This window comes from Luteococcus sp. H101, from assembly GCF_038433155.1.
Taxonomy (GTDB): domain Bacteria; phylum Actinomycetota; class Actinomycetes; order Propionibacteriales; family Propionibacteriaceae; genus Luteococcus.
This window is the reverse complement of sequence record NZ_JBCDMW010000013.1, coordinates 56399-111743: the sequence shown is the minus strand read 5'-3', so window position 1 is coordinate 111743 and position 55345 is coordinate 56399. Positions and strand designations below refer to the sequence as shown.

Annotated in this window: 54 protein-coding genes (1 of these 54 only partly in view); 39 read left to right on the top strand and 15 right to left on the bottom strand. The window is 68.9% G+C overall.

Features of this window, described 5'->3' with window-relative positions; genetic code table 11:
• Positions 1 to 965, bottom strand: partial view of an ROK family transcriptional regulator gene (locus AAEX60_RS04920; RefSeq protein WP_342101610.1) — the 5' portion only. It extends 172 nt beyond the left edge of the window; the window shows 965 of its 1137 coding nt (coding positions 1-965); the start codon lies at positions 963 to 965; the stop codon falls past the left edge of the window.
• A 214-nt stretch (positions 966 to 1179) separates the two neighbouring features.
• Here AAEX60_RS04920 and AAEX60_RS04915 point away from each other — a divergent pair, with 214 nt between their 5' ends.
• From AAEX60_RS04915 to AAEX60_RS04905, 3 genes are all read left to right on the top strand, one after another.
• Positions 1180 to 2757, top strand: coding sequence for an ATP-binding cassette domain-containing protein (locus AAEX60_RS04915; protein WP_342101609.1), 1578 nt, complete (start codon positions 1180 to 1182; stop codon positions 2755 to 2757).
• 17 nt (positions 2758 to 2774) lie between these two features.
• On the top strand, positions 2775 to 4094 hold the full coding sequence (locus AAEX60_RS04910; RefSeq protein ID WP_342101608.1) for a sugar ABC transporter permease: 1320 nt from the start codon (positions 2775 to 2777) through the stop codon (positions 4092 to 4094).
• A gap of 72 nt (positions 4095 to 4166) precedes the next feature.
• Entirely contained in the window at positions 4167 to 5276 is a 1110-nt protein-coding gene (locus AAEX60_RS04905) for a substrate-binding domain-containing protein (protein ID WP_342101607.1), read from the top strand.
• 105 nt (positions 5277 to 5381) lie between these two features.
• On the opposite strand, the gene thpR is transcribed toward AAEX60_RS04905, so the two are convergent.
• Positions 5382 to 5981 carry an RNA 2',3'-cyclic phosphodiesterase gene (thpR, locus tag AAEX60_RS04900; RefSeq protein WP_342101606.1) on the bottom strand — a complete coding sequence of 200 codons (600 nt, stop codon included), beginning with the start codon at positions 5979 to 5981 and terminating at the stop codon, positions 5382 to 5384.
• Between the two features lie 205 nt (positions 5982 to 6186).
• Here thpR and AAEX60_RS04895 point away from each other — a divergent pair, with 205 nt between their 5' ends.
• The 4 genes from AAEX60_RS04895 to AAEX60_RS04880 all read left to right on the top strand — a co-directional run bounded on the left by AAEX60_RS04895 (position 6187) and on the right by AAEX60_RS04880 (position 11348).
• Positions 6187 to 7785, top strand: coding sequence for an ABC-F family ATP-binding cassette domain-containing protein (locus tag AAEX60_RS04895; RefSeq protein ID WP_342101605.1), 1599 nt, complete (start codon positions 6187 to 6189; stop codon positions 7783 to 7785).
• Between the two features lie 119 nt (positions 7786 to 7904).
• Complete coding sequence (locus tag AAEX60_RS04890) at positions 7905 to 8567, top strand: helix-turn-helix domain-containing protein (RefSeq protein ID WP_342101604.1); 663 nt, start codon at positions 7905 to 7907, stop codon at positions 8565 to 8567.
• A gap of 18 nt (positions 8568 to 8585) precedes the next feature.
• A complete protein-coding gene (locus tag AAEX60_RS04885; RefSeq protein WP_342101603.1) occupies positions 8586 to 10445 on the top strand; it encodes an ABC transporter ATP-binding protein in 1860 nt (619 codons plus the stop codon).
• A 144-nt stretch (positions 10446 to 10589) separates the two neighbouring features.
• Entirely contained in the window at positions 10590 to 11348 is a 759-nt protein-coding gene (locus AAEX60_RS04880; protein ID WP_342101602.1) for a DeoR/GlpR family DNA-binding transcription regulator, read from the top strand.
• A gap of 15 nt (positions 11349 to 11363) precedes the next feature.
• On the opposite strand, the gene AAEX60_RS04875 is transcribed toward AAEX60_RS04880, so the two are convergent.
• From AAEX60_RS04875 to AAEX60_RS04860, 4 genes are read right to left on the bottom strand one after another with little or no spacing between them, the layout of a single operon-like run.
• Positions 11364 to 12176, bottom strand: a complete 813-nt coding sequence (locus AAEX60_RS04875) for a putative RNA methyltransferase (RefSeq protein WP_342101601.1) — start codon at positions 12174 to 12176, stop codon at positions 11364 to 11366.
• A gap of 18 nt (positions 12177 to 12194) precedes the next feature.
• On the bottom strand, positions 12195 to 12941 hold the full coding sequence (locus AAEX60_RS04870) for an SDR family oxidoreductase (RefSeq protein ID WP_342101600.1): 747 nt from the start codon (positions 12939 to 12941) through the stop codon (positions 12195 to 12197).
• On the bottom strand, positions 12925 to 13755 hold the full coding sequence (locus AAEX60_RS04865; RefSeq protein WP_342101598.1) for an SURF1 family cytochrome oxidase biogenesis protein: 831 nt from the start codon (positions 13753 to 13755) through the stop codon (positions 12925 to 12927). Before AAEX60_RS04865 ends, AAEX60_RS04870 begins: the two co-directional genes overlap by 17 nt.
• Positions 13756 to 13765: 10 nt before the next feature.
• Positions 13766 to 14092: a DUF3099 domain-containing protein gene (locus tag AAEX60_RS04860; RefSeq protein WP_342101597.1), complete on the bottom strand. Its 327-nt coding sequence runs from the start codon at positions 14090 to 14092 to the stop codon at positions 13766 to 13768.
• A 109-nt stretch (positions 14093 to 14201) separates the two neighbouring features.
• Here AAEX60_RS04860 and fabG point away from each other — a divergent pair, with 109 nt between their 5' ends.
• Together fabG and fabI are read left to right on the top strand one after the other, a co-directional pair.
• Positions 14202 to 14948, top strand: a complete 747-nt coding sequence (gene fabG / locus AAEX60_RS04855) for a beta-ketoacyl-ACP reductase (RefSeq protein ID WP_342101595.1) — start codon at positions 14202 to 14204, stop codon at positions 14946 to 14948.
• Between the two features lie 44 nt (positions 14949 to 14992).
• Positions 14993 to 15766 carry an enoyl-ACP reductase FabI gene (gene fabI / locus AAEX60_RS04850; RefSeq protein WP_342101594.1) on the top strand — a complete coding sequence of 258 codons (774 nt, stop codon included), beginning with the start codon at positions 14993 to 14995 and terminating at the stop codon, positions 15764 to 15766.
• Between the two features lie 28 nt (positions 15767 to 15794).
• Here the strand turns inward: fabI and AAEX60_RS04845 are convergent, their stop codons facing one another.
• Positions 15795 to 16529, bottom strand: coding sequence for a hypothetical protein (locus AAEX60_RS04845; RefSeq protein WP_342101593.1), 735 nt, complete (start codon positions 16527 to 16529; stop codon positions 15795 to 15797).
• A 73-nt stretch (positions 16530 to 16602) separates the two neighbouring features.
• Between AAEX60_RS04845 and AAEX60_RS04840 the strand changes: the two genes are divergently transcribed.
• From AAEX60_RS04840 to AAEX60_RS04830, 3 genes are read left to right on the top strand one after another with little or no spacing between them, the layout of a single operon-like run.
• Positions 16603 to 17409, top strand: coding sequence for an ABC transporter ATP-binding protein (locus tag AAEX60_RS04840; protein WP_342101592.1), 807 nt, complete (start codon positions 16603 to 16605; stop codon positions 17407 to 17409).
• Positions 17410 to 17417: 8 nt separating this feature from the next.
• Positions 17418 to 17927 (top strand): NfeD family protein, encoded by a 510-nt coding sequence (locus tag AAEX60_RS04835; protein ID WP_342101590.1) that lies wholly within the window; start codon positions 17418 to 17420, stop codon positions 17925 to 17927.
• Positions 17928 to 17958: 31 nt separating this feature from the next.
• On the top strand, positions 17959 to 19248 hold the full coding sequence (locus AAEX60_RS04830) for an SPFH domain-containing protein (RefSeq protein ID WP_342101662.1): 1290 nt from the start codon (positions 17959 to 17961) through the stop codon (positions 19246 to 19248).
• 211 nt (positions 19249 to 19459) lie between these two features.
• Here the strand turns inward: AAEX60_RS04830 and AAEX60_RS04825 are convergent, their stop codons facing one another.
• A complete protein-coding gene (locus tag AAEX60_RS04825) occupies positions 19460 to 19708 on the bottom strand; it encodes a hypothetical protein (RefSeq protein WP_342101589.1) in 249 nt (82 codons plus the stop codon).
• 9 nt (positions 19709 to 19717) lie between these two features.
• Positions 19718 to 20704 carry a bile acid:sodium symporter family protein gene (locus AAEX60_RS04820; RefSeq protein ID WP_342101588.1) on the bottom strand — a complete coding sequence of 329 codons (987 nt, stop codon included), beginning with the start codon at positions 20702 to 20704 and terminating at the stop codon, positions 19718 to 19720.
• An 84-nt stretch (positions 20705 to 20788) separates the two neighbouring features.
• Here AAEX60_RS04820 and AAEX60_RS04815 point away from each other — a divergent pair, with 84 nt between their 5' ends.
• From AAEX60_RS04815 to AAEX60_RS04800, 4 genes are all read left to right on the top strand, one after another.
• A complete protein-coding gene (locus AAEX60_RS04815) occupies positions 20789 to 21793 on the top strand; it encodes an NADP-dependent oxidoreductase (RefSeq protein WP_342101587.1) in 1005 nt (334 codons plus the stop codon).
• Between the two features lie 13 nt (positions 21794 to 21806).
• Positions 21807 to 22613 (top strand): TrmH family RNA methyltransferase, encoded by an 807-nt coding sequence (locus tag AAEX60_RS04810; RefSeq protein ID WP_342101586.1) that lies wholly within the window; start codon positions 21807 to 21809, stop codon positions 22611 to 22613.
• 93 nt (positions 22614 to 22706) lie between these two features.
• Entirely contained in the window at positions 22707 to 23033 is a 327-nt protein-coding gene (locus AAEX60_RS04805; protein ID WP_342101585.1) for a PadR family transcriptional regulator, read from the top strand.
• Positions 23030 to 23536 carry a hypothetical protein gene (locus tag AAEX60_RS04800; protein ID WP_342101584.1) on the top strand — a complete coding sequence of 169 codons (507 nt, stop codon included), beginning with the start codon at positions 23030 to 23032 and terminating at the stop codon, positions 23534 to 23536. The genes AAEX60_RS04805 and AAEX60_RS04800 overlap by 4 nt, the downstream gene beginning before the upstream one ends.
• Positions 23537 to 23563: 27 nt before the next feature.
• On the opposite strand, the gene AAEX60_RS04795 is transcribed toward AAEX60_RS04800, so the two are convergent.
• The 3 genes from AAEX60_RS04795 to AAEX60_RS04785 are packed head-to-tail and all read right to left on the bottom strand — an operon-like array spanning position 23564 to position 25735.
• Positions 23564 to 24028, bottom strand: coding sequence for a DoxX family protein (locus AAEX60_RS04795; RefSeq protein WP_342101583.1), 465 nt, complete (start codon positions 24026 to 24028; stop codon positions 23564 to 23566).
• On the bottom strand, positions 24028 to 24627 hold the full coding sequence (gene def, locus AAEX60_RS04790) for a peptide deformylase (RefSeq protein ID WP_342101582.1): 600 nt from the start codon (positions 24625 to 24627) through the stop codon (positions 24028 to 24030). The genes AAEX60_RS04795 and def overlap by 1 nt, the downstream gene beginning before the upstream one ends.
• 43 nt (positions 24628 to 24670) lie before the next feature.
• A complete protein-coding gene (locus AAEX60_RS04785) occupies positions 24671 to 25735 on the bottom strand; it encodes a lactonase family protein (RefSeq protein WP_342101581.1) in 1065 nt (354 codons plus the stop codon).
• A gap of 22 nt (positions 25736 to 25757) precedes the next feature.
• Between AAEX60_RS04785 and AAEX60_RS04780 the strand changes: the two genes are divergently transcribed.
• Positions 25758 to 26693, top strand: a complete 936-nt coding sequence (locus AAEX60_RS04780) for a tyrosine recombinase XerC (protein ID WP_342101580.1) — start codon at positions 25758 to 25760, stop codon at positions 26691 to 26693.
• 5 nt (positions 26694 to 26698) lie between these two features.
• On the opposite strand, the gene AAEX60_RS04775 is transcribed toward AAEX60_RS04780, so the two are convergent.
• The gene (locus AAEX60_RS04775) at positions 26699 to 27685 is read right to left on the bottom strand and encodes a M23 family metallopeptidase (RefSeq protein ID WP_342101578.1); all 987 of its coding nucleotides are present in this window, start codon (positions 27683 to 27685) and stop codon (positions 26699 to 26701) included.
• Positions 27686 to 28021: 336 nt separating this feature from the next.
• Between AAEX60_RS04775 and rpsB the strand changes: the two genes are divergently transcribed.
• From rpsB to gdhA, 7 genes are all read left to right on the top strand, one after another.
• The gene (rpsB, locus tag AAEX60_RS04770) at positions 28022 to 28915 is read left to right on the top strand and encodes a 30S ribosomal protein S2 (RefSeq protein WP_342101577.1); all 894 of its coding nucleotides are present in this window, start codon (positions 28022 to 28024) and stop codon (positions 28913 to 28915) included.
• A gap of 36 nt (positions 28916 to 28951) precedes the next feature.
• Positions 28952 to 29761: a translation elongation factor Ts gene (tsf, locus tag AAEX60_RS04765; RefSeq protein ID WP_342101576.1), complete on the top strand. Its 810-nt coding sequence runs from the start codon at positions 28952 to 28954 to the stop codon at positions 29759 to 29761.
• Positions 29762 to 29887: 126 nt separating this feature from the next.
• Complete coding sequence (gene pyrH / locus AAEX60_RS04760; RefSeq protein WP_342101575.1) at positions 29888 to 30601, top strand: UMP kinase; 714 nt, start codon at positions 29888 to 29890, stop codon at positions 30599 to 30601.
• Between the two features lie 62 nt (positions 30602 to 30663).
• Positions 30664 to 31218: a ribosome recycling factor gene (gene frr / locus AAEX60_RS04755; protein WP_342101661.1), complete on the top strand. Its 555-nt coding sequence runs from the start codon at positions 30664 to 30666 to the stop codon at positions 31216 to 31218.
• Between the two features lie 11 nt (positions 31219 to 31229).
• Complete coding sequence (locus AAEX60_RS04750) at positions 31230 to 32117, top strand: phosphatidate cytidylyltransferase (protein WP_342101574.1); 888 nt, start codon at positions 31230 to 31232, stop codon at positions 32115 to 32117.
• Positions 32114 to 33337, top strand: a complete 1224-nt coding sequence (rlmN, locus tag AAEX60_RS04745; protein WP_342101573.1) for a 23S rRNA (adenine(2503)-C(2))-methyltransferase RlmN — start codon at positions 32114 to 32116, stop codon at positions 33335 to 33337. The genes AAEX60_RS04750 and rlmN overlap by 4 nt, the downstream gene beginning before the upstream one ends.
• 194 nt (positions 33338 to 33531) lie before the next feature.
• Positions 33532 to 34866 carry an NADP-specific glutamate dehydrogenase gene (gene gdhA, locus AAEX60_RS04740; protein WP_342101571.1) on the top strand — a complete coding sequence of 445 codons (1335 nt, stop codon included), beginning with the start codon at positions 33532 to 33534 and terminating at the stop codon, positions 34864 to 34866.
• A 71-nt stretch (positions 34867 to 34937) separates the two neighbouring features.
• On the opposite strand, the gene AAEX60_RS04735 is transcribed toward gdhA, so the two are convergent.
• Positions 34938 to 36041, bottom strand: coding sequence for an LOG family protein (locus tag AAEX60_RS04735; RefSeq protein ID WP_342101570.1), 1104 nt, complete (start codon positions 36039 to 36041; stop codon positions 34938 to 34940).
• 69 nt (positions 36042 to 36110) lie between these two features.
• Here AAEX60_RS04735 and AAEX60_RS04730 point away from each other — a divergent pair, with 69 nt between their 5' ends.
• The 11 genes from AAEX60_RS04730 to AAEX60_RS04680 all read left to right on the top strand — a co-directional run bounded on the left by AAEX60_RS04730 (position 36111) and on the right by AAEX60_RS04680 (position 49089).
• Complete coding sequence (locus tag AAEX60_RS04730; protein ID WP_342101568.1) at positions 36111 to 36989, top strand: alpha/beta fold hydrolase; 879 nt, start codon at positions 36111 to 36113, stop codon at positions 36987 to 36989.
• A gap of 39 nt (positions 36990 to 37028) precedes the next feature.
• The gene (dxr, locus tag AAEX60_RS04725; RefSeq protein WP_342101567.1) at positions 37029 to 38264 is read left to right on the top strand and encodes a 1-deoxy-D-xylulose-5-phosphate reductoisomerase; all 1236 of its coding nucleotides are present in this window, start codon (positions 37029 to 37031) and stop codon (positions 38262 to 38264) included.
• A complete protein-coding gene (locus tag AAEX60_RS04720; protein WP_342101565.1) occupies positions 38261 to 39550 on the top strand; it encodes a M50 family metallopeptidase in 1290 nt (429 codons plus the stop codon). The genes dxr and AAEX60_RS04720 overlap by 4 nt, the downstream gene beginning before the upstream one ends.
• Before the next feature lie 263 nt (positions 39551 to 39813).
• Positions 39814 to 42738, top strand: coding sequence for an ExeM/NucH family extracellular endonuclease (locus AAEX60_RS04715; protein WP_342101563.1), 2925 nt, complete (start codon positions 39814 to 39816; stop codon positions 42736 to 42738).
• A gap of 121 nt (positions 42739 to 42859) precedes the next feature.
• Complete coding sequence (gene ispG, locus AAEX60_RS04710; RefSeq protein ID WP_342101561.1) at positions 42860 to 44002, top strand: flavodoxin-dependent (E)-4-hydroxy-3-methylbut-2-enyl-diphosphate synthase; 1143 nt, start codon at positions 42860 to 42862, stop codon at positions 44000 to 44002.
• 10 nt (positions 44003 to 44012) lie between these two features.
• Entirely contained in the window at positions 44013 to 44882 is an 870-nt protein-coding gene (locus tag AAEX60_RS04705; RefSeq protein WP_342101560.1) for a GNAT family N-acetyltransferase, read from the top strand.
• A 253-nt stretch (positions 44883 to 45135) separates the two neighbouring features.
• Positions 45136 to 46896 carry a proline--tRNA ligase gene (locus tag AAEX60_RS04700; RefSeq protein ID WP_342101558.1) on the top strand — a complete coding sequence of 587 codons (1761 nt, stop codon included), beginning with the start codon at positions 45136 to 45138 and terminating at the stop codon, positions 46894 to 46896.
• Positions 46897 to 46934: 38 nt separating this feature from the next.
• Positions 46935 to 47615: an HAD family hydrolase gene (locus AAEX60_RS04695; RefSeq protein ID WP_342101557.1), complete on the top strand. Its 681-nt coding sequence runs from the start codon at positions 46935 to 46937 to the stop codon at positions 47613 to 47615.
• Between the two features lie 39 nt (positions 47616 to 47654).
• Positions 47655 to 47909: a type II toxin-antitoxin system Phd/YefM family antitoxin gene (locus tag AAEX60_RS04690; protein WP_342101555.1), complete on the top strand. Its 255-nt coding sequence runs from the start codon at positions 47655 to 47657 to the stop codon at positions 47907 to 47909.
• On the top strand, positions 47906 to 48310 hold the full coding sequence (locus tag AAEX60_RS04685; RefSeq protein ID WP_342101554.1) for a type II toxin-antitoxin system VapC family toxin: 405 nt from the start codon (positions 47906 to 47908) through the stop codon (positions 48308 to 48310). The genes AAEX60_RS04690 and AAEX60_RS04685 overlap by 4 nt, the downstream gene beginning before the upstream one ends.
• Complete coding sequence (locus tag AAEX60_RS04680; protein WP_342101553.1) at positions 48307 to 49089, top strand: sulfite exporter TauE/SafE family protein; 783 nt, start codon at positions 48307 to 48309, stop codon at positions 49087 to 49089. Before AAEX60_RS04685 ends, AAEX60_RS04680 begins: the two co-directional genes overlap by 4 nt.
• Here AAEX60_RS04680 and AAEX60_RS04675 read toward each other — a convergent pair.
• On the bottom strand, positions 49086 to 50063 hold the full coding sequence (locus AAEX60_RS04675) for a DUF4439 domain-containing protein (protein ID WP_342101552.1): 978 nt from the start codon (positions 50061 to 50063) through the stop codon (positions 49086 to 49088). The genes AAEX60_RS04680 and AAEX60_RS04675 overlap by 4 nt on opposite strands.
• A 114-nt stretch (positions 50064 to 50177) precedes the next feature.
• Between AAEX60_RS04675 and rimP the strand changes: the two genes are divergently transcribed.
• The 4 genes from rimP to infB all read left to right on the top strand — a co-directional run bounded on the left by rimP (position 50178) and on the right by infB (position 55256).
• Entirely contained in the window at positions 50178 to 50771 is a 594-nt protein-coding gene (gene rimP, locus AAEX60_RS04670; RefSeq protein WP_342101551.1) for a ribosome maturation factor RimP, read from the top strand.
• Complete coding sequence (gene nusA, locus AAEX60_RS04665) at positions 50771 to 51739, top strand: transcription termination factor NusA (protein WP_342101550.1); 969 nt, start codon at positions 50771 to 50773, stop codon at positions 51737 to 51739. The genes rimP and nusA overlap by 1 nt, the downstream gene beginning before the upstream one ends.
• On the top strand, positions 51736 to 51993 hold the full coding sequence (locus tag AAEX60_RS04660; RefSeq protein WP_342101549.1) for a YlxR family protein: 258 nt from the start codon (positions 51736 to 51738) through the stop codon (positions 51991 to 51993). The genes nusA and AAEX60_RS04660 overlap by 4 nt, the downstream gene beginning before the upstream one ends.
• A gap of 194 nt (positions 51994 to 52187) precedes the next feature.
• Positions 52188 to 55256 (top strand): translation initiation factor IF-2, encoded by a 3069-nt coding sequence (infB, locus tag AAEX60_RS04655; protein WP_342101548.1) that lies wholly within the window; start codon positions 52188 to 52190, stop codon positions 55254 to 55256.
• Positions 55257 to 55345: the final 89 nt, after the last annotated feature.

Here is a 55345-nt window from a genome sequence, read left to right as displayed (position 1 = left end):
CCCAGCAGGATCCGGTCTGGCCCCAGCATGGTTGCGGTGTTGGCGATCACCTGACCCAGCACGCGGGCGCTGTCCACCAGGACATGCCGGCACCCGGCATCGCCCCGATTGGCGGCCTGGATGATCTGGCGCAGCCCCAGTGGCCCGTGGCTGAGCCGCAGCCGGTCGGCCATCGCGGCCGGGGAGACCACCGTGCTCAGGCAGCCCCGGGCGCCGCAGCGGCAGATCGCCCCGCCGGCGTCCACCTGGACATGGCCCAGGGCCCCCACCGACGCCGACCGGCCGCGGTGCGGCTGGCCGTCCAGCAACAGGCAGGCCTCGACGCTCTCCCCGGCCCGCACGTGCAGCGCCACCGCGGCGCCACGCAGGGCACCGAAGCGGTACTCGGCCACCGCCGCCGCGTCGGCCTGGCGCTCCAGCAGCACCGGACGGTTCAGCCGTCGGGACAGGGTCTCGGCCACGTCCACGTCCTCCCAGCCCTGCAGGGAGCGGCCGGGTACGACGGGGGACAGGTCGGCGGGCAGCGCTACCCCCACGTCCGTCACCTCATCCAGGCTCGCGCCCACCTGGTCGGCGGCCTCGCCCACCAACAGGGCCACCCGGTCCAGGGTCGTGTCATAGCGGTGATCGTGCGGCAGCGGAAGGTGCCGCGCGTGCTGCACGGTGTGCGACGCGTCGGCCAGGTAGACGTCCAGTGAGCGGGGCCCGATGTGCACCCCGAAGGTCAGGGTGGAAGTGGCCGCCAGGCTCACCTGCTGCGCCCGTCGCCCGGACCGGGTGGTGGCACTGGTCACCACCCGGCCGTCGGCCTCCAACTGCTTGACGATGTTGGACACCGTCGCGGCGGACAGCCCGGTGTCGGCGGCCAGTTCTACCTGGGTGATGGCGCCGAAGGTGCGCACCGAGTCCAGGATCCGGTTGGCATTGGCCTCGCGCAGGGAGGTCTGCGAACCGGGGGAGCCCACGGCCCACCACCTCCTGTTGCATCGGGTTGAGGAATCCTATGTGAGACCTTGCTTCCGTTCACCTCCAAAAGTCAAGAGCTGGTCACGTGGGGTGATTGGAGGAGAATCGCCCGGAATTGAATTCAAGTCTTGACGGCAAGCCCGCGGCGGCTTTACCTTGTGTTCATCCCGACGTGCGCTGGCGCTCGCCGGTGCGAGTCAAAGGAGACAAGCGATGGCCGACGAATCCCACGTCATCCTCGAAATGCGCGACATCACCAAGACCTTTCCCGGTGTGCGCGCGCTCGACGGGGTGACCATGCGGGTGCGCCGCGGGGACATCCACTCCATCTGCGGGGAGAACGGCGCCGGCAAGTCCACCCTGATGAAGGTGCTCTCCGGAGTTCATCCGCACGGAACCTACGACGGCCAGATCCTGTTCGACGGCAAGGAGGTGAGCTTCGGCACCATCAAGGACTCCGAGCGCGAGGGCATCGTGATCATCCACCAGGAACTCGCCCTGATCCCGGAGCTCAGCGTGGCCGAGAACATCTTCCTGGGCGATGAGCTCACCGCCCATGGCCTGATCGACTGGAACCAGGCACGTACCCGCGCCATGGACCTGCTGGCGCGCGTCGGGCTGGAGATCAGCCCGGACACCAAGATCAAGAGTCTTGGGGTGGGGCAACAGCAGCTGGTCGAGATTGCCAAGGCGCTCAGCAAGGACGTCAAGCTGCTGATCCTGGATGAGCCCACCAGCGCCCTGAACGAGGACGACTCCGCCAACCTGTTGGACCTGATGCGGGGCCTCAAGGCCAAGGGCATCACCCAGATCATGATCAGCCACAAACTCAACGAGATTGCGGCCATCAGCGACGCCGTCACCGTGATCCGCGACGGGAAGACCGTCGAGACCTATGACGTGGTGGCCGGCCAGGTGGACGAGGACCGGATCATCAAGGCGATGGTGGGTCGCTCGATCGAGAACCGCTACCCCGACCACGAGTCGCACCCCGGCGAGGTGCTGTTCGAGGTGAAGGACTGGACGGTGGAACATCCGGAGATCCCGGGGCGTCTGGTGGCCAAGGGATCCAGCTTCGACGTTCGGGCGGGAGAGGTGGTCGGTTTCGCCGGCCTGATGGGCGCGGGACGCACCGAGCTGGCCCGCTCCCTGTTTGGCCGCAGCTACGGCATCTACCGCGGTGGCCAGGTCTTCCTGGAGGGCAAGCAGGTCAATCCGAAGACCGTGCAGCAGGCGATTGACCTGGGTATCGCCTACGTCACCGAGGACCGCAAGACCCTGGGGATGAACCTGCTGGACTCGATCAAGACCACCATCACCGCCGCCAATCTCAAGGCGATCCTCAAGGGCTTCCTGCTGGATCTCGGCAAGGAGAAGGAGGTCAGCAATCGATTCCGCGACGAGCTGCGGATCAAGTCTCCCTCCACCGACATCGGGGTGGCGACGCTGTCGGGCGGCAACCAGCAGAAGGTGGTGCTGGCCAAGTGGATGTACCCCGAACCCAAGGTGCTGATCCTGGATGAGCCCACCCGCGGCATCGACGTCGGTGCCAAGTACGAGATCTACAAGCTGATCCACAAGCTCGCCGACGAGGGCAAGGCGGTCATCATGATCTCCTCGGAACTGCCCGAACTGCTCGGCGTGAGCGATCGGATCTACACCATCTGTGAGGGGCGGATCACCGGCTGCCTGCCCGCGGCGGGTACCGACCAGGAAGACCTCATGCGCCGGATGACCACCACGTCGGTGCAGCCCACCCAGACCCAGCCGGCCGAGCCGGCGCTCAACTGACAGGTACGGGAAGACCCATGAAGGCGATCAAGCAAGTCCTTGGCAGCAATCTCCAGCAGTACACGATGATCGCAGTCCTGGTCATCCTGGCCGTTGGATTCCACCTCGAGACCGGCGGGCGCATGCTCACCCCGGCCAATGCGCAGAGCCTGATCACCGGCAATGCCTATGTGCTGATCATGGCGCTGGGCATGTTGATGGTGATCGTGATCGGTCAGATCGACCTCTCGGTGGGGTCGGTCGCGGGCTTCGTCGGCTACTTCGTGTGCTGGCTGGTGGCCAGTCATGGCCTCAACTGGGTGCTCGCGGTGATCATGGGCATCGCGTTGGGTGCCGCCATCGGTGCCTGGCACGGCTTCTGGTTGGCGCGGGTTGGGATCCCCGGCTTCATCACCACCCTGGCCGGCATGATGATCTTCCGCGGCGCCCTGATCTGGCTGTCCAACTCGATCTCCCTGGCCGCGCCCCCCGAGCTGGCCAAGTTCGGTGCGGGCTATCTGCCCGAATGGGGCCCCGCCTTCACCGGGATGAACAACTCGACCCTGCTGCTCGGTCTGCTGGGGGTCGCCTTCGTCGCCTGGAGCCAGCTCAATGGCCGTCGCCAGAGCCTCAAGCGCGGCGTCGAGGCACCGATGTGGGCCACCATCACTCGGATCGTCCTGCTCGCGGTGGTCATCGGCTATGTCACCTGGCTGTTCGGCTCGGGGCGCCCCGGTACGTCCTTCCCAGTGCCCGGCGTCATCCTGCTCTTCCTGGTGATCGTCTACTACTTCATGACTGAGCGCACCCGTTTCGGCCGGCACGTCTATGCGGTGGGTGGCAACAAGGCCGCCGCCGCGCTGAGCGGGGTCAACGTCAAACGCACCTACTTCCTCACCATGCTCAACATGAGCTTCCTCGCGGCTCTGGCCGGCATCCTGTTCATCGGCCGGGCCAGCGCCGCCGGCGCCAATGATGGCAACGGCTGGGAGCTCGACGCCATCGCCGCCGTCTTCATCGGTGGTGCCGCGGTCAGCGGCGGCATCGGCACCGTGATGGGCGCCATGATCGGTGGCCTCGTGATGGCGGTGCTCAACTCCGGCCTGACCTTGATGGGCGTCGGTTCCGGGCAGACGCAGGTGATCAAGGGTCTGGTGCTGCTGGCTGCCGTCGCCTTCGACGTGTGGAACAAGACCCAGGGCCGGCCGTCGATCATCGGCCGTCTCACCGGGGGCAGCAAGCCCAAGGCGGGGGAGCCCGCCGCCGTGGCCGCGGCAGCCGCTGCCAGCGAGACCCCCGGGGACGCCGGCCCCGCCGTCTCCGCTGGCGACACGATGCCCGGAACCCCCGGCCTCTGAGCCGGACCCGAACCCACACCCACGGCAGTACCCGGGCGGAGACTCCGCACCGGTCCATTGAAAGGAATCCCCATGCAGGTCACTCGTAGGTCGCTCCTCGGCAGTGTTGCCGGGCTCGCCGCCGCTGCCAGCCTCAGCGCCTGTGGCGGCTCCAGCCGAGGCGGCTCCTCCTCGTCCAGCTCCTCGGCCGCCGAGGGTGGTGCCGGTTTCGCCGCCGACGCGAAGATCGGCATCTCGCTGCCTTGGCTCGGTACCCAGAACTGGAAGGAGGCGCAGGACATGTTCACCTCCCAGCTCAAGGAGGCCGGCATGACCGCCGTCGTCCAGTCGGCCGAGAACAAGGCCACCAACCAGCAGCAGCAGATCAGCGCCATGATCCAGCAGGGTTGCAAGGTGATCGTCGTCGGGCCGGTCGACGGCAAGCAGCTCGGCGATGTGCTGGGCCAGGCCAAGAGTGCCGGGATCAAGGTGATTGGCTACGACCGCCTGATCGAGAACACCGACGCCGTCGACGCCGTCACCCAGTTCGGCTCGGTGCGCACCGGCGAGCTGCAGGGCCAGTCCCTGCTGGATGGCCTGAAGGCCCGCAAGGGCGAGGGCCCCTACAACATCGAGCTCTTCGGCGGCGGCCCCACCGATCCGAATGCCCCCAACTTCTTCAAGGGCGCCATGAAGGTGCTGCAGCCCAAGATCGACGACGGCACCCTCAAGATCCTGTCCGGACAGAAGACCTTCGAGCAGTGCGCCACCCCGGACTGGGACAACAACAAGGCCCAGACCCGGATGGACTCCCTGCTTTCGGGCTTCTACCAGGGCAAGAAGGTTCATGGCGTGCTGTCTCCGAATGACGGCATCGCCCGCGCCATCATGACCGCCTGCAAGCAGGCCGGCCAGGAGGTTCCGGTCGTCGACGGCCTGGATGCCGAGAACGAGTCGGTGGTCTCCGTCTGGAAGGGTGAGCAGTGGTCCACCGTGGCGAAGCCCACCAAGCTGCTGGTGGGCAAGACCGTGGAGCTGATCAAGGCGATGCAGAAGGGTGAGAAGCTGCCCGACCCGTCGGAGAAGGCCAACAACGGCAAGGTCGAGGTGCCGATCTACGCCCTGGACCCGGTGGTGGTCACCAAGGAGAATGCCAAGGAAGCCTTCAAGGATGACCCGGCCCGCCTGAAGCTGCTGGGCTGAGCCAGGCCCGATCTGGTCTTCACCTGATCTGCGCGATCGCCGGTGCCCTCGCGGGGTGCCGGCGATCGCCGCTTTTCGGGGGCGGTGCCAGCTACTGACCGCCGGTCACCCGGCGGGCCGCTGCTGGGGGCGGCCGGTGAGCGGCCAGCTCTCCACCACCGTGTACTGGCTGTGATTGCGGGGCCCCTGCACTGATTCCACCAGCGCCAGCCGATCCGCCCGCCAGCCGCTGGTGTGGAGCCGGGCAAGCCAGGGTTCGTTGGTGCTCTGGTCAGCGGGGCGGTCCAGCCGGGCCAAGGTGAGGTGCGGCTGGTAGGGGCGGTGCTCGAAGCCGATCCCCAGCGGGCCGGCCACTCGTCGGCATCCCACGGCCAGGGCGGGCAGTCCTTCGCCGGGGTCATCCAGCAAGGCAATCAGGTGCCGGGCCGCAGCCAGCCGGGGGAAGGCCCCGCCACCACGGACGGCCAACGGGAAGGGCGCGGCCTGGGCGGCCACACCGGCCAGGGCGGCGGCATAGTCATCGAGCGCGTGCTCGGCGACCGTCGGGGTGAACAGCAGCGTGACATGCCAGTTCTCCAGCGGGCTCCAGCGCACCGCCGGGCCGCTGAGGCTGCGGGGGAGCTCCAGGGCGTCGTCGAGTTGCGCAATGATCTCCCGCGGCGGCAGGACTGCGGTGAACAACCGATGGCTGGGATCCCTCGACATGTCCCCACCCTGCCACACCCGGTTGGGCCGGCATTGCCGCCAAAGTTGGCAGCCCAGCTGACACAGAAATTCTCTTGCACGTTCCAATTGGCAAAAGATTGCCATCTTGGGCAGCGCCTGCGGCCGTGGTGCCCGGGAAGCGGCCAGCTGAGTGCCAGCTGGCCGCGCTTTCGACTTGCGGGGGCGCAACTGGGAGAATCACCGGGTGCTGCAGGTCAAGGATCTTGAGGTGCGGGCCGGTGCCCGCCTGTTGTTGTCTCCCATCTCCTTCCAGGTGATCCCCGGTGACCGGATCGGCCTGGTGGGCCGCAATGGCGCCGGGAAGACGACGCTCACCCGGATCCTCGCTGGGGAAGGGATGCCCGCTGGGGGCGAGGTGACCCGTAGCGGGCAGCTGGGCTACCTGCCGCAGGATCCGCGCGACGGCGACCTGCACGTGCTGGCCCGGGACCGGATCCTCTCCGCCCGCGGACTGGACCGGGTGATCGTCAAGATGCGGGATCTGGAAGAGCAGATGAGCACCGCCAAGGGCGCCGAGCGGGAGGCTGCGATGAGCGCCTACAGCAAGGCCGAAGCGCAGTTCATCGCCGCCGGTGGCTACGGCGCCGAGAGCGAGGCGCACCGGATTGCCGCCAACCTCAGCCTGCCGGACCGGGTGCTGGCCGAACCGCTGCAGAACCTCTCCGGTGGCCAGCGCCGCCGGATCGAGTTGGCCCGGATCCTGTTCTCCGGCGCCGACACCCTGCTGCTGGACGAGCCAACCAACCACCTGGACGCCGACTCGATTGCCTGGTTGCGGGACTTCCTCAAGACCTATCCCGGGGCGCTGATGATGATCAGCCACGACACCGGTCTGCTGGATGCCACGGTCAACAAGGTCTTCCACCTGGACGCCAACCGCGCGGAGATGGACCTCTACTCCATGGGTTGGAAGCTCTACCTCAAGCAGCGCGAGACCGACGAGAAGCGTCGTCGGCGGGAGCGTGCCAATGCGGAGAAGAAGGCTGCCCAGTTGCTGCAGCAGGCCGACAAGCTGGGGGCAAAGGCGACCAAGGCCGCCGCCGCCCACAACATGCAGCGCCGTGCAGAGCGGATGCTGGGCGGCCTGGAGGCCGAGCGTGAGGCCGACAAGGTGGCCCGGATCCGTTTCCCGGAGCCGGCGCCCGTCGGCAAGGTGCCGCTGATGGCCGAGGGGCTGAGCAAGTCCTATGGTTCGCTGGAGGTCTTCACCGGTGTTGATCTTGCGATCGACAAGGGCTCCAAGGTGGTGATTCTGGGTCTGAACGGTGCGGGCAAGACCACCATGCTGCGGATCCTGGCCGGCGTGGAGGAGTCCGACACCGGCCGGCTGATCCCCGGGCATGGCCTCAAGATCGGCTACTTCGCGCAGGAGCACGACCTGATCGACCTGTCCGCCAGCGTTCTGGACAACATGGTGGCCAGCGCGCCGACCATGAATGCCACCGAATGCCGCAAGGTGCTGGGTTCCTTCCTGTTCACCGGCGACGACGTTGAGAAGCCGGCGCGGGTGCTGTCCGGCGGCGAGAAGACCCGCCTGGCGTTGGCGATGCTGGTGGTCAGCTCCGCCAATGTGCTGCTGCTGGACGAGCCCACCAACAACCTGGACCCGGCCAGCCGGGAGGAGGTGCTGGCGGCAATCAGCACCTACACCGGCGCGATCATCCTGGTCACGCACGACGCGGGCGCCGTCGACGCGCTGGACCCGGACCGGGTGCTGCTGCTGCCCGATGGCGATGAGGACCTGTGGAGCCAGGACTACCGCGACATCGTCGCGCTCGCCTGAGCACCGGCTCCCCGGCGCGGCGCGCGACGGCGTGGTGCGGCCCCGGGGGCGGTTGGTTGTGATTTGATCTTGGTCATCTCGTCGGGAAGGCTCGACGGGCGGACGAAGGGACCATCGTCATGGCCGAAACCACCCTTGGACGCGGCGCCCGGATCACCGGGGCAGCCCGCGAGCAACTGGCTGCGCAGCTGGTGCAGCGCTATGAACGGGGTGAGTCCATCCGGGCGATCGCCACGGACCTGGGCCGCTCCTATGGCTGGGTGCAGGGGATGCTCAAGCAGGCCGGGGTGACGCTGCGCGGCCGCGGCGGCCCGACCAGGGGCCAGGCCGGGGCCGAGCGGGCCCGGGTGGCGTGGGCGGGGAATAGCAATCCCCCGGCCGGTGTTGTACCGGCGACGGAAGAGCCCCCGGCGGCCCAGAAGACCAAGGTCAAGAAGGCCAAGGTCAAGAGCCCGGAGAACCCGGCCCGCGAGGGTGCGGACGAGGCCGCGACGAGCACCAAGAGCAAGGCGAAGGGGCGCAAGCCCGCGGCGGAACAGCCGATGGCGGGGATTCCCGAGGCGCCGGCCAAGCCGAAGAAGCCGAAGAAGGCGAAGGCGGAGCAGTCCACCCCAGCACCGGACAAGGGCAAACAGCCGAAGGCCGGGAAGGCCAAGAAGGCCCCGGTGGACGAGCCCCCAGGCAAGAAGAAGCAGCTCGTCGAGACGAACGAGAAGGTGGAAAAGACTGACAAGTCGAAGAAATCCAAGAAGGACAAGAAGTCCAAGAAGAAGTCCAAGTAGCCGACGAAGGGGGCCACGATGAGCGGAATGGGTGGCCCCGGAGGCCGATTGATGGGGGGCCTGAAGAAGGACCCCGAACTGAAGCACCATGATCTTGCTCCCGGTACGGTGCGCCGGGTGATCGGCTACGGCCGTCCCTACCAGGGCCTGCTGTTGGTCTTCCTGCTGTGCGTCGTGCTGAGCGCCGTGGCCGGGGTGGTGCCCCCGCTGCTGTTCAAGACCATCGTCGACGATGGCGTGCTCAAGGGCGACACCGGCCTGGTGCTGCGGATGGCGGGCATCGTCGCCGGCCTGGCCGTGGCCGAGGCCGCGCTCAGCATCCTGCAGCGCTGGTGTTCCGCCCGGGTGGGCGAGGGTCTGATCTATGACCTGCGCACCCAGGTCTTCGACCACGTCAGCTCCATGCCGCTGGCCTTCTTCAGCCGCACCCACACCGGCAAGCTGGTCAGCCGGCTGCAGTCCGACGTGCTGGGTGCCCAGCGGGCCTTCACCACCACGCTGTCCAGCGTGCTGAGCAATGTGATCTCCTTGGCCCTGGTGCTGGCGGCGATGATCTCGCTGAGCTGGCAGCTGACCCTGGCCTCGCTGGTGCTGCTGCCGGTCTTCCTGATCCCGGCCCGGGTGGTGGGCGGCCGGCTGGCCGGCCTGACCCGGGACTCGATGCAGCTCAACGGTGACCTGTCCGCCCTGATGACCGAGCGGTTCACCGTCTCCGGCGCGCTGCTGGTCAAGCTCTTCGGCCGGCCCGCCGACGAGCACCGGCTGTTCGCCGGCAAGGCGCAGGAATTGCGCGGCAATGGCGTCACCATCGCCATGGTGGGCCGGTTGTTCATGACCGCGATGACCCTGGTGGCCGCGCTGGCCACCGCCCTGGTCTACGGCGCCGGCGGCTGGATGGCCATCAAGGGCTCACTGACCGTCGGCACCCTGACCGCGCTGGCCGGGCTGCTGGCCCGCCTCTACGGCCCCTTGGTGCAGCTCACCAATGTCCGGGTGGACGTGATGAGCGCGCTGGTCAGCTTCGAGCGGGTCTTCGAGGTGCTGGACCTCAAGCCGCTGATCAGCGACGCGCCCGACGCCCGTCGGGCCAGCGGCCGGGCGTCGATCGACTTCGAGCAGGTGAGCTTCACCTACCCCGACCCGGAACTGGTCTCGCTGCCCTCCCTGGAACCGGTCACCCCCGGGCAGGAGAGCCGCAACCAGCAGGTGCTGACCGACGTCAGCTTCCACGCCGCACCCGGGCAGACGGTCGCGCTGGTGGGGCCGTCTGGGGCCGGCAAGACCACCGTGACCAACCTGCTCACCCGGCTCTACGACGTCACCGACGGCAGCGTGAAGGTCGGCGGCGACGACGTCCGGGAACTCACCCAGGAGTCGCTGCAGCAGATGGTGGGTTATGTCACCCAGGACGCCCACATGTTCCACGACACCATCCGCAACAACCTGGCCTACGGTGCGCCCGGCGCCTCCGAGCGGCAGATGCGCGACGCCCTGGCGGCCGCCCAGATCCTGCCGCTGGTGGACCGGCTGCCCGACGGGCTGGACACCATGGTGGGGGAGCGCGGCTACCGGCTGTCCGGTGGTGAGCGGCAGCGCTTCGCGATTGCCCGGCTGCTGCTGAAGGCCCCGCCGATCGTCGTGCTGGACGAGGCGACGGCCCACCTGGACAGCGAATCCGAGGTGGCGGTGCAGCGGGCGCTGGACGCGGCGATGGCCGACCGCACCTCCGTGGTGATCGCCCACCGGCTGTCCACCGTGCGCGCCGCGGACCAGATCCTGGTGCTGGAGGCCGGCCGGATCGTCGAGCGGGGCACCCACGCCGAGCTGCTGGCCGCCAACGGACCCTATGCGGAGCTGTACCACTCCCAGTTCGAGTAGCCGGTCAGTCGTTGACCTCGGTCGCGGTGCCGTTGGCGAAGGCCAGCAGGCGCGCGGTCTGCTGCAGGCCGCGGGGGGCGAAGGTTGACCAGAAGTGGTTCCAGAGGTTCGTCATGACTCCATGCTGTGTGATCAAATGATCACATGCAACGATCATCTCGGCAGAAAATGATCATCCAAGCGTTGGGGAGACAGCCCATCTCCGTCGAGGCGCTGAGCGAGTTGACGGGGGCGTCGGCGGTGACGATTCGGCGCGACCTGACCGAGCTGCAGGGCCACGGTCTGCTCCGACGGGTGCACGGCGGCGCGGTGGCCGTCGGCCTGCGCGGAACCCCATTGCCCTACGAGCTGCGGGCCGCGGAGAATGCCGACGGCAAGCGGGCTATCGCCCAGCTGCTGTCCGGCCTGGTGAGCGACGACATGTCGATCATCCTGGACAACGGATCCACCATGGACGCCGTCGCGCGTGCCCTGGCGGGACGGCGGGTGACGGCCCTGTGCATGTCGCTACGGGCGGCCGTGGAGCTGAGCAGTGAACCCGGGCCGGTGGTGATCACGCCGGGTGGGCCGGTCCAGCAGCCGAGCCTGCGCAGCGGCAGCGCCGCCTCCCTGGCGGCCCTGGCGGACTTCCGGGCAGACCTTGCCGTGATGGGCGCCTGCTCCGTGAACCCCGCCCAGGGGTTGACGGTCACCACGCACGAGGATGCGCAGGTCAAGCGGGCCATCATCGGGGCGTCGTCCCGCGTCGTGCTGGCCGCGACGGGGGACAAGCTCACCCGCACCTCCACCTTCCGCTTCGGCAGCATCGAGGACCTCGACGATCTGGTCACCACCCCCGAGGCCCCACCCGAGCTGCTCGACGAGTTCATCGCCGCCGGGGTCCGGGTCCACCTGGCGCGCTGAGGCCAGTTCCGCCGGTCAGCCACCCATGCCCGGGCGACGAAAGACGCTGAGCTGCACGTCGGCGTCCACCGCCATGTCGCCCGGGGCATCCCCGTGTTCGTGGAAGGCATTGGGCCCCATCTGCACCAGGTCGGTCACCGCGGCGGTGTCCAGGGTCATGGTCCAGCGGATCCGCTGGCTCCAGATCGCCTCGAAGGCGCCGGCCATGGAACGGTTCAGCCGGGCCAGCTTGTCCTCCTGGATTCCCAGCAGGCCCAGGGATTCCCGGGCCTGGGCCAGGTGCTGCTCGTTCGGGGTGACCACCAGCAGCAGGCCGCCGGGGGCCGTGACGCGGGCGAACTCGGCGGGATTGCGCGGGGCGAAGCAGCACAACAGCACGTCGGCCACCCCGGAGCGGATCGGCAGGCCCGCCCAGGTGTCGGCCACCACCGCGCCCATCCGCGGGTGCGCCTTGGCGGCCCGACGGCAGGCCATCGGCGAGATGTCGGTGGCCAGGCCCACCGCGTCGGGGTGGGCATCCAGCACGCCGGCCAGGTAGTGGCCGGTGCCGGCCCCCACCTCGACGATTCGTCGCGCAGCCCGTACCCGGCCGCGCAGGGCGTCGACGATCGGCTGGTAGTGCCCCGCACCCAGGAAGCGCGCCCGGGCGGCCACCATGTCCGCGGTGTCGGCGTTCTGCGGCGCGGCCCGGCCCAGCAGATTGACATGCCCCTGCCGGGCGAGGTCGAAGCTGTGGCCACGGCGGCAGACCAGCCGTCCCTCGTCGCGGGTCAGTGTCTGCTGGCAGGTGGGGCAGGCCAACAGGCCCACGACAGCGTCCAGTGTCACGTCAGGTCCGGGGCCACGTCAGATGGTGCGCAGGGCGCCGCCGTCGACGGCCAGCACGCTGCCGGTGACATAGCTGGCGGCATCCGAGAGCAGGAAGCAGGCCACCCGGCCGAACTCGTCCGGCTTGCCCAGCCGCCCCATCGGGATGTTGGCCTCGTCGGCGGTCCGGGCCACGTGCGGGTCCTCGGCCTGCGAGTAGAGGTAGGTGAGGCGGTCGGTGGCCACCAGACCGGGCATCAGCCCGAAGGCGCGGCCGCCCTTGGGGCCCACCTCGTCGGCCAGCTGCTTGACCAGCATCGCCAGACCGGGGCGCAGACCATTGCTGGGGGCCATCATCGGCAGCGGTGCCTTGGCGGAGGTGGACAGCACGAAGCCCATCCGGGCCGCCGGGTTGGCGCCGAAGACGGCGCGGGCGGTGCGCAGCGCCGGGAGGAAGACCGACGCGAAGGCCTGGGTCCACTGCTCGTCGGTGGTGCCCAGCACGCTGCCCTTCGGCGGTCCACCCACGCTGACCAGCGCACCGTCGATCCGCCGGAAGCGTTCCAGCGCAAGGTCGACCGCCCGCTGCGGGGTGTCGACGGCGGCCAGATCCGCCGCCAGCGTGGCGGCGCCCAGTTCCTCGGCCAGTTGGGCCAGCACCTCGGCCCGTCGGGCCACCAGCACCACCTTGGCGCCCTCGGCCACCAGTTCCCGGGCCGTGGCCAGTCCCAGCCCGGAGCTGGCGGCCGTCACCACGAAGACCTGTCCCTCAAGAGCGAGCTGCATCCTGGTCCTCCTTGCGTGAATCCTGCGTGATTGAATCCTGCGTCTGCGGGTCTTGCCCCGTCGCCGCCTGCTCCCGACGGGCCCTGCGCGCCTGGGCCTTCTTCCGGTCCCGCAGGTCTGAACGGATGAGCACCACGGCGCCGGCCACCGCGATCGCGGTGAAGCAGAACCACTGGATGGCATAGGACAGGTGCGGGCCCTCGTCCAGTTCCGGGGTGGGCATCGGCTTCAGGTTTCCGCTCTGCGGCGGGGTGATCTCGGTCAGCCCGACGTAACCGTCCAGCACCTGGCGGTTGAGGGACTTGCCGATGGCCGGGGCGTTGATCAGCCGCACCATCTTGTCCTGCGGGGTGATCGCCTGGTCCTTGCCATGCTCGCTGCGCCGGACATAGCCGGTCACCGTGACCTTGCCCGACGGGGGATCGGGCAGGACCGCCACCTCATTGGCGCCCTGGGCACGGGGGATGAAACCGCGGTTCACCAGCAGCCATTCGCCCTGGTCCGTGTGCAGCGGGGTGACCACCTCACTGCCGGACTCCTTGTTCTGGCTGCGGTACATGGCCTGGATCTGGTTCTTCGCGTCGAAGGTGCCGGTGGCGGTGACCCGCTGCCACTGCTCGTCGTCGGCGATCGGATGGGTGAAGACCTGCTGGTAGGGCTTGACCGGCTGCTGCTGGTAGGCCACCACCCGGGCATTGGTCTCCCGGCGCCAGTCCAGCCGGTGCATCTGCCATTCGCCCAGCCGGATGAACAGGGCACCGAGCAGGACGACGAAGACCACCAGCCCGATCCACCGCAACCACAGTTTCTTCACGGCCCCGACCCTACCCGTCGTCACCGACGACGGTGCCCCGGATCACCGGCCCGGGGGCCAGCATCGGGGCGGCGCTTTCGTCCTCCGGCAAGGGGTTCAGGTCCTGCGGGTGGGTTCGGTTCTCCCGGGCATTGGCCAGGATCACCGCGATGGCGGGCAGCACCGAGGCGCCCGCCAGACAGACCCAGCGCCACAGGCCGGGCACGAAGAACATGGCCCCGAAACAGACGGTGCGGATCAGCATGGTGTAGGCATAGCGCCGCTGCCGCATCTCGATGTCCTCGCTGGCGGACAACCGGGCATCGGTGATCACCAGCGGTTCGGCAGGAGTGGCCATGGGCCTACTCTACGTCTCCCGGCCGCGGGCGGAATCCTCCAAAGAAGCTCCGGTGACATTGTGTGGCCACACACCGTTTGGCCGTGCCACCGGCGGATAGGTTGATTCGGTGAGCCATGACACCCCCGACCCACAGTCCGCATCCGATTTCACCCCGCGCAGCGTGCTGGTCACCGGCGGCAACAAGGGCATTGGCCGGGCGATCGCCGTCGACCTGCAGCGTGCCGGGCACAAGGTGGCAGCCACCTACCGCTCCGGCGAGGTGCCCGAGGGCGTGCTGGGGGTGCCGTGTGACATCACCATTCCGGAGCAGGTGGAACAGGCGTTCAAGACCGTCGAACAGGCCCACGGGCCGGTGGAGATCCTGGTGGCCAATGCCGGCATCACCAAGGACGGCCTGCTGATGCGGATGTCCGATGAGGATTTCGAGGCGGTGCTGGACACCAACCTGACCGGCACCTTCCGGGTGGTGCGCCGTGCCGTGCGCCCGATGATGAAGCTCAAGCACGGCCGGATCGTGCTGATCAGTTCCGTCGTCGCCCTGCTGGGCTCGGCGGGGCAGGTGAACTACTCCTCCTCCAAGGCCGCGCTGGTGGGCATGGCCCGCAGCGTCGCCCGGGAGCTGGGCAGCCGCGGGATCACCTGCAATGTGGTGGCCCCCGGCTTCATCGAGACCGACATGACCGCCGTGCTCGACGAGGAGACCATCAAGCGCTACCAGGGCCAGATTCCGGTGGGCAAGCTGGGCGACCCCGCCGACGTCGCGGCCGCGGTGCGCTACCTCACCAGTGATGCTGCGGGCTATGTCACCGGCGCGGTGCTGCCGGTGGACGGCGGCCTCGGCATGGGACACTGACCACTCCTCTCACCCCCCAAAATCTCCAGCACAGAAGGCAGTTCATGGGAATCCTCGAAGGCAAGAACATCCTGGTCACCGGCGTGACCCACAAGACCTCGATCGCCTACCAGGTGGCCAAGATCGCCCAGGAGCAGGGCGCCACCGTGGTGGTGAGCAATTTCGGCCGCGCGCTCAGCCTGACCAACCGTGTGGTGCAGGCGCTGGACCCGGTGCCCGCGGTGATCGAGCTGAACGTCACCGACGACCAGGCGCTGGCCGCGCTGCCGGAGACCCTGAAGGCCCACGGGATGGACCGGATTGACGGCCTGGTGCACTCCATCGCCTATGCCAACCCGGAGACCGCGCTGGGCGGTGGCTTCCTGACCACCCCGTGGGAGGACGTCGCGACCTCGCTGAAGGTCTCCAGCTACTCGCTGGCCAGCCTCACCATGGCCTGCAAGCCGCTGTTCAGCGACGACGTCTCCGTCGTCGGCCTGACCTTCGACGGCCGGATCTCCTGGCCGACCTATGACTGGATGGGCGTTGCCAAGGCCGCCCTGGAGTCCACCAGCCGCTACCTGGCGCGCTACCTGGGCCCCGAGGGGGTGCGGTGCAACATCATCGCCGCCGGCCCGCTGGACACCATCGCCAAGAAGGCGATCCCGGGCTCCAACACCTTCAACGACGTCTGGGACGAGCGCGCCCCGCTGGGTTGGGACCTGACCGACGCGGTGCCCACCGCCCAGGGTGTCGTGGCGTTGCTGAGCGACTGGTTCCCCAAGACCACGGGCGAGATGATCCACGTCGACGGCGGCGTGCACTCGATGGGTGCCTGATCCCACAGCCCCCGAGCTTGTCGAGGGGTCAGTCCTCCAGTGCGCGCTCCGGCCAGGAGGCGGCGGCGCTGACGGCGTCTAGGGCGGCATCTGCGAGTTCCCGCAGGTGCCGTTCGCGCGTCAGGACGGCGTGGGAGTGCAGCACCTCGGGCTGGGCGGTCAGGGCGGCGTCGACGGCGGTCAGCATCAGCCAGGCCCGGTCCAGCAGGGTCTGGGAACGCGACGGGTAACCAGCTCCCAGCGCCGGGGCGCGCACCTCGCCGGGGCGGCTCCCCGCCGTCAGGTCCAACCCGGCCAGCGCGGAGGCCGCATCGGCCACCAGCCGGGAGAAGTGCCGTGCCTGCTCCCGCGGGTCCGGCGGTGGCAACGGGCGTTCGGCCCGGGCCAGCCGCCATTGCACCCCGCCGCCGACCTGCTGACCGAGCCAGGCCAGGCTGCCGTCGTGGGTGAGCACCACCGCCTCGGCCTCCAGCGCCGCGCGGGTCACCTCCGTCGGGCCGCGCAAGCCCGCGGGGTGGCCGGGCCGGGGGAGCAGCAGCGCCCAGACCGCCGGGGTGCGGTCCAACCGGGCCAGGGCCAGCCGCAGCGGCACCGAGGTCAGTGGGTCCCGCGCCACGGCATCCAGACACAGGAGCCCATCCGGGTCATGCACGTGGTGCGGTGTGCCGTCGGCCCGCACCGCCGCCTCCAGTTCAGGGGCGGTGATGCGGCCCTCGGACAGCCGGTTCAGTCCGGTGGCCAGGCGGAGACAGGCGTCGAGCATGACCAGAAGGATACGAGCAGATTGACTGGGGGCGTCGCTTGGGCGGGCCCCGCTACTCGGATAGGTTGCTGACATGGCAAGTGTCGTGGATCTTTCCGGGGTCGGGGTTCGTCGGGGCAACAAGTGGCTGCTCGACGGCATCACGTGGGACGTGGAGGAGGGCGATCGTTGGGTGATCGTCGGCCCCAATGGCGCGGGCAAGACCACCCTGATGAACATCCTCGCGTGCCAGATGCACCCCACCACCGGCGTCGCCGGGATCCTCGACGAGGTGCTGGGAACCGTCGACGTGTTTGAGCTGCGCCCCCGGATCGGCGTCACCTCGTCGGCGGTCGCGGACCGGATCCCGAAGAGCGAGACGGTGGCCGACATCGTGGTCTCCGCCTCCTATGCCGTGATGGGTCGCTGGCGGGAGCACTACGACTCGATGGACCACGAGCGTGCCCGGGAACTGATGCAGCAGCTGCACGTCGACCACCTGGCCGAGCGCACCTTCGGCACCCTGAGCGAGGGCGAGCGCAAGCGGGTGCTGATTGCCCGCTCCCTGATGACCGACCCGGAGCTGCTGTTGCTGGACGAGCCGGCGGCCGGCCTGGACATCGGCGGCCGCGAGGAGCTCGTCGCCAGCCTGAGCGAGTTGTGCACCGACATCTACGCCCCCGCCACCGTGCTGGTCACGCACCACGTGGAGGAGATCCCCGACGGCATCACCCACGCCCTGCTGCTCAAGGAGGGCAGGATCGTCGCCGCGGGTCCGGCCCATCTGGTGCTCACGTCCGAGAAGCTGAGCGAGACCTTTGACCTGCCGCTGCAACTGGATCGGGTCGACGGCCGTCTGACCGCGCGAGCCGTCCGGGCCCGCCGGGCGGCCACTGACTGAGGAGGATCATGTATCCGCAGGAGGGCGAGTTCGTGCAGTGGTTCGGCGACAACCTCTGGGCCCTGTGGGGGGTGATCACCCTGGTACTGGCCAGCGCCGAGATGCTCACCCTTGACCTGACCCTGCTGATGCTTGCTTCCGGGGCCCTGGCCGGGGGCGTCGTGGCCTTCTTCCTGCCCGGACTGGTCTGGCTGCAGGTGATCGTCGCCCTGGCCGTGGCCGCCGCGATGCTGGGTTTCCTGCGCCCGACCCTGTTGCGTCGGGTGCGCAATGCGCCCGGCTACCGCTCCAGCCTGAGCAAGCTGGTTGGCTCCGAAGGCACCGCGACGGCCGCCATCACCCGCAGTGGTGGCGAGGTGAAGGTGAACGGCGAGGTCTGGACCGCGCGCACCATGGCGTCGGACATCCAGATCGGCGTCGGGGACCTCGTCGAGGTGTATGAAGTGGACGGAACGACGCTGGTGGTCTACCCGGTGGAACGGGAACTGCCCAGTCAACGTCGGATGCTCGAAGACTGAACAACCCGAGGAGGGTCTGATGGACATCGGAATGGTCCTGCTGTTGATGCTGGTGGTCTTCGTGGTCATCGCGCTGCAGCAGTCGCTGCGGATCATCAAGCAACAGCAGATTGCCGTGGTGGAGCGGCTGGGCAAGTTCCGCCGCACGCTGGAACCCGGCCCGCACCTGCTGGTGCCGCTGGTTGACCGGGTTCGCTACAACCTGGACATGCGCGAGGAGGTGCAGGCCTTCCCCCCGCAGGGCGTGATCACCGAGGAGAACCTGATGGTCAACATCGACTCCGTGATCTACTTCCAGATCGTCGACCCGGTGCGTGCCGCCTACGAGGCGCAGAACTACCGCGGCGCCATCGAGCAGCTCACCATGACCACGCTGCGCAACATCATCGGTGGCATGGACCTGGAGCGGGCGCTGACCAGCCGCGAGGAGATCAACCAGAAGCTGCGCGCGGTGCTGGACGAGGCCACCGGCAAGTGGGGCATCAAGGTGAACCGCGTCGAGCTGCGGGCGATCGAGCCGCCGGCCACCATCCGCGACGCGATGGAGAAGGGCGCCCGGGCCGAGCGTGACAAGCGAGCCCAGATCCTGCTGGCCGAGGGCCAGCGGCAGTCGCAGATCCTGTCCGCCGGCGGTGAGCGGGAATCCGCGATCCTGCGGGCACAGGGTGACCGAGAGGCCGCGGTGCTGCGCGCCCAGGCCGACCGGCAGGCGCAGATGCTGCGCGCCGAAGGTGAGGCGCAGGCCATCACCACCGTCTTCAACGCGATTCATGCCGGCGAGCCGGACCAGGGCCTGCTGGCCTACCAGTACATGCAGATGCTGCCGGCGCTGGCCCGCGGCGACTCCAACAAGGTGTGGATTGTGCCCAGCGAGCTGAACGACGCCCTGAAGGGGCTGGGATCGGCCGTCGGCGGGACCGAACTGGCCGAGAAGCTGCAGGGGTTCACGCCCGTCGACAAGACCAAGTTCTCCGCGCCGGAGAAGGTGGACGTGATGGCCGAGATCCAGGCCCAGACCGACCAGGAGCGGGCGCAGAGCGACAAGACGGTCCAGTCGGTGATCGAGGAAGCGGAGAAGCTCTCCCAGCCGACGCTCAAGCCGCGCAAGCAGAGCGCCCCCTTGGATGCCCCGCAGGGCGAGGAGGCCATCGGTGGGGCGACGGCGGCGCCGCAGATCGGTCAGAGTGACGCCCCGGAGGAAACCCAGGAGGCTGCGCAGCCGCAGCCGGCGCCGGGGGAGTGGGCCCAGGGTGGTGGCATGCAGCCGCCGGCCGGCCCCAACTACCAGACCGGTTGGGAGCCCCCGCAGCAGGGCCAGTGACCGTCTGACCAGCACGAACGCAGCGCCCCGGTGGATTCCACCGGGGCGCTGTCACGTTCCTCAAGCCTTGTCGAGGACATATGGGCACTCTGTCGAGAGGGTTCGGCTCGTCGCCGGACCGGCAGCCTCTGGCGCTGCGTCTCGTCGACACTCGCTCGCTCGCGTCTCCTCGCGGAATCGCGCTGCGAGGCTCCGGACCCGACGACGAGCCTCAGCTCTCGTCCTCGTCGGGCTGCTTGGCCACCTTGGGCGCCTGGCCGGGCTTGATGCTCACCCAGCCGCCAGCGGCCGCGGTGGCCGAGGTGATGGTGGGCGGCTTGGTCGTCGGCGCCTGCTTCGGGGCATTTGGCTGCGGCGGGGCGCCCGGGGTGACGGGGCGGACGGAGGCTCCCAGCGCCTTCTCCAGGGCCTGGGCGACGGGGGAACCGGCGGACGGCTTGTGCTTGCGGATCTCGGCCATGGGCCCAGCCTATGCGTCGACGAGTGGTGTGTCGGGCGCCTGCCGGGCGTAACGGCCGGCCATGGCGCTGCAGGCCATCAGCTGCAGCTGGTGGAAGACCATCAACGGGAGCACCAGCAGACCGACGTCGGGCAACTGCGCGAACAGCACGGTGGCCATTGGCACGCCCGTCGCCAGGGACTTCTTGGTGCCGCAGAACTGGATCGCGATCGCGTCGGCCCGGTTGAAGCGCAGCCAACGGGCGACGTGCCAGGTGAGCCACAGCATCAGGGCCAGCAGGATGCTGCAGACCACCACCAGTTTCACGATGTCCAACACGTCCACCTTGGTCCACATGTGGTCCCGCATGCCGGCGCTGAAGGCGGAGTAGACCACCAGCACGATCGAGCCCTGGTCCACCAGCTTCAGCTTCTTGTGGCGCTTCACGAAGTCCGCGGTCCAGCGTCGGGAGAGCTGTCCGAGGGCAAAGGGCACCAGGAGCTGCACCACGATGTCCAGTACCGAGCTGGCGTCGATCGTCAGCCCACCCGAAGTGCTCATCAGCAGCAGCGCCAGCACCGGGGTCACGACGACGCCGATCAGGTTGGAGAAGGAGGCGCTCACGATGGCGCCGGCCACATTCCCGCGGGCGATGGAGGTGAAGTTGATGCTGGACTGCACCGTCGAGGGCACCAGGGTGAGCCACAGCATGCCGCGGTAGAGCTCGGGGGACAGCACGGTGGGCACCAGCAGCCACATCGCCAACCCGATCACCGGAAAGAGCAGGTAGGTGAAGGCCAGGATCACCGAGTGCAGCCGCCAGTGCTTCAGGCCCTCCAGCGCCTCGTTCGGGCTCAGCCGGGCGCCGTAGAGGAAGAACAGGATGGCAATCATGATCTTGCTGGCCCAACTGACCACGGGCACCAGCGCACCCGTCGCCGGGGCGATGCTGGCCACCACGGCGGCGGCGATGATCGCAAGCAGGAAGTAGTCGGGCTTTGGCAGGCGCAGGTTCATGATGTGCGTCAGCCTAACCGGTGGGAATCACCAAGTCCCTCGCCGTGTTGTGCTGGACAGGACCCCGAACAGTCAGGAAGCACCATGCACGCCTACGGCATCACGAAGTACAAGACCAGTCGAGTGGATTCGTTGGAGCTGTCCGATGCCCAGCTGGGGCCCGAGGATGTCCTCGTCGAGGTCCGTTCGGCCTCGGTCAACCCGCTGGACCTGATGATCGCCCGCGGTGAGCTGAAGGCACTGCTCCCGTACCGGCTGCCGCTGGCGCTGGGGCACGACGTGGCCGGCGTCGTCATTGCCAAAGGCGCCGGGGCCACACGCTTCGACGTGGGCGACGAGGTCTTCGGCCGGGTGCGTGATGGGCGGATCGGCACCTTCGCGGAGCGGATCGCGGTGCACCAGGAGGACCTTGCCGTCGTCCCCTCCGGAGTGGACCTGATGGACGCCGGCGCATTGCCGCTGGTTTCGCTCACCGCCTGGCAGGTGCTCGTCGACGTGGCAAATGTCCAGCCCGGCCAGAAGGTGCTGGTTCACGGCGGTGCCGGCGGTCTGGGGTCCGTGGTGGTGCAGCTGGCCGCCCATCTGGGGGCCGACGTGACGGCCACCTGCAGCGGCCGCGACGAACAGGCGGTGCGTAGCCACGGGGCCCGCACCGTGATCGACTACCGCACCAGTGATTTTGCCGAGACGGTGAGCGGGCAGGACGTCGTCGTGGACACCGTCGGTGGCGAGACCCTGCAGAAGTCCATGGGTGTCCTGGTGCCGGGCGGCATCGTCGTGAGCGTCGTGGGCCCGCCCACCGCGGCGACGGCTCGCCAGTTCCGCAAGCCCTGGCTGGCGCCCGTCCTGGCCCTGGTCAGCCGCCCCGTGCGGTCCCAGGCGCGCAAGCTGGGCGTTCGCTACGCATTCCACTTCATGCACGCCGACGGGGCGCGGCTGGCCGAACTCGCGGCCCTCTACCGCGACGGAGTGCTGCGCCCCGTCGTGGGGCACCGCTACTCCTTCGGCCAGACCTCCGAGGCCGTCGCCCTGGTGGCGGACAAGAAGGCCCGCGGCAAGGTGGTCATCCAGCGGACGCCGGTGGGCTGACTAGACTCCTGCGGTGGCCACCTTCGTCGAGATCACCGACCCAGCAGACCCTCGCCTGCGCGACTACGTCAGCCTGCGCGACACCTCGCTGCGGCACTCGATGGAGGCGGCCGAGGGGCTCTTCATTGCGGAGGGCGACAAGGTGATTCGGCGCGCCATCGAGGCTGGCTACCGGCCGCGTTCCTTCCTGCTCGCCCCGCGCTGGGCCGAGGAGCTCGCGGACCTGCTGGAAGGGTGCGACGCTGAGGTCTACGTCGTCAGCTTCGAACTGGCGGAGCAGGTGACCGGCTTCCACGTCCACCGCGGGGCGCTGGCCTCCATGGAACGACAGACCCGGCACACCCTCGACGACCTGCTGGATGCTCGACGCCTGGTGGTGGTGGAGGACATCGTCGACCACAGCAACGTCGGCGCCATCCTTCGCTCCGCCGCCGGGCTCGGCTGGGACGGCGTGCTGCTCGCGCCCCGGGCCGCCGATCCGCTCTACCGGCGCTCGGTGAAGACCTCGATGGGCGCCGTCTTCAGCCTCCCGTGGGCGCGGATGCAGGACTGGGAGCATGACCTCGAGCGGCTCAAGCGGGCCGGCTTCACCATCGTCGCCCTGGCCCTGCGGGATGACTCGATCAGCCTGGACCAGCTGGCGGCCCGGGTGGCGCCGGGGGAGAAGCTCGCGGTGCTGATGGGCACTGAGGGCGCCGGGCTGAGTGAGCACTGGCTGGCCCAGGCCGACGCCGTCGTGCGGATCCCCATGGGCCACGGCGTCGACTCGCTCAATGTGGCCGCCGCAACGGCCGTCGTCTGTTACGTGCTTCGGCCGTGAATCACCCCTCGACGGGCTCGGGGGAACCTGAGCACTCAAGCTCGTCTTGTCAGGTACTTGACATTGTCTAGTACCTGACGTGACCATGGAGTCATGGAACACGATCCGCAGATGTTGAAGGGGGTGCTGGCGCCCCTGCTGCTGCTCCTGCTGGACCGCAGCACCGACTACGGGTACGCCGTGGTCACTCGGCTGCGCGGGGCCGGCTTCGACGATCTGGGCGAGGCGACGGTCTACCCGGCCCTCACCCGGCTGGAGAAGGCGGGGATGCTCTCTTCGGAGCTGCGCCCCTCGGCCACCGGCCCGGCGCGCAAGTACTACACCACCACGCCCGCGGGGCGTGCCGAATACCACCGGCTGCTGGCGTCCTGGCGTGAGCTGGCCGCAGCCGTCGAGACCATCGTCGAGGAGGAGAAATGAGCATCCGTACCGAGTGGGTCGACACTTGCTACGACTTCTGGCTGGACTTCTACGGCACTCCGTGGAAGGCACGGCGTCAGCTGCGTGGGGAGCTCAAGGCCAATCTGGCCGAGGCCAGCGCGGAGGTGGGGTGGGAGAAGGCCCGCGACGGCCTGGGCGCCATTCGGCTGCTGGCCAAGGAAAGTGCCGAGGCGGTGCGTGACCCGCGTCGGCCGGCGTGGAGTTCCGGCTTCGGCGCGGCGGCATTGGCCTTCGCCACGATCATGCTGTTGGGCATGTTTGCCAGCATGGCCTTCGTGGACGGGGCCCTGGCAGCGGGGCTGGCCGAGAACCGCACGGCCACCGGTGCCATCCGGCTCATGCCCGGCATGACCGCCTCGGCCGACGGGGGTTCCACCGGACTGGTCTTCGGGATGCAGTTCAGCCCGTGGCTCGTCCTCGGCGTGCCGACGCTGTGCTTCCTGCTGGCCTCGAGGATCTGGCGGCTGTTCGGCCGTCGCTGACCCGGGTGGCGCGGTCAGCGGGCGTGCTCAGCGACGGCGGGTGGTGCGCCGCCGCTTGGGGGAATCATCGCCGTTGGCCCAGGCGTCGTAGCTGAACTGACCGGCGGAGGCGATCGACAGGCTGATCAGCCCGCTGATCAGGGCGGCGCAGTATTCCCAGCCGCCCTGGCCCACCAGCAGCCCGTTGAACCGGTGGATGAACCAGATGGCACCGGCCATCTCCAGGCTGAGCAGGACACACACCACCCAGGTGTAGGCGCCCAGCACCAGCAGCGCCCCGCCGATCACCTCCAGGGCCCCCACCAGGGGTGCGGCGATGTCCGGGTAGGGAATGCCCCAGGCGGTGAACTGCTTGATGGTGGCCTGGATGGTGGGGTCGGTGAACTTGCTCCAACCATGGGAGAAGAAGATCACCCCCAGGGCTGCTCGGCAGAGCAGCAACAGGATGGCGCGGACGGGATTCTCGGTGTAGGGCGTCTGGGTGGGGTGCATCAGGCGTCGTCCCGGCGGCCCTTCGGGGTGATCGGCCAGTCGTCGGGGTACAGGTGCTTGAGCTGCTCGGCCTGCTCGTCCAGCTTGCGTCGGGCCCGGGAGCTCAGCCGGTCACCGAAGACGGTGCCGCCCAGGTGGTCGGTCTCGTGCTGCAGGCAGCGGGCCAGCAGCCCGGTGCCCACCACGGTCTGCTCATTGCCGAAGGCGTCCTGGCCGGTGCAGGTGGCCTTGTCCGGGCGGGCCAGCGGCTGGTAGCCGCCGGGCCAGCTGAGGCAGCCCTCCTCGGTGGAGTCCAGGTTGCGCTCCTTGCCCGTGGGCAGGCTGACCTGGGGATTGCAGAAGACGCCCACCTGCTCCCGGAGGTCCTCGTCGGGGCAGCGGTAGACGAACAGCGAGAGGTCGACGCCCACCTGGGTGGCCGCCAGGCCAACGCCCTGGGCGGCCGCCATGGTGGCAAACATGTCCCGGATCAGCTCGTGCAGCTCGTCGTCGAAGGTGGTCACCGGGCGCGTGGGGGCGTGCATCACCGGCTCACCCCAGCGCGTGATCCGCAGCACCCTTCCCCCGGTGGTGAGCTCCTCCAGACTCTGCGCGCCCATGTCCTGCCTTTCCGTGCCGAAAACCTGATCGTCGGGGCACAACCTACCGCGCCGCCCCAGCGGGGCTGTCATCCGCGCTGAGGAAGAGCAAACTGGCCGGCTTCTGCACGGCCAGCGCACCCACCTGCTCGAAGCCCTCCCCGCGGTGGGCCAGCACGCTCACCGTGTCCGAGCCCTGGTTGGCGACGAAGAGCAGACCCCCGTGCTCGGCCAGGTCCCGCGGGTGCTCACCGCCGCACGGCGATTCGCTGGCCAGGCTGAGCATCCCGTCGTCGGTCCAACGCAGCAGCGCAATGGTGTTGGTGCCCCGATTGGCCAGCACCAGGTCATGGCCGAACAAGCGCAGGCCCGACGGTTGTGACTGGCCCGGATGATTCGTCGCCAGCACGCTTCGCCCCACCCACCAGCCATTGCCCCAGTCCAGCCCCTCATGCCGCACCCCCACCACGCGGCCGCTCAGCTCACCGGCGACGGCGAACTGTTGCTCGTCGGGGCCGACGGGTCGCATCACCAGATGCCGTGGGCCGGTGCCGGGCGGCAGGTTGACCGAGGTGAGCAGGTCCAGCTCGGCCCCCTCGCCGGTGGCCCGGGCCCGAGCGACGTGCAGCTGGTCCGTGCCGAGGTCGCAGACCAGCACATGGTCCTCGTCCAGCCAGGTCACCTGGTGGGCATGCGGGGCGGACTGCCGCTCGGGATCGGGGCCGTGACCGCTGAAGGCCAGCACGGCGAGCGGTTCGGCGAGCGAGGCGCCGGTGGGCAGCGCGAACAGGCTGACCGAACCGGAGGCATAGTTGGCCACGGCAATCCACGCCCCATCCGGGGACACCGCCAGATGACAGGCATCCGCGCCGTGGGTGGCGGCGCTGCTGGCCACGCGCAGCCCATCGTCCATGCGCCGCAGCACGGCCAGCCGGGCCGGGTTCCACTCGCTGACCGCCAGCACCAGCTGCTCGTGCTGCACCAGCCAACTGGCATTGGGCAGGCTCACGGTCTGCCCGGTCAGCTCCGGGCCGATGGCGGACAGCCGGGCCGTGACCACCCCGTCGGTGCCGGACTCGCCGGTGTAGCAGCCGATCAGCAACTGGGTGGCGCTCGTGGAATCGCTCATGGTTGAAATCTAGACTCGACCCATGCCATCGGCCAGCCAACTTCCCCCGGACCTGGGCGTGGTGCTCGACGAGTTCACGGCCTGGCTGGCCCAGGAGCGGGGAAATTCCCCGCACACGGTGCGGGCCTATCGCGGTGACGTCACCGCTCTGTTCAGCCACCTGACGGGCCGCGGTGTCACCCGCCTGGCGGCCGTTGAACTGCGGGACCTGCGCGGCTGGCTGGCCGCGATGCAGGCCGACGGTGCCAGCCCCGCCACCCTGCAACGACGCAGCGGAGTGGCCCGGGTCTTCTTCGCCTGGGCGGCCCGGGAAGGCCTGGTGGCCACGGATCCGGCGGTGGCGCTGAAATCCCCCCGGGTGCCGCGACGGCTGCCGCCGGACCTGGCCCAGGCGGACCTGGACGAACTGTTCGCCGCGGCCACCGCCCGCGCCGCGGAGGGCGAGGGCCCGCTCCCGGTCCGCGACGTCGCCCTGCTGGAGCTGCTCTACGGGTGCGGGGTGCGGGTCAGCGAGCTGTGTGGGCTGGACCTGGCCGACCTGGACTTCGCCCGGCGCACCGCCCGGGTGCTGGGCAAGGGCAACAAGGAACGCACCGTGCCGGTGGGGGAGCCGGCGCTGGTGGCCGTCGAGCGCTGGCTGGCGGTGCGGGGTGAGGTGGCCGCCGCGGCGACGGCCACCAGCAATGCCCTCTTCCTGGGAGCGCGCGGCGCCCGGATCGACCCCCGGGTGGTCCGACGGGTGGTGCACCACGCCCTGGAGGCCGTGCCCCAAGCCCCGGACCTGGGGCCGCACGGCCTGCGGCACGCGATGGCCACCCACCTGCTGGAGGGCGGCGCGGACCTGCGCAGTGTGCAGGAGATGTTGGGACACGCGTCGCTGGCCACGACGCAGATCTACACCCATGTGAGCAATGAGCGGCTCCGGGCGGCCTTCAACCAGGCCCATCCGCGCGCCTGAGGGGCTCACCCCACCCACCCGGCGGGGTTGGTGACACCCCCATTGGCCCAGACCATGAAGTGCAGGTGGCAGCCCGTCGAGTAGCCGGTGCTGCCCACGGTGCCCACTGGCTGCCCCTGCGTCACCGTCTGGCCCGCCGAGACGGCGAAGCCGCTGAGGTGGTTGTACGAGGTCCGCACCGCGGTGCCCCCGATGCTGCCGTGCTCCACGATCACCCGGTTGCCGTAGGCGATGTTGAACTCGGTCAGCACCACCCGTCCCGCGGCGGCGGAGCGCACCGGGGTGCCACAGGGCGCGCCGTAGTCCATCCCGTCGTGCAGCTTCCAGACGTGCAGGACGGGGTGGAAGCGCTGCCCGAAGGGCGAGGTGACCGGCCCCGAGGTGGGTCGCACCAGGCGGCCGGAGGCGGCCGGCATCGGGGGCATGGTCAGGGTCTGCAGCAAGGACCCGGTGGCCGGCGGGGGAGCGGAGGCCACCCGGCTGCCCTCGGGCAGCAGCCGCACCCCGGTTGCGGCCAGGAAGCGCAGCGGGTCCAGGTACTGCTCCCCGAGTTTCAGGCCCCAGTGCAGGCAACCCGACGGGCACTCCGCGCCCGCCATCACGTAGCCGATCAACTGCCCGGCCCGCACCCGCTGGCCCACCCGCACCGTGGCGCGCACCGGCTCGTGGGTTGTCCGGTAGCCCCCGGCATGGGTCAGCGAGATCACCTCCCGGTCCACCACCCGCCCGACGAAGGCCACCACGCCGTCGGCCGAGGCCAGCACCGCGGTGCCGGGTGGCGCCGCCAGGTTCACTCCCCGGTGCCCGCGGCCCCACTTCTGCTTCGGGCCGTCGAAGGCGCGTCCGACGTCCCCTTCCACGGGCCTGATCAGGGGCGGTGGGGGAGCGGGCTGCGCGACGGCCACCGTCGGGGCCGGCAGCCAGAGCGTGGTCATCAGCAGTGCCACCAGCGAGCACATCAGGGCCAGGCGGGGCGGGCACGGTCTGTTCATGCCCAGCAGTGTGTGCAAGAGGCCTCGATTTGCGTCACGCCCCGGGCGGCCTGTGGACAATTCCTCGGAAACCAGAATCTGTGGAAAACCCCGACCAGTTGGGCCCCGGTCAGCCGGTTTGGTTGCCCGCTGCCGGACCCCATAGAATGCAGGCGCAGCTCGAACCGATTCGGGCTGACTTCGCATGCGCTCATCCCTCGCCGAGGGGTCGGGCCTCCCGCGGTCCCGTGTCAGCACGGGTGGCGGCCGGACAGCGCATCAGGTGGGCGGTGAAGAGTTCACCGCCTGTGAGGAACCGTGTGGGCGCCGTTGCGTCCACGACTGAAAGGACCGGCCATGGCCGTCGTCACCACTCGCCAGCTGCTCGAGAGCGGTGTCCACTTCGGGCACCAGACCCGCCGCTGGAACCCCAAGATGAAGCGCTTCATCTTCACCGAGCGCAATGGCATCTACATCATCGACCTGCAGCAGTCGCTGACCTACATCGACAAGGCCTACGCCTTCGTCAAGGAGACCGTCGCCCGCGGCGGCCAGGTGCTGTTCGTCGGCACCAAGAAGCAGGCCCAGGAGGCCATCGCCGAGCAGGCCACCCGCGTCGGGATGCCCTACGTGAACCAGCGCTGGCTGGGCGGCATGCTGACCAACTACCAGACCGTGATCAAGCGGGTGCAGCGGCTCAAGGAGCTCGAGGTCATGGACTTCGACAATGTCGCCGCCTCCGGCCTGACCAAGAAGGAACTGCTGGGTCTCAAGCGCGAGAAGGACAAGCTGGAGAAGACCCTGGGCGGCATCCGTGACATGGCCCGCGCCCCGCAGGCCGTGTGGATCGTCGACACCAAGAAGGAGCACCTGGCCATCGACGAGGCGCGCAAGCTGCGCATCCCCGTCGTCGCCATCCTGGACACCAACTGTGATCCCGACGAGGTGGACTTCCCGATCCCCGGCAATGACGACGCGATCCGCTCCGTCTCCCTGCTGACCCGGATCATCGCCGACGCCGCCGCGGACGGCCTGCTGCAGCGCTCCGGTGGCAACGCCGACGCCGCCGCGGACGCCCCGGCTGCCGAGCCGCTGGCCGACTGGGAGAAGGAGCTGCTGGCCGGTGACAAGGCCGCCGAGCAGCCCGCCGCCGAGGCCGCCCCCGCCGAGACCCCGGCCGTCGAGGCCGAGGCCACCACCGAGGCTCCCGCCACCGAGGCCCCGGCCGAGGCTGCCGCCGAAGCCAACTGATCCGTCCCGCAACAACTTCCAAGAACGGAAACTGACATGGCAATCACTGCTGCCGATGTGAAGAAGCTCCGCGACGCCACCGGCGCCGGAATGATGGACGCCAAGAAGGCCCTGACCGAGGCGGAGGGCGACTTCGAGCGCGCCGTCGAGATCCTGCGCGTCACCGGCCAGGCCAAGATGGCCAAGCGCTCGGATCGCGAGGCCAGCAATGGCATCGTCGCTGCCTCCGGCAAGAGCCTGATCCAGCTGGGTTCGGAGACCGACTTCGTCGCCAAAAACGCCGAGTTCATCGCCCTGGCCGACAAGATCGTCGCCGCTGTGGCCGAGGCCGGCGCCAATGGCGTCGAGGCCGCCAACGCGGTGGCCCTCGAGGATGGCACCGTGCAGAGCGCCGTGGAGGCCCTGGCCACCAAGATCGGCGAGAAGCTGGAGCTGAAGGACGCCGTCAGCTATGAGGGTGAGACCCACACCTACCTGCACCGCCGCTCGCAGGACCTGCCTCCGCAGGTCGGCGTGATCGTCGAGTACGAGGGTGCCGACGCGGCCCTGGTGCACTCCGTGGCCCTGCAGATCGCTTCCATGCAGCCCCAGTACGTGACCCGCGAGGACGTCCCGGCCGAGGTTGTGGAGAAGGAGGCCCGGATCGCCAAGGAGACCGCGCTGGAGGAGGGCAAGCCGGAGAAGATCATCGACCGCATCGTCGAGGGTCGTCTGGGTGGCTTCTACAAGGACGTCTGCCTGGTTGAGCAGCCCGCCGTCAGCGATGACAAGAAGACCGTCGGCCAGCTGCTGGACGCCGCCGGTGTGAAGGTCACCCGCTTCGCGCGGCTGTCTGCCGGCAACTGATTCCGGCACGCCGCGTCAGCGGCTTGAAGCATGGATGATGGGGAGGGTCCCGCGTGGGCCCTCCCCATCGCCGTGTCCAGTAGAGTGGCTGGCGCTACGCCTTGGCGTTCTCAAGAGGAGGAATTCGTGAGCAAGCCCTACAAGCGAGTGCTGCTGAAGCTGTCCGGCGAGGTCTTCGGCGGCGGCAAGGTCGGCGTGGACCCGGCAGTCGTCGCCAACATCGCCCAGCAAGTGGCCGACGTCGCCAAGAGTGGGGTGGAGGTGGCCATCGTCGTCGGTGGCGGCAACTTCTTCCGCGGCGCCGAGCTGAGCCAGAATGGCATGGAGCGCGAACGCGCCGACTACATGGGCATGCTGGGCACCGTGATGAATGCCATTGCCCTGCAGGACTTCTGTGAGAAGGCCGGGGTCCCCACCCGGGTGCAGAGCGCCATCACCATGACCCAGGTGGCCGAGCCGTACATTCCGCGACGCGCCGCGCGTCACCTGGAGAAGGGCCGCGTGGTGATCTTCGGCGCCGGTGCCGGGATGCCGTACTTCTCCACCGACACCGTGAGCGCCCAGCGCGCCCTGGAGATCGGCTGCGAGGCCCTGCTGATGGGCAAGCAGGGCGTCGACGGGGTCTTCGACTCCGACCCCAAGACCAATCCGAACGCCACGATGTTCGACGAGCTGAGCTATGACGAGTACCTGGCCAAGGACCTCAAGGTGGCCGACGCCGCCGCCATCTCCCTGGCCCGGGACAACAACCTGAAGATGGTCTTCTTCAACCTGACCGTCGAGGGCAACATCGCCAAGGCCGCCAATGGCGAGCAGATCGGCACCACGATCCACCGCTGAGTGCCCGCAGGACCGCAGGAAAAACGAAGCAGTTCCCACTGAAAACCGAAGGAATCATCGTGATCACCGACATCATCAAGGACGCCGAGAAGAAGATGGCCTCCGCCGTCGACTTCGCCCGCGAGGAGTTCGCGGGGATCCGCACCGGCCGTGCCCACCCCGCCATGTTCAACAAGCTGATGGCGGACTATTACGGCGCGCCGACGCCGCTGCAGCAGCTGGCCACCTTCCAGGTGCCGGAGGCCCGCACCATCCTGATCACGCCCTTCGACCGGTCCGCGCTGAATGCCGTCGAGAAGGCGGTGCGGGATTCCGACCTGGGCGTGAACCCGTCGAATGACGGCAACATGATCCGCTGCATCCTGCCCGCCCTGACCGAGGAACGGCGCAAGGAGTACATCAAGATGGCCAAGCACAAGGCGGAGGAGGGCCGGGTCAGCGTGCGCAATGTGCGTCGGCACGCCAACGATGCCATCAAGCGGCTGGAGAAGGACAAGGAGATCGGCGAGGACGAGGCCACCCGCGCCGAGAAGCAGTTGGACGCCTCCACCAAGAAGTTCGTCGAGCAGATCGACGAGCTGCTGAAGTCCAAGGAAGCCGAGCTGCTCGAGGTCTGAGCACCGCATTCATGAGCCAGGAGAAGATCGCCCCGTCCGACCTCACACCACCGCCGAACCCGTCCCGGGCAGGCCGAAACCTGCCCGCGGCGATCGCGGTGGGTGTGGGGTTGTTCGGTTCCGTCGTGGCCACGCTGGCCTGGTGGAACTGGGGCTTCATCCTGCTGGTGGCCGTCGCGCTCAGCCTGGGTGCGGTGGAGGTGCACAATGCGCTTGCCCGGGTGGGGGCCCGCTCGGAGATCGTGCCGATCGTGGCCGGCACCGCTGCGACGGTGATCGGCTCCTACTACGCGGGTCAGCACCCGGCCCAGCACATGCCGTCGAACACCCTGATCATCGGGCTGTTGGCCGTCACCACGCTGGTCTGCCTGGTGCTGCGGCTGCGGCTCGGCGCGGAGGGCTATGTCCGGGATGCCTCGGCCAGCCTGTTCACCATCGCCTACATCCCGCTGCTGGGCTCGACAGTGGCCTTGATGCTGGCCGACGACAATGGCCGGCAGCGGATCGTCACCTTCCTGTTGTGCGTGATCGCCTCCGACACCGGCGGCTACATCGCCGGTGTGTTGTTCGGCAAGCACCCGATGGCCCCACGGGTGAGCCCGAAGAAGACCTGGGAGGGTTTCGTCGGGTCCGTCACCGCGGGGATGGCGCTGGGGGCGGTCTGCTCCGTCTGGCTGCTGCATGCGCCGTGGTGGGTGGGCGCCGTACTGGGCCTGCTGCTGGTGGGCTTCGGCACCGCCGGTGACCTGGTGGAATCCATGATCAAGAGAGATGTGGGGATCAAGGACATGAGCTCCTTCCTTCCCGGACACGGAGGCGTGATGGACCGGCTCGACTCGCTGCTGGTGGCAGCCCCGGTGGCGTGGTTCGCCATGTTCGTGATGGTGCCCGGGCTGTGAGCGCTCCCGACGGCCGCAACCACGCGGCGCCCAAGAACCTGGCCCTGCCCAGCGAACCGCTGGCCGATCCGGGCAAGGAACTGCCGCTGGTCTTCGCGGCCCCGCGTCGCGGCAAGCCCGCCAAACACTGGATCGACCTGTCCGTCGACGAGCGAACCGAGGCGGTCAAGGAGCTGGGCCTGCCCGCCTTCCGGGCACAGCAGATCTCCAAGCACTTCTTCGAGCGCTTCGAGACCGACCCGACCACCTGGAGTGACCTGCCCAAGGCCGCTCGGAAGGAGGTGGCCCAACGCTTCTTCCCCGAGCTGGTCACGCCGATGAGCGAGCAGCGCTGCGATGGTGACACCACCGTGAAAACGCTGTGGCGCTTGCACGACGGCAGCCTGGTGGAGTCCGTGTTGATGCGCTACGGCGTCAAGCGGGGCCTGCCCGCCGAGCAGCAGAGCCATGTTCGCTCCACCCTGTGCATCAGCTCCCAGGCCGGCTGCGGCATGGCCTGCCCCTTCTGCGCCACCGGCCAGGGCGGCCTGCAGCGCAACATGTCCACCGGGGAGATCGTCGCCCAGGTGATGAAGGCCGAGCAGGTGCTGTCGTCGGGTCAGCTGCCCGGCGGGGTGGGCCAGGTGAACAACATCGTCTTCATGGGGATGGGCGAACCGCTGGCCAACTACAAGGCGGTGCTGGGGGCGGTGCGCGCCATCAGCGACCCGACGCCGCAGGGGCTGGGGATGAGCAAGCGGGGGATCACCGTCTCCACCGTCGGGCTGGTTCCGCGGATCGAGCAGCTCACCACCGAGGGGTTGCCGATCACGCTGGCCATCAGCCTGCACGCCCCCGACGACGAGCTGCGTGATGAATTGGTGCCGATCAACACCCGCTACAAGGTGGACGAGGTGCTGGACGCCGCCTGGAACTATGCCAAGGCCACCAGGCGTCGGGTCAGCATCGAATACATCATGATCAAGGACATCAATGACCAGGCCGAGCGGGCCGCGCTGCTGGCCAAGCGGCTGAAGGCCCGCGGCGACTGGGGTTGGGTGCACGTCAACCTGATCCCGCTCAACCCGACGCCGGGTTCCAAGTGGACGGCCTCCCGCAAGAGCGACGAGCAGGCCTTCGTGAAGACCCTGGAGAACTGGGGCATCCCGGTGACCGTGCGCGACACCCGGGGCCAGGAGATCGACGGCGCCTGCGGCCAACTGGCCGCGACGATGAATTGAACCGGTGACTGAAGGGGCCATTCACATGCTGGCCGGTTACCGGCCCGCAACCGGGCATCTGTAATCTGCAACTGGACACCGCACTGTGCGGCGCCCAGTCCGGGCGTGGTTCGGCCTCCAATCTGGAGTCGTGACCGCGCCGGGCCAGCCAACCCCGTAGAGCACGCGCTGCGTGCCCGGAAGAAGGAGTCCCCGTGGCTGATCTGGAACTGGTCTACGAGACCGTCGTCAAGCGCAATCCCGGTGAGGTGGAATTCCACCAGGCCGTCAAGGAGGTGCTCGACAGTCTGAGCCCCGTCCTCAAGCGCCACCCCCAGTACACCGAGGCCAATGTGCTGGAGCGGATGTGCGAGCCCGAGCGGCAGATCATCTTCCGCGTGCCGTGGATGGATGACAACGGCAAGGTGCAGATCAACCGTGGCTTCCGCGTCGAGTACAACTCCGCCCTGGGCCCGTACAAGGGCGGCCTGCGCTTCCACCCCAGCGTCTACCTGGGCATCGTCAAGTTCCTCGGCTTCGAGCAGGTCTTCAAGAACTCCCTGACCGGCATGCCCATCGGTGGTGGCAAGGGCGGCTCGGACTTCGACCCGCACGGCAAGTCCGACGCCGAGGTGATGCGCTTCTGCCAGAGCTTCATGACCGAGCTGTACCGCCACCTGGGTGAGTACACCGACGTCCCCGCCGGCGACATCGGCGTCGGCGGCCGGGAGATCGGCTACCTGTTCGGCCAGTACAAGCGGATCACCAACCGCTACGAGGCCGGCGTGCTCACCGGCAAGGGCCTGACTTGGGGCGGTTCCCTGGTCCGCACCGAGGCCACCGGTTACGGAACCGTGCTGTTCGCCAACCGGATGATGGAGCAGAAGGGCGCCAGCTTCGACGGCCAGCGCGTCACCGTCTCCGGCGGCGGCAATGTGGCCATCTACGCCATCGAGAAGGCGCAGCAGCTGGGCGCCCTGTGCCACTCCTTCAGCGACTCGTCGGGCTATGTGCACGACCCCGAGGGCATCGACCTGGAGCTGCTGAAGCAGGTCAAGGAGGTGGAGCGCGGCCGCGCCGCCGACTACGTCTCCCGTCGCCCCAGCGCTACGCTGCACACCGACGGCACCGTGTGGAACATCCCCACCGACATCGCCCTGCCCTGCGCCACCCAGAACGAGCTGAACGGCGACTCCGCCAAGGAGCTGGTGAAGAACGGCGTCAAGGTGATTGCGGAGGGCGCCAACATGCCCACCACCCCGGAGGGGATCGAGGCCTTCCGGGCCGCCGGCGTCGCCTACGCCCCGGGCAAGGCCGCCAACGCGGGTGGCGTGGCCACCTCCGCGCTGGAGATGCAGCAGAACGCCTCGCGGGACTCCTGGAGCTTCGAGTACACCGAGGAGCGGCTGGCGCAGATCATGGAGAACATCCACGACAACTGCATCGACACCGCCGAGGAGTACGGCGCCCCCGGCGACTACGTCCTGGGCGCGAACATCGCCGGCTTCGTCAAGGTTGCCGACGCCATGATCGCCATGGGTCTGGTCTGATCCCCAACAGTTGACCGCCGAGACGGGCGGGGCGCCACTGCGGTGCCCCGTCCGTTTCGCGTCGAGGGGCCTCAGCCCAGCAAGACCTCAGCGGCCTCTTCGACGTGGTCCACCAGATGCAGCCGGGTTCCCATCTGCCGGTCCCGGCCCAGGGCCTCCAGCAAGGGCCAGGCCGGGAGTCTGTGGGTCCAGTACTCGCGGCCCACCAGCACCATCGGCGTGGTGGCGGAGCCCAGCGGGGTGTAGTAGTTTCCCGTCGCGGCCTGGAAGATCTCCTGCACGGTGCCCGCGGCCCCCTGCAGGTAGACGATCCCACCGCGGCAGCGCTGCAGCAGCGTGTCCTCCCGGATGGCATTGCTGAAGTACTTGGGGATCACCGTCGCGAAACCATTGGGCGGCTCGTGGCCATAGAACCAAGTGGGGATGCCCGCGGATTCGCCCGACGGCTGCCAGCGGCGCCGCACCTCCACCATGGCATGCGCCCAGGCGGTGAGGTTCGCATGGAAGTCGGCGGCCGCCGCCAGCACCTCGATCGCGTCGTCCAGGGCCTCCGGCTCCCCGGCCAGGTAGGCGCCCAGGTTGCTGGCCTCCATCGCGCCCGGGCCGCCGCCGGTCATCACAAGCCGACCGCCCCGGGTCAGGTCCCCGGCCAGCCGGGCGGCCTGCCGGAAGGTCTCGGTGCCCCGCGCCGCGGCGTGGCCGCCCATGATCCCGATGGTGGTCTGCGGCGGGCGGCTGGCGCACCAGTCGTCCAGGGATTCGCTCATGGAATGGTCGTGCAGGCTCATCGACAACGTGGCGCCCAGACTGGGCTGGATGCCCTGAGCCCGGTGCCAGGCGTAGATCCGGGCGTCGTGGCAGTCGGCATAGTCGCCGCCGGTCAGCACGGCGTCGAAGAGGTCCGGCGTCTCGTACATCCGTGGCCGGTAGGGGTTGAAGGGCAGCTCCGGCAGTCGCGGGAAGACCAGGGCGCCGCGGCCGCGCAGCGAGTCGTCGATGCCGGGCCGCATCAGGCACCCCAGGAAGATCGCCGCCTCCACCGACGTGCGCTTCAACTGCTCGCTGCGTTCGGTCAGGTCCACCGACTGGACCACGCATCGGTTCAGCCGCAGGCCGGCCGCCAGGTGGGCGTCGAAGGCCGCCAGCGAGTCGATCTCATGCTCCGCCGTCATCATGGCTGCCAGCCTAGTTGGGCTGCGCTGCCGCCCGCCGGAGCGGACAGGAGCTGGGCGTAGGCTCGATCCATGGGCGAGTTTTGGCACACCACGGGCGACGGTGTTCGGCTGTGGGGGAGGTTCAGCGGGCCCGAGACCGGAGCGGTGACGGTGGTGCTCACCCACGGCTACGCCCAGGCCCACCAGTGTTGGCACGCCCAGGCCGAGGCGCTGGCCGCGGCCGGTTTCCGGGTCCTGGTCTGGGACCTGCGGGGCCACGGCGAATCCGCCAATCCGGACCTGCTGGGCTGCACGATCGAGCGGGTGGCCGATGACCTGGCCGAGCTGATGATGGTGCACACCACCGGTCCGCTGGTGCTGGTGGGGCACTCGATGGGTGGGATGGCCCTGATGGCACTGGCGGAGCGTCATCCGCGGTTGGTGGCAGACCGGGTGGGGGCGGTGGCCTTCGTCGCCACCTCGGCCAACGGCGATGGGCTGGGCTTCCTGGGGTTGGGGTTGCGTGGCGCGCACCTGGTGCAGGCGGGTGGGGCTTGGGTCTTCGGTCGGTTGGCCCGGCACCGCAACAGCTGGCGATTGGTGAGTGGGCTGGGTCCGGTGCTCAGTGCCGGGCTGTGGGTGAGCTGCTGTGGTTGGCGTACATCGCGCACCGACGTCCGACTCACGGGCGAAATGGCAGGTCAGGCCGGATTTGCCACGATGGCAGCCTTCCTGCCCAGCCTGTCCACCCATCATCGGGAACCGGCTCTGGCGGTCTACCACGGTGTCCCCAGCCTGGTGCTGAACGGCAGCCTTGACCTGGTGGTGCCGCCCAAGGATTCGGAGGCGATCGCCCACCGACTGCCTGGCTGTCGTCGCGTCGTGGTTCCCCGCGCTGGGCACAACGTGATGATGGCGGCTCCCCGTCGGGTCAGGGACGAACTGCTGGCGCTGGCCCGACGGGTGTGACGGGCCACGGCCCCGGAATTGTCGGAGGGCTGTGTCAGGATGAGGGACGTGGCAGAACAACAGACGCGCAGTGTGGTGATCCTGGGCAGCACCGGATCCATCGGCACCCAGGCACTGGAGGTGATCTCGACCCGTCGGGAGCGCTTCCGGGTGGTGGGTCTGGCCGCGGGCGGCTCCGACGTCGGGCTGTTCGCCGCCCAGATCCTGGATTTCCAACCCGACGTGGTGGCCCTTGCCAAGGCCACGGCGGGGCAGGACCTGCAGCTGGCGCTCTATGCCCAGGCCAAGCAGCGCGGCTGGAATGAGGGGGACGTCCGGCTGCCCAAGATCCTGCTGGGTCCCGACGCCGCCACCCAGCTGGCCGCGCTGGAGTGCGACGTGGTGCTCAACGGCATCACCGGCGCCGCCGGTCTCCAGCCCACGCTGGCCACGCTCGCTGCGGGCACCACCCTGGCGCTGGCCAACAAGGAATCCCTGGTGATCGGCGGACGGCTGGTGACCGAGGCTGCCGCGCCGGGCCAGCTGGTGGCCGTCGACTCCGAACACTCCGCCTTCGCCCAGTGCCTGCGGGCCGGCACCGCGGACGAGGTGCGTCGCCTCATCCTCACCTGCTCCGGCGGCCCCTTCCGCGGCCGCACCCGCGAGGAGCTGGCCGACGTGACGCCCGCCCAAGCCAGCGCCCATCCCAGCTGGGACATGGGCCGGGTGATCACCATCAACTCGTCGACGCTGGTCAACAAGGGCCTGGAACTGCTGGAGGCCGGCCTGCTCTACGGCGTGGACCTGGACGACATCACCGTCGTGGTGCACCCCGGCTCCATCGTCCACTCGATGGTGGAGTTCCATGACGGCGCCACCATTGCCCAGGCCAGCCCGCCGGACATGAAGCTCCCGATCGCCCTGGGCCTGGACTGGCCGCACCGGATCGAGGGCGCCTCGAAGCCCAATGACTGGTCCAGCCCCGTGGACTGGCACTTCGAACCCGTCGACACCGAAGCCTTCCCGGCCGTCGAGCTGGCCCGCCGCTGCGGCCATTGTGGTGGGTCTGCGCCCGCGGTCTACAACGCGGCCAATGAGGTGCTGGTGGACGCCTTCTGCGACGGCAAGATCGGCTTCCTGGAGATCGTCGACACGATCGCCGCCGTGGTGGAGGAGCACCTCAACCTGGCCGGGCAACCCGGCGGACATCTCACGGATGAACAGATGAGCGTCGAGGGCGTGCTGGCCGCCGACGCCTGGGCCCGGCGGCGGGCCGCTGAGGTTGCTGGCGCATGAGCCTGGTGGTGACGGTGCTGGCCGCGGTTGGCTTCTTCGCGCTGATCATGGCCTCGATTGCGCTGCACGAGGTGGGGCATCTGGTGCCGGCCAAGCTCTTCGGCGTCAAGGTGACCCAGTACTTCGTCGGCTTTGGGAAGAACCTGTGGCGCATCCGACGGGGGGAGACGGAGTACGGGATCAAGCTGCTGCCCCTGGGCGGCTATGTCCGGCTGATCGGGATGTACCCGCCCGAGCGCCCCGGCGCCGCCGAGACCCGTAGCCCGCTGGCCCGGCTGGCCGACGAGGCACGCGAGGTGGAGTACGAGTCCATCACCCCGGCCGACGACGGACGGCTGTTCTACCAGAAGCCGGTCTGGCAGAAGATCATCATCATGGCCGGTGGCCCGCTGATGAACCTGGTGCTGGCCTTTGTGATCATGGCCGGGGTGAATGGCCTGCACGGCCAGTACCGCGCCCAGCTGGTGGCCGATTCCGTCAGCCAGTGCGTCGTCCCCGTCACCCGGGCCGAGCGCACCTGCCAGCCCGGTGACCCATCCTCGCCCGCCATGCGGGCCGGGGTGCGTCCGGGCGATCGGATCGTCGCCTTCAACGGAACCCCGCTGCGCAGCTGGGAGGAGTTGAGCGAGCTGATCCGGGCCAACCGGGCCAATCCCGCCGCGCTGGTGGTGGAGCGCGACGGACAACGGGTGGAGCTTCCCGCCACACCGACGATCCTGACCGGGGTGCGGGACCGGTTGGACCCGGCAAGGACCGTCGAGGCCGGCTTCCTGGGGGTCACGCCACGCACCGAACTGGTACGAGGCGGGGCGGTGGACACCGCCCAGGATCTGTGGCTGCAGACCAAACAGTCGGTGACCGCGCTGGCGGCCTTCCCGGTGAAGGTGTGGAATGTGGCCGCCGATCTGGTGACCGGCCAGAAACGCGACGCCAACGGCCCGATCTCGATCATCGGGGCCAGTCAGGTGGCCGGCCAGATTGCCGGGAACCAGCAGCTGGAGGCGGGGGACAAGGTTGCCTCCTGGTTCTCCATGCTGGCCTCGGTCAACCTGTTCGTCTGCCTGCTGAACTGCGTCCCCTTGCCCCCGCTGGACGGCGGCCACATCGCCGGCGCCCTGTACGAGGCACTCAAACGCGGGCTCACCCGACTGCTCGGCCGCCCCGACCCGGGGCACGTCGACACCGCCCGGATGCTGCCCGTGGCCTACGCAGTGGGCGCCTTCTTGGCCGTCGCGGGTCTGGTGCTGGTGCTGGCCGACCTGGTCACGCCGATCAAATTGCTCTGAGGCTGTCCGCCTCCGGCTTGCTCGGTGGACGGTTGCCCTGCCCGAGTTGGGGTTGGCTTGCTCGTTGGACGGTTGCCTTCCGATGGTTATTTCTGTCGTAGGGCGACGGTTGGGTCAGCAGGGCGACAGTTGGACGCGCAGAGCGGGTGACATTCCGGTGAACAGTGAACTACCCCCACGCTGAGGGGCTTACTCAGCCTGCTCTCAGCTGGATAGCGTGGCGGTGGCATCCGCCAACCCCACATTTCCCACTGGAGATTCCCATGTCCCACAGCATTTCCGGGTCCTGGCGCGGCGGCCTGACCGCCGCGGCCCTGGGCCTTGGCATGGTCGCGCAAGGCCTCGCCGCCCTGCCCGCCCAGGCAGCCACCGATCACCTGGTGATCGACGAGGTCTACGGCGGAGGCGGCAACAGCGGCGCGCCGTACACCCATGACTTCGTCGAGCTGTTCAATGGCACCGGCGCGGCCATCGACGTCACCGGCTGGAAGCTGAACTACTACTCGGCCGCCGGCAACCCCGGCAATTCGTGCACCCTGAGCGGCAGCGTCCAGCCCGGCAAGCACTTCCTGGTGCAGCAGGCCAAGGGCACGGCCGGCACGCAGGCGCTGCCCACCCCCGACGCCACCTGCACCGCCGCCATGAGCGCCACCGCCGGCAGCGTGGAGCTGGTGGATGCCAGCGGTGCCGTGGTTGACCTGGTGGGTTTCGGAACCGCCACCAAGGTGGAGACCGCCGCCGCGCCCGCCCCGTCCAACACGACGTCAATCAGCCGCACGGATGGCGCTGACACCGGCAACAACCAGGCCGACTTCACCAAGGGTGAGCCCAAGCCGGAGAACCAGGGCGCCGTCCCGGATCCGACGCCGGAGCCCACCCCGGATCCGACGCCCGAGCCCACCCCGGAGCCCACCCCCGCCGTGGAGAAGACCATCGCGGAGATCCAAGGCACCGGCACCGCCACCCCGCTGGCCGGCCAGAGCGTCACCACCAAGGGTGTCGTCACCGCCAGCTACCCGACGGGCGGCTTCAACGGCTTCTACCTGCAGACCCCCGGCAGCGGCGGCAGCGCCAAGGCCGCAGGTCAGGCCTCGGATGGCATCTTCGTCTACACCGGCGCCGCCCCCACCGTGAAGCCGGGGGAGTGCTACGCCGTCACCGGCGTCCCGGCCGAGTACAACACCCTCACCCAGCTCACCAAGCCGGTGCTGACCCCCGCCACCGACTGCGCCGAGGTGAAGCCCACCGAGCTGGCCACCCTGCCGCAGACCGACGCCGACAAGGAGGCCTACGAGGGGATGCTGGTGCAGCCCTTGGGCAACTACACCATCACCAACAACTACAACCTGAACAACTACGGTCAGGTCGGCCTCGCCGCCGGTGACAAGCCGCTGTGGACCGCCACGGATCGCGTCGTGCCGGCCGAGGCCGCCGCCTATGAGGCGGAGCAGGCCAAGAAGTACATCACCCTGGACGACGGCTCCAGCTGGGACTACCTGCGCAACACCACCGCGCAGAAGAGCCCGCTGCCCTACCTGAGCCAGGGCGAGCCGATGCGCACCGACTCCAAGGTCACCTTCACCAAACCGGTGATCCTGGACTACCGCTTCCAGTGGAACTACCAGCCGGTTGAGCAGATCGTCGGTGCCACCGACGACAATGACCCGCTGACCACCCAGAACACCCGCCCGACCGCCGCCCCGGCGGTTGGCGGCGAGCTGAAGCTGGGCGCCATGAATGTGCTCAACTACTTCACTGATCTTGGCCAGGATGAGGCGGGCTGCTCGGCCTACAAGGACATGTCCGGCAATCCCGTCACCGCCAATGGCTGCACCGTGCGGGGCGCCTACACCCCGGCCGCGCTGAAGGACCAGCAGACCAAGATCATCGCTGCGCTGGAGATGCTGGATGCCGATGTGGTTGGTCTGATGGAGATCGAGAACGCGGCCCGCTTCGGCCATGACCGCGACGCCGCGCTGAAGACCCTGGTGGACGCCCTGAATGCCAAGGTGGGCGCCGGCACCTATGACTACGTCCGCAGTCCGGTGGCCCGTCCGGTCAGCGAGGACGTCATCCGGACGGCCTTCATCTACAAGAGCTCCAAGGTCAAGCCGGTGGATGCCTCGGTGATCCTGGACAGCCCGGCCTTCGCCAATGCCCGCCAGCCGCTCGGTCAGAAGTTCGAGTCCCTGACCAGCGGCAAGACCTTCGTCGCCGTCGCCAACCACTTCAAGAGCAAGGGTTCCGGCGTCGACGACGGCACCGGTCAGGGCAATTCCAACCCGTCACGGGAGGAGCAGGCGCGTGACGTGACCGCCTGGACCAAGCAGCTGTGGCCCGACGAGGCCGTCTTCATGGTGGGTGACTTCAACGCCTACAGCCGGGAGACCCCGGTGCAGATCATCGAAGCGGCGGGCTTCACCAACCTGGTGCGCAAGTTCAGCCCCGAGTCCACCAGCTACCAGTTCGGTGGCCGGCTGGGCTCGCTGGACCACGCCTTCGCCAATGAGAAGGCGCTGGCGATGGTCACCGGCGCCGACGACCTGAACATCAACGGCGACGAGTCGGTGGCGATGCAGTACTCGCGTCGCCACTACAACATCACCGACTTCTACGCCCCGACGCCGTACGCCTCCAGCGACCACGACCCGGTGCTGGTGGGCCTGTCCGACGCCAAGCCGGCGCCCAAGACCCCGGTGATCACCCCGAGCCAGAACTGCGAGTCCTTCGGCTTCAAGGCCACCGACTTCGTCGCGGGGGACAAGCTGCGGATCGACGGCCACTGGAATGGCCAGGCGCAGTACACCACCGTCGAGCTGACCGACGCCGGGTGGTGGAGCGGCCCCAAGCCGAGCTGGACCGACGCCACCGCCGTCGTGGTGCGTGACGGCAAGGCCCTGGAACAGACCCGGGTCTCGATCACCAAGGAGGCCTCCTGCACTCCGCCCGTGATCGCCGGCAAGGCGGAGAAGAAGTCCTTCTCCTTCAGCGTCCGGGACTCCCAGCCGGGTGACCAGCTGCGGGTGTCCGCCGTCTGGAAGGGTCGGGAGCAGACCTTCACCGTCCCGGCTGCCGACGGCTACCAGTCGCCGCGCCAGCCCTCCTGGCAGACCGCCTCGGCCGTGATCGTTCGGGACGGCAAGGTCATGGCAGAGACCCGGGTGGAGATCAAGAACCCCGCCAAGTGATCCGGAGCCAGTGAACCGGTGCTGCCCCGCCCCTCCGGCCAGGAGGTGCGGGGCAGTTCCGTGTCCGCCTCGACGTGTGACCAGCACGTCGCCACCTGGGGCGTCCATTAGTCTTGGCATCATGACCGTTGCCCTTGGTATGCCCGCGCTTCCCGACCCCGTGCTCTCGCCCCGCCGCAAGACCCGCCAGATCCACGTCGGCAAGGTGCAGGTGGGCAGTGAGGCGCCGATCTCGGTGCAGTCCATGACCACCACCAAGACCACCGACATCAACGGCACGCTGCAACAGATCGCGCAGCTCACTGCCGCCGGCTGCGACATCGTGCGCGTGGCCTGCCCCAGCCAGGACGATGCCGAGGCGCTGCCGATCATCGCGAAGAAGTCCGCCATCCCGGTGATCGCCGACATCCACTTCCAGCCGAAGTACGTCTTTGCCGCCATCGACGCCGGCTGCGCGGCCGTGCGGGTGAACCCGGGCAACATCAAGAAGTTCGACGACAAGGTGGCGGAGATCGCCAAGGCCGCCACCGACGCTGGGGTCAGCCTGCGGATCGGCGTCAATGCCGGTTCGCTGGACCCGAGGCTGATGACGAAGTACGGCTCGGCCACCCCGGAGGCGCTGGTGGAGTCCGCGCTGTGGGAGGCCAGCCTGTTCGAGGAGGTGGGCTTCCGCGACTACAAGATCAGCGTGAAGCACAACGACCCGGTCACCATGGTGCAGACCTACCGGCTGCTGGCGCAGCAGACCGATGTCCCGCTGCACCTGGGCGTCACCGAGGCCGGCCCCGCCTTCCAGGGCACCATCAAGTCCACCGCCGCCTTCTCGATCCTGCTGGCGGAGGGGATTGGTGACACCATTCGCGTCTCGCTGTCCGCGGACCCCGTAGAGGAGGTCAAGGTGGGCACCAAGATGCTGGAGGTGCTGGGTCTGCGCCCGCGCAAGCTCGACGTGGTCAGCTGCCCCGGCTGCGGCCGGGCCCAGGTGGACATCTGGGGTCTGGCGGACAAGGTGAGCGAGGGGCTGGAGGGGATGGAGGCCCCGCTGCGGGTGGCCGTGATGGGCTGCGTCGTGAACGGCCCCGGCGAGGCCCGGGAGGCGGATCTGGGTGTGGCCGCGGGTAATGGCAAGGGCCAGATCTTCGTGAAGGGTGAGGTGATCAAGACCGTGCCCGAGGACCTGATCGTCGAGACCCTGATTGAGGAGGCCAACCGTCTTGCTGGAGAAATTGCCGAGGTGGGTTCGCCCCAGGTCCAGGTCAGCTGAGCTCCGGCGGATGGTGGCGCAACCGACCACCGGCCAGGAGGCCGCCGCTGGATCGCTGCGGATCCTGGGCAATGATGACCTGGACGAGGTGATGGCCCTGTTGATGGCCAGCCCGCTGGAGAATGTCTTCGTCGCCTCCCGGGTGGAGAATGCCGGGCTCGATCCCTTCATGCTCGGCTGTCAGGTGGTGGGTTACGAACGTGACCGGCAGTTGGTCAGTCTGTGCCATGCCGGGTCCAATCTGGTGCCGGTCAATGCCGATGACGAGGCGCTGCAGGCCTACATCCGCTACTTGGGGCCCCGGCGCCGGGCGGCGTCCATCATGGGCGTCGCCGAGCCGACCATCCGGCTGTGGGAGGGGCTGAGCCAGAGCTATGGGGGGCAGTGGTCCGAGGTCCGTGACCTGCGGCCCGAGCAGCCGCTGATGTCCATCAGTGAGGACAGCCAACTCCCGGCGGATCCCCGGGTGGAGCGGATCACCATGAAGGACTTCGACGCCTACTTCGAGGCCGCCGTGAAGATGTACACCGAGGAGGTTGGGGTGAACCCGTTGGAGGCCACCGGGAGCTATCGCAACCATGTCCGGCGCACCATCCAGCAGGGCCGGGCCTTCGGGATCCTGGAGAAGGGCCGGGTGCTGTTCAAGTCCGACGTCGGCTGCGCCACCGGGATGTTCTGCCAGGTCCAAGGGGTCTGGATGGACCCCGCATTGCGTGGGCAGGGCCTGTCCGGGCCGGCGATGGCGGCCGTGGTGCGGTTCTGCCGGGAGCGGTGGCCGGTGGTCAGCCTGTACGTCAATGACTACAACACGCCGGCCATCAAACTGTACGAACGTGTGGGTTTCGCCACCATCGGACGCTTCGCCACCGTGCTGTACTGAGCGGCCCAGCGGACGCCCTGCCGGGTAATTCTTCGCTCAATCACTTCGTGTGTTCAAAAAATTCAGGAAGCACCCGCGCGATCTCGGGGGTTATCGCGCGGGTGCCTCAAGAACATGATGCCCGGTTGGGTGGCTAGTTGGCAAATCAAAGTCACGCGACCCCGGCCGGTCCGGGCGGCTAGTCTTGGCTGCGCACTCCGACGCCAGGCTGAAGGGCAGCCGAGGGCGTTCCTCGCGGTGCAGGAAGTTGATCATGATCACTCGTCTGAGTTCCCTGTTCGTCCGCACGCTGCGCGATGATCCCGCCGACGCCGAGGTGCCGAGCCACCGCTGGCTGGTGCGTGCCGGCTACATCCGTCGGGTCGCGCCCGGCATCTACTCCTGGCTGCCGCTGGGTCTGAAGGTGCTGCACAAGGTGGAGACCATCGTCCGGGAAGAGATGGACGCCATCGGCGCGCAGGAGGTGCACTTCCCGGCGCTGCTGCCGCGGGAACCCTACGAGTCGACCAACCGGTGGACCGAGTACGGCGACAACCTCTTCCGGCTCAAGGATCGCAAGGGCGCGGACCTGCTGCTCGGCCCCACCCATGAGGAGATGTTCACCCTCATGGTCAAGGACCTCTACAGCTCCTACAAGGATCTGCCGCTCAGCCTCTACCAGATCCAGAACAAGTACCGCGACGAGGCGCGTCCCCGCGCCGGCATCCTGCGTGGCCGCGAGTTCGTGATGAAGGACTCCTACTCCTTCGACGTCGACGACGCCGGGCTGGAGGCCAGCTACCAGAAGCACCGCGAGGCCTACATCAAGATCTTCGACCGGCTGGGCTTCGACTACGTGATCGTGCAGGCGATGGCTGGTGCGATGGGCGGCTCCAAGAGCGAGGAATTCCTGGCCGTCGCGCCCAATGGTGAGGACACCTTCGTCCGTTCGCCCGGGGGCTATGCCGCCAATGTGGAGGCCGTGCGGATCCCCGCCCCCGAGGCCGTCGACTGGGCCGAGGTGCCCGCCGCACACGTCGAGGACACCCCCGGCTCGGAGACCATCGAGACCCTGGTTGCCCTGCTCAACCGGGACTTCCCGCGGGAAGACCGGGAGTGGACCGGCGCCGACACCCTGAAGAATGTGGTCTTCAAGCTGCGCCATCCCGACGGCAAGGAAGAGGCGCTGGCGATCGGCCTGCCCGGTGACCGCGCCGTCGACGAGAAACGGCTGGAGGCCGCGATGGAGCCGGCCGAGGTACTGGACTTCACCGACGCCGACTTCGAGAACTTCCCCAACCTGAAGAAGGGCTACATCGGCCCCGAGGTGCTGGGTGAGAAGAATGTCAGCAAGGTGCGCTACCTGTGTGATCCGCGCGTCGTGCCGGGAACCCGTTGGGTGACGGGCGCCAATGAGCCCGGCCACCACGTGATCGATCTGGTGTGCGGGCGGGACTTCACTCCCGATGGCGTGATCGACGTCGCCGAGGTGCGCGAGGGTGATCCGGCACCCGACGGTTCCGGGCCGCTGACCCTGGCCCGCGGCATCGAGATGGGCCACATCTTCCAGCTGGGCCGCAAGTACGCCGAGTCACTGGGGCTGAAGGTGCTGGACCAGAACGGCAAGCTGGTGACGGTCACTATGGGCTCCTATGGCGTGGGCGTCTCCCGCGCGGTGGCGGCCGTCGCCGAGGGAACCTGCGATGACAAGGGCCTGTGCTGGCCCCGCGGCCTGGCGCCCTTCGACGTGGAGATCGTCGCCACCGGCAAGGGCGAGGAGATCTTCGCCGCCGCCGAGAAGCTGGCCACCGAGCTGGACGAGGCCGGCGTCGCGGTGCTCTACGACGACCGCAAGGCCAGCCCGGGCGTGAAGTTCGCCGACCAGGAGATCCTGGGCATGCCCACCGCCGTAGTGGTGGGCCGGGACCTGGCCAATGGCCTGGTGGAGATCCGCGACCGCAAGAGTGGCGAGAAGCGCTCGGTGGCGGTCGAGGATGCGCTGGCCGAGGTGCTCAGGGAGATCCACGGCCACTGAGCCGGCAGACGAACCGCTCCCAGGACCAAGGAGGAACTGTGACCGCCGACCTACCTGCCGCCTTGTTGTGGGATTTTGACGGCACGACGGTTGATTCCGAGGGCTCCTGGGAGCGGGCTGAGCTGCGCTGGCTGGCGCAGCTCGGCGGCCCGCGGTCCGGCGTCGAGCTGGACCGCAAACCCGGCGCCAGTCTGGACGGCACCATCGACTGGCTCCACGCGGCCGCCGGGGTTCCGGTGGGGGACCGGGCAGCCGTGCGCAAGGCGCTGTGCGACCTGGCCATCCAGGAGTACCTGGCCGACGGGCCCGTGGTGCTGCCCGGTGTCCGGGAGCTGATGGCCCAGGCCGAGCAGGCCGGGGTGCCCAACTTGCTGGTCTCCGCCAATGAGACCTGGCTGCTGCGCGAGATCCTGTCCGGTTGGGGGCGGGTGCCCTATGCCCACTTGGTGGGGGAGGACCAGGTGGCGCGCAGCAAGCCCGCCCCGGACCTCTACCTGGAGGCGGCGCGGCTGCTGGGCGTCGACCCCGCCCGGTGCCTTGCCTTCGAGGACTCCGTGACAGGAGCGACCGCGGCGGTGACGGCCGGCTGCTGCACCGTCGGGGTGACCGGCCAGGACACGGCGTCGGTGGCGGGCGTCGCGCTGCGGGTCGACGGTCTGGCTGACGTGGGCTTCGACGAGCTGGTGGACACCTGGCGTCGCTGGACTTCGGCCCCCTGAACCCTTGCCGCCAAACTGGTCTGAGTCTAGTCTGAATACATGACCACTGCAGCGCGGGCCGAGATCGGCAGCTACGAGGCCAAGACCCATCTGCCCCGCCTCCTGGACGAGGTGGAGGCGGGTGCCAGCTACACCATCACCAAGCACGGCCGCCCGGTGGCCAAGCTGGTACCCATCAAGGGTGGGAAGCGAGACCCAGAGGAGGTGAAGGCCGCCTTCGCGAGGTTGCGGGCATCAATCCCGCCTGACCCCACGTTCGACATCAAGGCTGCCATTGAGGAAGGCCGCCGATGAGCGTCGTGCTGGATGCTTCGCTGCCCCTGGCCTGGCTGCTGCACGAGGTCTCGGACGAGGAATTGGACGTCGTTCTTGACGAGGTGCTGCACGACGGTGGCTTGGTCACGCCGTTGTGGCAACTCGAGGTGCTGAATGGTCTGTTGGTGGCAGTCAAGCGTGGCCGCATCACGACGGCTCAACTGTCCGAGATGCTGGTCGCGTTGGAAGGTCTCCCCCTGGAGCAGGTGGAGTTGGACCCGTCGCCCTATGCATTGCTTCCGTTGGCCCGGGAGCATGGCCTGACGGCCTACGATGCCAGCTATGTCTGGGCGGCGAGTGTCACCGGATGTCCTCTCGCGACTCGTGACGAGAAGATGCGCGCCGCCGCCGAGGCCGAGGGAATTGCCCTGCTCGGATGATCCTCGCGACGCACGTCCTGATCGGCCTGATGCTGGCCGCCTTCATCGCGGGCTGGGTGGATGCCGTGGTCGGCGGGGGAGGGCTGATCCAGCTACCCGCCCTGTTGATCGGGCTGCCCGCCGACACGTCGGTGGCCACCATCGCCGGCACCAACAAGGTGCCCGCTGCCGCCGGCACCCTGATGGCGTCGCTCACCTACCTGCGCACCGTTCGGGTGGACTGGCGCAGCGCACTGCCCCTGATGGTCACCGCATGGCTGGGCTCCACGGCGGGCGCCAACCTGGCCCACCGCATGCCGCGCGAATGGTTCACCCCACTGGTGCTGGTGGTGATCCTGGTGGTGGGCGGCTACACGGTGCGTCGTCCGCAGCTGGGTCTGCAGCAGAAACTGCGACACGACGGGCGCGGCCACCTGGCCCGTCTGCTGGTGATCGGCGGCGGCGTCGGGGTCTACGACGGGCTGATCGGCCCCGGCACCGGCACCTTCTTCGTGATCGCCCTGGTCTCGGTGATGGGCTACGGCTTCCTGGAGGCCTCGACGCTGACCAAACTGGCCAACCTGACCACCAACCTGGCCGCGATCAGCGTCTTCGTCCTGCACGGCAGCATCCTGTGGCCGGTGGCGCTGTGCATGGCCGCGGCCAACCTGACCGGCGGGCTGCTCGGTGCGCGGACGGCGGTGCGCCGCGGCAATGCCTTCGTCCGCAAGGTCTTCCTGCTGGTCATCTCCGCCCTGGTTATGAAGTTGGCCTGGGACACCCTGCAGTTGCTGGTCTAGACCCAGCCGGGCCAGTACGGCACCGGGCTGCCCGCCGGGTAGGCCCGGGCCGCCTGAGCGGCCATGGCGTCCAGGGCGGTTGCCCGCTCGGCACCCGTCGAGGCCGCGGCCAACCGTGCCCAGGCCGCGTAGACCGCGGCCTCCAGTGCCGTCCAGGTCTTGCCGATTTCGGCCGGTGAGGTGAACGTGCCCGGCATCTGGTAGTTCAGCTCGGCCGGCGCAACGTCCTGCCTGGCCTGCCGCAGTAGCGCGGCCGTCCGGTCCCGCTCCGCCCACACCGCCACCAACCGCTGGCGGCCCGGTGCCAGCGCCGGGTCCTTGTCCGGCAGCTGACCGATGCCGATCTCGAGGCCCTCCGCCAGGGCGCGCCAGCGGCTGAGCAGCACCCCGAGCGCGTCGGCCCGGCTGCCCACTTCAACCCCGGACGGTACGCTGCCGCCCGCCACGACGGGCCGGCCCGGGGTGGCGTTCAGCCCAGCGAATGCTGACAACGAGGCGTAGAGCAGGCAGGTGGGGTCATCGGCGGCGGCCAGCGCGGCCTGTCGGTGGTGCTGCTGCGCCGACATCTCCAGGGCTGCGAGCTTGCCGGACAGAGTCTTCCAGTCCGACGCGTCCGGCGCCGGGGTGGCGGCGGGCTGCGGGCTCGGGGCGCCGCCCGGCTGCAGTGGCTCGTCATGGCCAAGCAGGGCCAGGTGCGCCACATGGGCCCCCTGAAGCTGTTTCAGGGCGGCGGTCTGGGCCGGGGACCGGGGGGCCGTGGGGGCGGCCAGGGCAGCAGCCAGCAGTGTGACCAGTCGTTGCTCGTCGTCGCGCGCCTGCACCAGCGCCGGGTCGGGCGGCGCGGAAGGAGCCGAGGAGACCGCGGCGGAGCCGCCGCGCACGGTGGGGGAGGAGACACAGCCGGCCAGCAGGCCGACGCCCAGGGTAGACCCACCCAGCAGGAGACCGCGACGGGTGGGGGCGGGGCTGCGCATGCCGGAATCCTAGCCGCCCGAAGTTCGGTAGGCTTGTCCGGATCCTGACGCCCGTCGGCGTCGGGTGGACAATTGATCACACAACTGGATCACAACTGAAAGGGGGCAGCGATCATGCAGGAACGCGTCGTGAAGCCCATCATCATGCCGATCCTCGAGGCGCACGGCCTCGAACTGGACAATCTGGACATCATCCCCGCCGGCAAGCGCAAGGTGCTGCGGATCACCGTCGACGGTGATGGCCCCAAGGGTCGCGGCCCGCTGCTGGACGACATCGCCACCGCCACCCGGGACATCTCCGACGCCCTGGACGAGGCGCCCGAGCTGGGCCAGGCCCCCTTCACGCTCGAGGTGAGCTCACGCGGCGTCGGCAAGCCTCTGGAAGAGCCCAAGCACTTCCGGCGCAACACCGGCCGGCTGGTGCTGGTTGTGCTGATCGACGGCGGCACCGTCCGCGGCCGGATCACCCAGACCACCGACACCGAGGTCACCCTGACCGTGGAAGCCGAACCGGGCAAGAAGCTCCCCAAGGACACCGCCCCGGTGCGCGTGCTGGGCTTCGACGAGATCACCAAGGCCACCGTCCAGGTGGAGATGAACCGCAAGCACGACCCTGAGCTCGACGAGATCGGTGACGACTCCGACGAGACCGAGGACGACGACTTCGAGGACGACGATGAGTCGGACCACGGGAATGAGGAGAACTGATGGACATCGACATGGCGGCACTGCGTTCGATCGAGCGGGAGAAGGAGATCCCGCTCGACTACCTGGTGCAGGCGTTGGAAGACGCCATGCTGAATGCCTATGACAAGACCGAGCACCCCATCCGGGGAGCCCGGGTGGAACTGGACCGCAAGAGCGGCAAGTTCGCGGTGATGGTGCCCGAGCGTGACGAGGAGAACCAGATCGTCGGCTGGTACGACGACACCCCCGCCGACTTCGGCCGGGTGGCCGCCGCCACCGCGCGCCAGGTGATCTTCCAGCGGCTGCGGGAGGCCGAGGACGAGCAGAAGTTCGGCCACTTCGCCGCCAGCGAGGGCGACATCATCCTGGGCACCGTCCAGCAGGACCGCGATTCCCGCACCATCCGGCTGGACATCGGCAACAAGATGGAAGCCATCATGCCGCTGGCCGAGCAGGCCCCCGGCGAGCAGTACACCCACGGCAAGCGGCTGCGGGTCTTCGTGGTCAGCGTCCGCAAGGAGGCCAAGGGGCCGCAGGTGATCGTCTCCCGCACCCACCCCGGCCTGGTGAAGAAGATGTTCGCGCTGGAGGTGCCGGAGATCGAGCAGGGCGTGGTGGAGATCAAGGAGATCGCCCGCGAGGCCGGCCACCGCACCAAGATCGCCATCGTCAGCCACAATCCCGACGTGTCCGCCAAGGGTGCCTGCATCGGCCCCATGGGTCAGCGGGTGCGCGCCGTGATGCGCGAGCTGAACGAGGAGAAGATCGACATCATCGACTGGTCCGAGGACCCGGCGGAGTTCGTCGCGCAAGCCCTCAGCCCGGCCAAGGTGAGCCAGGTCACCGTCGTCGACGCCGCGGCTCGGGCCGCCCGTGTCGTGGTGCCGGACTACCAGCTCAGCCTGGCCATCGGCCGGGAAGGGCAGAATGCCCGGCTGGCGGCCCGCCTCACCGGCTGGCGGATCGATATCCGGTCCGACGCGGAGTGAGTCCGCAACGCACGTGTCAGGGGTGCCGCCTGGTTGATGACCAGGCGGCGCTGCTGCGTTTCGTGCTGACCGACGGCGTCGTGACCCCCGACCCCGGGCGTCGGCTTCCGGGCCGGGGCGTCTGGGTGCATCCCGACGAGCGGTGCCAGGAGCTGGTGCTGCGCCGGGGCGGCTTCGCCCGCGGATTCCGGCGCTGCGTCAAGGTCCCCCAGGATCTGTTCGCTGATCCGCCGGTTCGACCTCACGGGGCCTGAACCGTTACAGTGGAAAGTGCGCGTCCGTCCGGATTCCCCGTGACGGATCTACCAACCGGCCCCCTCCACAGCGGAGAGGGCGAACCAGAAAGTGGGCTAACGCTCATGACCACTCGATGAGTAATCACCAATGAGCATCAACACCAACTAACTGGTCCGGTAGCCGCGAATAGGCCCGGACCTGAAGGAGAGTAGTGGCCAAGGTCCGTGTCTACGAGCTCGCAAAGGAGCTCGGACTCGAAAGCAAAGACGTCCTCAAGACGCTGAACGACATGGGCGAATTCGTTCGCTCCGCGTCGTCCACCATCGAAGCGCCCGTCGTACGACGGCTGCGCGACAAGCTGGACAGTGATTCCGGTGCGGGCCAGCCCGCCAAGCCGTCCTCGGCGCCGCGTCCTGCCAGCCCCAGCCCGCGCCCCGCGGGCAATGCGCCCAAGCCCGGCCAGGCGCCGCGGCCCAGCGGCCCCGCGCCGAAGCCCGCCGCGGCCGCCCCGGCCCCGCAGCCGCAGGCCGAGGCCCCGCAGACCCCGCAGGCCGAGGCCCCGCAGGCCAGCCAGCCCGAGGCGAAGGCGGCCACCCCGGCTCCGCAGGCCAGCAAGCCCGGCCCGCAGGCCACCCCGGGTGCCCGCCCCGGTGCTCCGCGTCCCGGTCAGCAGGCCCAGCAGGGTCAGAGCCGCCCCGGTCCACGCCCCGCCTCCCCAGCGGCCGGTGCCTCCGCGCCGACGGGTTCCGGCCCGATCACCAGCAACACGCCGCCCGCCCGCGGCCCGCGCCCCGGTGCCCCGCGTCCCGGTGCGGCGGCCACCGGTGGCAGTGCGCCGCGCCCCGGGGCTCCGCGCCCCGGCCAGCAGGCTCGTCCCAGCACGCCCCGCCCGGGCGGAACCGCAGGCCTGCCCAGCAGCGCCCCCGGCGGTGCAACGCCCGGTCCGCGTCGCCCCGGTGGCGCACCCCGGCCCGGCAACAGCCCCTACGGCCCGCAGGGCATGGGCGCCCGACGTCCCCGCCCCGAGGGCCAGGGTGGCGGTGCCCCGCGCCCCGGTGCACCCGCGGCCGGCCGTTCCGGCGCGCCCCGTCCGGGCGCTCCGTCGGGTGACCGGATGCCTCGTCCCGGTGGCACCGGTGGCCTGCCCGGCATGCCCCGGCCCAACCCGGCGATGATGCCCAAGCAGCAGAATGCCGCCGTCGGCGCCCCCGCTCGCGGTGGCCGTCCCGGTGGTGGACCCGGCCGCGGCCGTCCCGGTGGTGGCCCCGGCGGCGGTGGCCGTCCCGGCATGGGTGGTGGCCCCGGTGGCCCGCCCGGTGGCGGTGGCCGCGGTGGCCGCGGTGGCCGCGGTGGCTCCGGCACCCAGGGTGCCTTTGGCCGCGGCGGACAGTCCCGTCGTGGGCGCAAGAGCAAGAAGCAGCGCAGGCAAGAGTTCAATGAGATGGAGGCGCCGTCGATTGGCGGCGTGCGCATCAGGCAGGGCGACGGCCAGACCGTTCGCCTGCGCCGTGGCGCCTCGCTGACGGACCTGGCCGAGAAGATCAACGTCGAGCCGGCACAGCTGGTGCAGGTCTTGTTCAACCTCGGTGAGATGGTCACGGCCACCCAGTCGGTGGCCGATGACACCCTCGAGGTGCTCGGTGCCGAACTGAACTACAAGATCGAGGTCGTCTCGCCCGAGGACGAGGACCGCGAACTGCTCGCGGGCTTTGACCTGGAATTCGGTGAGGACGACGGCGACGACGAGGACCTGTTCCCGCGTCCCCCGGCCGTCACCGTCATGGGTCACGTCGACCACGGCAAGACGAAGCTGCTGGACGCGCTGCGCCACGCCAATGTGCAGGGCGGCGAGGCCGGTGGCATCACCCAGGCCATCGGTGCCTACCAGGTGGAGACCACCGTCGACGAGGTGGATCGCAAGATCACCTTCATCGACACCCCCGGTCACGAGGCCTTCACGGCGATGCGTGCCCGTGGCGCCAAGGCCACCGACATCGCGGTGCTCGTCGTGGCCGCCGATGACGGTGTGATGCCGCAGACCATCGAGGCCCTCAACCACGCCAAGGCGGCCGAGCTGCCCGTGGTGGTTGCGGTCAACAAGGTTGACAAGCCGGATGCCGATCCGACCAAGGTCCGCGGCCAGCTCACCGAGTACGGTCTGGTGCCGGAGGAGTACGGCGGCGAGACCATGTTCGTGGACGTCTCCGCCACGGCCAAGACCGGTCTGGAGGACCTGCTGGAGGCGATCGTGCTGACCGCCGACGCCGAGCTGGACCTGCGTGCCAACCCGGACATGCCCGCCCAGGGCGTGGCCATCGAGGCTCACCTGGACCAGGGCCGTGGCCCGGTTGCCACCGTGCTGATCCAGCGCGGCACCCTGAAGAAGGGCGATTCGATCGTCGCCGGATCGGCCCATGGCCGTGTCCGCGCCATGATCAACGACAAGGGTGAGAATGTCACCGAGGCTCCGCCCTCGATGCCGGTCCAGGTGCTCGGCCTGACGTCGGTTCCCGGCGCGGGCGACAACTTCCTGGTCGTCGACGACGACCGGATGGCTCGCCAGATCGCGGACAAGCGGGAGGCTCGGATGCGGGCCGCCGCGCAGGCCAAGGGCTCGCGACGCAAGACCCTGGACCAGCTGTTCGAGCAGCTGGAGAAGGGCGAGACGCAGGAGCTGCTGCTCATCCTCAAGGGCGACGGCGCTGGTTCCGTCGAGGCCCTGGAGGACGCCCTGAGCAAGATCGACGTCGGCGACGAGGTGGATCTGCGCGTGATCGACCGTGGTGTCGGTGCCATCACCGAGACGAATGTCTCGCTGGCCGCCGCCTCCAAGGCCGTCATCATCGGCTTCAACGTGCGGCCCACGCCGCACGCCGCCAAGATGGCGGACAACGAGAATGTCGACGTGCGCTACTACTCGGTCATCTACGACGCGATCGACGAGATCGAGGCCGCGCTCAAGGGCATGCTCAAGCCGATCTACGAGGAGAAGGCGATGGGTACCGCGGAGATCCGCGAGATCTTCCGCAGCTCCAAGTTCGGCAACATCGCAGGCTGCATGATCAGCAACGGCACGATCAAGCGCAATGCCAAGGCTCGCCTGGTCCGCGACGGCGTCGTGGTCCGGGAGACCAGCATCGCGTCGCTGCGACGCGAGAAGGACGACGTCACGGAGGTCCGCGAGGGCTTCGAGTGTGGTCTGACGCTCGCGAACTACAACGACATCCAGGTGGGCGACATGGTCGAGACCTACGAGATGGTCGAGAAGCCGCGCGACTGATCCAACGCAACGCAGTACCGTGGGCGGTGACCTCCTGCAGAGGGGGTGCCGCCCACGGCGCTGTTCCAACACAACCGAAGGGAGCCACC

Bases quoted from the DNA above. Each gene is read 5' to 3' on its own strand.
- AAEX60_RS04915 (WP_342101609.1), top strand. From the start codon at position 1,180: ATGGCCGACGAATCCCACGTCATCCTCGAAATGCGCGACATCACCAAG.
- AAEX60_RS04910 (WP_342101608.1), top strand. From the start codon at position 2,775: ATGAAGGCGATCAAGCAAGTCCTTGGCAGCAATCTCCAGCAGTACACG.
- AAEX60_RS04905 (WP_342101607.1), top strand. From the start codon at position 4,167: ATGCAGGTCACTCGTAGGTCGCTCCTCGGCAGTGTTGCCGGGCTCGCC.
- thpR (WP_342101606.1), bottom strand. From the start codon at position 5,981: ATGTCGAGGGATCCCAGCCATCGGTTGTTCACCGCAGTCCTGCCGCCG.
- AAEX60_RS04890 (WP_342101604.1), top strand. From the start codon at position 7,905: ATGGCCGAAACCACCCTTGGACGCGGCGCCCGGATCACCGGGGCAGCC.
- AAEX60_RS04885 (WP_342101603.1), top strand. From the start codon at position 8,586: ATGAGCGGAATGGGTGGCCCCGGAGGCCGATTGATGGGGGGCCTGAAG.
- AAEX60_RS04880 (WP_342101602.1), top strand. From the start codon at position 10,590: ATGCAACGATCATCTCGGCAGAAAATGATCATCCAAGCGTTGGGGAGA.
- AAEX60_RS04870 (WP_342101600.1), bottom strand. From the start codon at position 12,941: ATGCAGCTCGCTCTTGAGGGACAGGTCTTCGTGGTGACGGCCGCCAGC.
- AAEX60_RS04860 (WP_342101597.1), bottom strand. From the start codon at position 14,092: ATGGCCACTCCTGCCGAACCGCTGGTGATCACCGATGCCCGGTTGTCC.
- fabI (WP_342101594.1), top strand. From the start codon at position 14,993: ATGGGAATCCTCGAAGGCAAGAACATCCTGGTCACCGGCGTGACCCAC.
- AAEX60_RS04845 (WP_342101593.1), bottom strand. From the start codon at position 16,529: ATGCTCGACGCCTGTCTCCGCCTGGCCACCGGACTGAACCGGCTGTCC.
- AAEX60_RS04840 (WP_342101592.1), top strand. From the start codon at position 16,603: ATGGCAAGTGTCGTGGATCTTTCCGGGGTCGGGGTTCGTCGGGGCAAC.
- AAEX60_RS04835 (WP_342101590.1), top strand. From the start codon at position 17,418: ATGTATCCGCAGGAGGGCGAGTTCGTGCAGTGGTTCGGCGACAACCTC.
- AAEX60_RS04830 (WP_342101662.1), top strand. From the start codon at position 17,959: ATGGTCCTGCTGTTGATGCTGGTGGTCTTCGTGGTCATCGCGCTGCAG.
- AAEX60_RS04825 (WP_342101589.1), bottom strand. From the start codon at position 19,708: ATGGCCGAGATCCGCAAGCACAAGCCGTCCGCCGGTTCCCCCGTCGCC.
- AAEX60_RS04820 (WP_342101588.1), bottom strand. From the start codon at position 20,704: ATGAACCTGCGCCTGCCAAAGCCCGACTACTTCCTGCTTGCGATCATC.
- AAEX60_RS04815 (WP_342101587.1), top strand. From the start codon at position 20,789: ATGCACGCCTACGGCATCACGAAGTACAAGACCAGTCGAGTGGATTCG.
- AAEX60_RS04805 (WP_342101585.1), top strand. From the start codon at position 22,707: ATGGAACACGATCCGCAGATGTTGAAGGGGGTGCTGGCGCCCCTGCTG.
- AAEX60_RS04800 (WP_342101584.1), top strand. From the start codon at position 23,030: ATGAGCATCCGTACCGAGTGGGTCGACACTTGCTACGACTTCTGGCTG.
- AAEX60_RS04795 (WP_342101583.1), bottom strand. From the start codon at position 24,028: ATGCACCCCACCCAGACGCCCTACACCGAGAATCCCGTCCGCGCCATC.
- def (WP_342101582.1), bottom strand. From the start codon at position 24,627: ATGGGCGCGCAGAGTCTGGAGGAGCTCACCACCGGGGGAAGGGTGCTG.
- AAEX60_RS04785 (WP_342101581.1), bottom strand. From the start codon at position 25,735: ATGAGCGATTCCACGAGCGCCACCCAGTTGCTGATCGGCTGCTACACC.
- AAEX60_RS04780 (WP_342101580.1), top strand. From the start codon at position 25,758: ATGCCATCGGCCAGCCAACTTCCCCCGGACCTGGGCGTGGTGCTCGAC.
- AAEX60_RS04775 (WP_342101578.1), bottom strand. From the start codon at position 27,685: ATGAACAGACCGTGCCCGCCCCGCCTGGCCCTGATGTGCTCGCTGGTG.
- rpsB (WP_342101577.1), top strand. From the start codon at position 28,022: ATGGCCGTCGTCACCACTCGCCAGCTGCTCGAGAGCGGTGTCCACTTC.
- tsf (WP_342101576.1), top strand. From the start codon at position 28,952: ATGGCAATCACTGCTGCCGATGTGAAGAAGCTCCGCGACGCCACCGGC.
- AAEX60_RS04750 (WP_342101574.1), top strand. From the start codon at position 31,230: ATGAGCCAGGAGAAGATCGCCCCGTCCGACCTCACACCACCGCCGAAC.
- AAEX60_RS04735 (WP_342101570.1), bottom strand. From the start codon at position 36,041: ATGATGACGGCGGAGCATGAGATCGACTCGCTGGCGGCCTTCGACGCC.
- AAEX60_RS04730 (WP_342101568.1), top strand. From the start codon at position 36,111: ATGGGCGAGTTTTGGCACACCACGGGCGACGGTGTTCGGCTGTGGGGG.
- dxr (WP_342101567.1), top strand. From the start codon at position 37,029: ATGAGGGACGTGGCAGAACAACAGACGCGCAGTGTGGTGATCCTGGGC.
- AAEX60_RS04720 (WP_342101565.1), top strand. From the start codon at position 38,261: ATGAGCCTGGTGGTGACGGTGCTGGCCGCGGTTGGCTTCTTCGCGCTG.
- AAEX60_RS04715 (WP_342101563.1), top strand. From the start codon at position 39,814: ATGTCCCACAGCATTTCCGGGTCCTGGCGCGGCGGCCTGACCGCCGCG.
- ispG (WP_342101561.1), top strand. From the start codon at position 42,860: ATGACCGTTGCCCTTGGTATGCCCGCGCTTCCCGACCCCGTGCTCTCG.
- AAEX60_RS04705 (WP_342101560.1), top strand. From the start codon at position 44,013: ATGGTGGCGCAACCGACCACCGGCCAGGAGGCCGCCGCTGGATCGCTG.
- AAEX60_RS04700 (WP_342101558.1), top strand. From the start codon at position 45,136: ATGATCACTCGTCTGAGTTCCCTGTTCGTCCGCACGCTGCGCGATGAT.
- AAEX60_RS04690 (WP_342101555.1), top strand. From the start codon at position 47,655: ATGACCACTGCAGCGCGGGCCGAGATCGGCAGCTACGAGGCCAAGACC.
- AAEX60_RS04685 (WP_342101554.1), top strand. From the start codon at position 47,906: ATGAGCGTCGTGCTGGATGCTTCGCTGCCCCTGGCCTGGCTGCTGCAC.
- AAEX60_RS04680 (WP_342101553.1), top strand. From the start codon at position 48,307: ATGATCCTCGCGACGCACGTCCTGATCGGCCTGATGCTGGCCGCCTTC.
- AAEX60_RS04675 (WP_342101552.1), bottom strand. From the start codon at position 50,063: ATGCGCAGCCCCGCCCCCACCCGTCGCGGTCTCCTGCTGGGTGGGTCT.
- rimP (WP_342101551.1), top strand. From the start codon at position 50,178: ATGCAGGAACGCGTCGTGAAGCCCATCATCATGCCGATCCTCGAGGCG.
- nusA (WP_342101550.1), top strand. From the start codon at position 50,771: ATGGACATCGACATGGCGGCACTGCGTTCGATCGAGCGGGAGAAGGAG.